This is a genomic window from Pseudoalteromonas sp. TB64 (assembly GCF_000498095.1).
Lineage (GTDB): Bacteria > Pseudomonadota > Gammaproteobacteria > Enterobacterales > Alteromonadaceae > Pseudoalteromonas.
Genome location: NZ_AUTQ01000117.1, coordinates 1 through 57671, shown reverse-complemented (window position 1 = coordinate 57671; position 57671 = coordinate 1). Strand labels below are relative to the sequence as shown.

Sequence of the window (57671 nt, the reverse complement as noted above, 5' to 3'; positions counted from 1 at the left end):
CCATATGCTTAAAGGGCTTAACGTTGAAGACAATCCATTATTAGTTAATCCTGCACAAGGTAAGCATCTTGAAATTATTTATAAAGATGATGACTTACTCGTGGTAAATAAACCAGCCGAGTTTTTATCTGTGCCTGGCGTTAATATTGAAGACTCTGTTTATATGCGTATTAAAACGCAATTTCCAGAAGCCTCTGGTCCCTTAATTGTGCATAGATTAGATATGTCGACATCTGGATTATTGATGATCGCACTTAATAAACGAGCGCATAAAGCCCTGCAAAAGCAGTTTATAGAGCGCGTTATTGAAAAACGTTATGTTGCATTGGTCGCAGGAAATGTAATTGAAAATAGCGGAACGGTAGACTTACCATTAGTGCTCGACTTTGATGATAAACCACGTCAAATGGTGTGTTACAAAAATGGTAAGCCATCGCTTACAACATGGCATGTTTTAGAGCGTAAAAACAATACAACCCGATTGCAGTTGTACCCTAAAACAGGTCGAACCCACCAATTAAGAGTACATTGCGCCCACAGTTTAGGTTTAAATATGCCTATTGTTGGCGATACTCATTACGGAAAAAAAGCCGACCGATTACATTTACACGCTGAGTATTTAGCGTTTACTCACCCAATAACGCAAAAACGATTAGAGTTTGAAGTAGCTGCTGATTTTTAGATACTAGGAGCGTATTAATCTTTGGTGGCTGCAAGGTAGTTAGTTAAAGCCCATCTAAAATCATCTGTTTAATTTTATGCGCTTTTTCAAAGTGATCTAACTTATGAGTTTGTATCCACCATGTAGCCGCTTCCATAATTAGCTCAGAGTCGTCATTTTTATTAGCAAAAAAAGCATAAAAAGAAAGTCCAACATTTTCGCCTTTGCTTGCTATTTTTTTATCGCACACTGTGATTATTTTTGTTCTTAACGATTCACGCATAAATACCTTGTTTAGTTTTATTCTTCACTAATTAAACACGCCATTTAAAAAACTAGTCAGAAACTCTAAAATACTTCTGTCTACTATGCCATGGTTTTCTATTTTTTTGTTTTTAGCATTTACTTGCATAGCTTTGCACTCATTTTTTAATTGTTCTACCGTGTGTGCTTCAACCTCATATGCAGTATCAGCTTGCTGCATACATTTTGAAGACCCTGCATAGTCAGGCGATGCACAAGCACTTAGTAGCAAGCATAATAAAAACGTAGTAAAAAGCTGTTTCATATTTACCCTACCTAAACGTAAATGTTAGTTTGTTGCCATTTCAATCGCAATAACAAAAACTTCAAAAAAGAATAAACCAACTGCATCTGTAAAAATGTCATTTTTATGATTTGTTTCGATTTTAGCGCTCATACATTTATTATAAACTTCGGTACTTGTTTGAGCACCATTGTTATCGGTCGAATTAGCTTCTTCTATGCACTCATCCGAATCAGTATGTGTTGGCGAACTACAAGCACTTAATACAAAACATAGTGAAAAAACAGTAATAAAGTTTTTCATGTTTATCCTTAAACTTAAAATATTTTCCTATCTTTAAATTTTATTTTAGCACCGTAATAATAGGCTTTCCTATCCAAATTTTGTAAGTATCTGTAGAAGTAAACTTACTCAATATTTATACTTTTGTGCTGTTTTACTCTTTGAAATAATTGCATTAATCTCTCTGTAAAATTTACAGATTAGTGCTATAAAAAACAAAAATATAAATATAAACCTAATAATTTCAAAAGATTAACCTGTGGCATTGCACTTGCTTCTAATCAAATAAGCAATCAATAGTAAGTAAAAGGATTAATTATGAACATTTTTGAAGCGCTACGTCACGATCATGATAAGCAACGAGAATTAGTTGATGCACTTATTCAAACCCACGGTGAAACAGACAAACGCCATACTTTAATGGATGAGCTAAAAACTGAATTAGAACAACACGCAAAGTTTGAAGAACGTTACTTTTACAACCCACTTATGTTTGATGATTTAACTCACGTAAAAGCACGCCACAGCGTTGCTGAACATCATGAAATTGATGAATTAATTGAGCAACTTGAAGACACAAAAATGAGCTCATCGGCTTGGTTAGTAACCGCTAAAAAATTACATCACTTGGTACATCATCATTTAAGTGAAGAAGAACACGAAGTATTTCAATTGGCAGGAAAAGCACTAACCGAGGGGCAAAAACAAAGTTTAGCAAAGCAATATAACGATGCAATGCACTAAATATTTTAGTATTTGTGAGTACCCCTATTCACAAATAATTAAACCGCCTTATATACACTCCCTTGTGTACTATTGGTTATAAGCCACTTGGCTTATAACCATTTTTAATCCTATGCGTTAACTCTTTTCTAGTAAGGGTGCTTCTGTCGGATCAAAAATTCGATACGCCACTAGCTTTAAGCCATCGTTAATAAAAAACCACACCAAAGCATATGCCCACACAGCAAGTGCCCATCCCCATCCTAGTGGGGTCATAAACACGCCATAAACAGCAATAAGTGTTGCTATAACTTGCGTGCCAAATACGGAGACCATTAATATAGCAGACGGTTTAATAGACCAAAATGGACCTCGGGTACGCGCTAAAAATATAGTCAAATGCCCTGCTACAGAAAGTAATAAGTACATTAATGTTTGAAGATGAGGACGGTCGAGTTCAAATACTTTATCGCCCAAGTAAAATAAACCAAAGGCTGCAATTGGCCCTACAATTCCCAGCACAGATGCAATACCCAAAACGAGCCGCATATTCCATGTTTCGGGCTTATTTTGATAATGCACATTGTCGTATGCAATAGACAAAATGGCGGCATCGTTAAGTAAAGCAAGCATTACAATCATGACTGCGGTTAACGGATAAAAATTAAAAAATAATATCGCCATTGTCATAAAAAGTAGCACGCGCAGTGTTTCAGCAACCCTGTAAATAGCGTAACTGTTCATGCGTTGAAATATTTTTCGGCTTTCTTTAACTGCATCAATAATAACCGATAAGCCATCGGTCATTAACACAATTGATGCTGCTGAACGCGCTGCATCTGTAGCACCCGATACAGCAATACCACAGTCAGCTTTTTTAAGTGCTGGCGCGTCATTTACGCCATCTCCTGTCATACCAACAATGTGCCCTCTATGCTGAAGCACATCAATAATATGGTATTTATGCTCAGGAAATACTTGTGCGAATCCGTCAGCGCTCTCGATAGAGTCATCTAACTGCGTTGTTTGATGGTGTTCAGTTGCACCAAATCCACTAGCATCAAGAATGTTTGTCCCTAAACCCAGTTTACTTGCAGTTTCGCGCGCAATGGCCACTTGATCGCCCGTGACCATTTTAACGCTCATACCCATTTCTTTTGCATCGGCAATGGTTTGTATTGCTTCTTCACGCGGTGGATCAAAAAGCGGTAATACGCCTATAAATTGCCATTTACCTTGCTCGTCTGTTTTAGCAACCGCTAAAGAGCGAAACCCACGTGCTGCAAATTCATCTATCGATGCCTCAACTTGAGTTTTAACTGCCTCAATATTAGCCGACAAAGCTAAAATAACCTGCGGTGCACCTTTGGTCACTTTAAACGTTTTGCCATCAGCATTTTTAATTAATGCTTCAGTACGTTTGCTCACAGGATCAAATGGCTGAAAATGCTCTATATGATAAGAATCTAGATGCTGCTCAGCTTTTACACTTTGTAATACTGCTAAGTCAATTGGATCGTTATTTTCTGAGCGAGATGCTAATGCCGCGTACAATATAACTTGCTCAGCAGAGCCTTTATTTGTTGAGTTTTCGATATAAAACGGGTCACCTAACGTTAATAGGTTTTGTGTCAATGTGCCGGTTTTATCGGAACAAAGAATATCAACACCCGCTAGCTCTTCAATTGCAGCTAAACGTGTTACAACCACTTGCTTTTTAGCCAATAAACGAGCGCCTACAGCCATAGTAACTGATAGCACTGTTGGCATGGCGACTGGTATTGCCGCAACGGTTAATACCAGTGCAAACTGCAATGTGGTAATCATTGGATCATCGCGAAACAAAGCAACAATAACTATAAGCAGCACTAAAGCCGAAGCAAGCATTATTAAATAATTACCAATTTTAAGCACTGCACGCTGAAAATGACTTGCGGTTCGCTCCCCTTGCACTAACTGTGCTGTTTTGCCAAAAAAGGTATTAGCGCCGGTTGCGTAAACTATTGCTTCTATTTCACCTTGGCGAATAATAGAGCCCGAATAAACAGTTTCACCCGCCGACCTTACAACCGGTAACGACTCACCCGTAAGTGATGATTGATCGACTTCTACTGGATCACCATTTAGCAAACGCGCATCTGCAGGCACTATATCGCCCATCCGCATTCTAATAACATCACCTGGTACAAGTTCGCTGGCATTTAAATTTTGCCATTGAGTATCACGGCGAACGCGTGCTTTGTTAGCTAATTTTGCTTTTAATGCGGCAATTGCATTACCCGCTTGATGCTCTTCCCAAAAGCCAACCAATACGTTGGACAACAATAATACAAGAATAATAAAAAAATCAGCCCAGTGCTTAGCAAGTGCCGATAAAATAATAGCAGCCTCGATCATCCACGGTATTGGCCCCCAAAAGTAAGATAAAAATTTGAGTAGTAGGTTTGTTTTTTCTTCAACTAGTTCGTTAGGTCCATATTGTGCCAATCTTTGTGTGGCATCAGTTTGGCTTAACCCGTCGGATGATGTTTTTAGCTTTGCTTGTAATTGTGCTAAATCGAGCTTGCTCCATTCATCGCAATTTTGATTATGTGAAGACTTGTTTACTGAACGATTTGATGACTGATGCGCTGACGAAATTTTGACCTTTTCCATACGAGCCTTCTATACAACATTGAGTTGAATAACTTGAGGTAATTAAAACCTACTAACCGTATAGCTAACATAAACTAAAGCTGTCGATATTGTTCTTACAAATGTATTAACTTTGATCTAACGCAATATTAAGGGTGAAATAATATAAAAAGAATTATTTTTAGAAGATGATAAAGAGGGTGGATTATTAAAAGAAGTACTGAAAGGCTATACATTGAGCTGAAATAGTAAGTAACTCAGCCCAATGTACTTTTAGCTATAACCTTATGGGTATAGCTATTGTTTTATTACTTTACAGTAAATTTTACGTCTTGGTCACGTAACAAGTAAAGTGCAAAACACGCAGCCCACATTGGCCATGCAGTGAAGAATAATAAGTTATTAAAACCATCAATGTATTGGTTGTAAGACGAAAGCGTAGATAAACCATGCATTACAAAAATGATACCGTAAGTAATACGTTTTTTAATACCCGCTAAAAATGCCAATACTAAAACAAGTTGAAGAGCACCAATAACATAAGCAACAATATCAGATGAGCCACTAATACCGTAAAAATGTTCAAAAATACGCGCGCTATGACCTGGGTTTACGAATTTATCGAACGTCCACATAGCCATTACGATAAAAACACCTAAGCGAAGCGATAAAAGAGACCACTGCAAACGATTTTGTACATCTGAACTCATTGAATTTGTCATAAAACTTCCTTTAAAAAATATATAAATAAACCTGAATAGACGAAGACCGTATAAATTCGTTTTTATTTCAAAAAAAATTAATTTTTTTTAATAAAAGTTAAATTCTAATAATTATAACGCCGCACACTTTAGTTTTATAAATTCAGTAAGCAGGCTGCTATATATAAAATGGTAAGAACTAAAAAGTAGTCTACAATTAAAAAACTTATTAAAAGCAAATATTTATGTTCAATGTAATACAATTTATCGATTTTTTTAGCTAACCAGTAAAACTATAATACTAAGTTACTAACCTTAAAAAACACTAATTTTGTTATGTTCTAAAAAAACAAAAAGAATTGAGGTTTGACTGAAAGTTATTTTTACGCCTTTCGGTCTTTATCGCCATCAACATATAATTATAGAGAGAAAACGCTTGAAACACGCATACTTGGCTTTAGCTTTAGCCACCATATTAAATACCCCACTTAGTGCTTTTGCCGCAGAAGAATCAACAAAGACAAATGATTCAATAGAGCGCATTGAGGTGGCTGGTCAAGTTATTAGATCTCAAGGACTTTCTGTTAAAGACGCTACAGTTGATGGACCTTTTGGTGACAACTTAGCACTGCAAGATATAGCGCGTTCGGTAACACCAATCTCAAGCGAATTAATAGAACAACTTAACATTACGACATTACAAGATGTATTAGCAGTAAGCCCTAATACTTATTCAGCGAGTGGCTTTGGCGCACCAAGCTTACCAACTATTCGTGGGCAATTAGGTGAGCTTTTTCAAGATGGTACACGTCGTCAAGCAGGTAATAATGGCTTTGGGGTGCCGTTATCGTTCAACTCTATAGAACAAATAGATGTGGTAAAAGGCGCACCACCGGTATTATTTGGCTCAAGCCAGCGAAATGGTGGTTTTGTAAACTTACATTCTAAAAAAGCGTCTACTGATGAAAGTAAAGGCAAAGCAACGGTATCTGCGGGTCGATGGGACCAATACAGTGTTTTAGTAGATTACAGCGCACCGATTGTAAAAGATAAAGTCGGTTTTAGAGTCAGTGCAGAGCACATTGATAACGGCAGCTACTATGATTTTTCAGGCACTAAAAGCGACAGCCTTTTTGCAGCGCTTCGTATTTTGCCAGACGATAAAAGCAGCTGGGATATTAACTTTGAGTTGTATCAGGTTGAGTTTACCGATAACGCAGGTATAAACCGCCCTACCCAAGCATTAATAGATGACGGACTTTACATTACAGGCCAAGGCGTACAAGCAAATGGCAGCACAGTACCAGCAGCCGGTTCAATTATTTCGCCAACCGGATTGGTGAAAATTGACCGTAGCACGGTGCTAACCGACCCTGATAATCAAAACGAAGCCACCACGTATTTACTGCACAGTATTTATAAGCGTGAGCTTTCAAATAACGCATCAATTAAAAACATCACGTACTTTCAGCACTTACAACGTGAAGAAATTGCACAAAATAGCTTTGTCGAAATTATAGATGGTGCCGATACAGCACAAAACCGTACCGAGCTTACTTATCTTTGGAATAGTAATCAGCAAACTATTTTTGCATTTGATGTACGTTATAACCGCGTATTAGGCTACAGCCAATTTACAACAGAAGCCGACTTACCTATTGATTTAACAGGCCCACTTTCAAACCGTCGAATTCCTTTAACCGACACACAACAAGCGCGTTTAATTGAAATTAGCCCAGGTGTGTTTGTATCACCCGGTGGTCAATACGATATTAATAACGACGGCAGCGGCGACTTTAATTTATCAGACACTACCGATTCGCGTTCATGGCAAACAGGCTTTGCCATTCAACAAGATTCAGATTGGACAAGCAAATTTCATACAAGCGTTGGGTATCGTATTGACTTTTATGACGTAGACGCACACGACCCAATAGCACCACAAGGGCAAATTGCAGCCAGCGATAGCATTAACGATAAACTACATTCTGGGCAAATCAGTTTTAACTACCGACTAAATGGTGACTATACTACTTACGGCACTGCAAGCTATAACGAAGCTACATCAAACAGTATGGCCGGTGGTACAGCGCTTAGTAGTGACAATACAATAAGTGCACAAAATTTTTCTACTGAAAATACCCTTGTTGAGTTTGGTTTAAAATACGCACCAACCGACAGTGATTGGTACGCAGATGCTGCTTTATTTAGTCAACGTCGTAGTTTACGTAACCGCGATGGTAGTAACACAGGCATTCGTACTTCCGGTTTTGAAAGCCAAGTATTTTACGACGCCTACCCGTATTGGTTAAGCGCGGGTTACAGCTATATCGATGCTCGCTACGATAACTCTGCAAGCAGTCAAGATTCAGCACAAGTAGCAGATGCATTTGATAATTCTCGTCCAGATATTATTGAAGGTACCAGTGTTGGTGCGCCTAGTTTTACAGCGTTTGCGCCATCTGATAGGCGTGTGCAGGGTATTCCGGAACAATCTTTTAGTTTTAACGGAAATTATTCAATTAATTCGAAATGGCAAACGGGTTTTTCAGGTCTATATACAAAGAGTTACCCATTAGACTTTTTGGCGACAGTAAAGATTCGTGATCAATACACGTTAAACGTAAATACTAGCTATGCTTTTACGCCTAGCACCAAGTTACGATTAGACGTAAACAACGTTACGAATCAAAAAAACTGGCGCCCAGTATTTGAAGGCGGTTACTTTGGTGCAACTTTGGCTTTTCCTGAGTTGCCAATTAACGCCAAGCTTACGCTTACTCATAATTTTTAAGAGAGAGAACATGATTAAAAAAATATTTCTATTATTGATTGCAGCAGGCGCCGTAGGCTTGTTCTTTCACTTTAATTTGCACCAACTACTGACGCTTGATGGCTTAAAAGGATCAATGGATCAGTTTAGCGATTACAAAGAGCAATCTCCGTTGTTGGTTATTGGTGGGTTCTTTTTACTTTATGTAATAGTTACTGCCTTATCTTTACCAGGCGCGGCTATTTTAACACTTGCAGCAGGCGCATTATTTGGCTTGGTAGAGGGTTTATTAGTTGCATCGTTTGCATCGACTATTGGTGCAACACTCGCCTTTTTAGTGTCTCGTTACTTACTGCGCGATACAATTAAGCAACGCTTTCCTGAGCGCCTAGCCGCTATTGACGCTGGTGTTGAAAAAGAAGGTGGATTTTACTTATTTACTCTACGCTTAGTGCCGGTGTTTCCGTTCTTTTTAATCAACTTACTAATGGGTGTTACCTCAATAAAGTCATGGACTTATTACTGGGTAAGCCAAGCAGGCATGCTAGCCGGTACATTTGTATTTGTTAATGCAGGTACGCAACTGGCACAAATTGATAGCTTATCGGGCATTTTATCGTTCAACTTAATTTTATCGTTCGCTTTGTTAGGAATCTTTCCATTTATTGCTAAAGGAATCTTAAACGTGTTTAAAAAACGTCGTGTATACAAAAATTATACTAAGCCTAAAAAATTCGACCGTAACATGATTGTTATTGGCGCGGGCGCTGGTGGTTTGGTAACAAGTTATATTGCCGCTGCTGTTAAAGCAAAAGTAACCCTTATTGAAGCCGGCGAAATGGGCGGCGACTGTTTAAACTACGGTTGTGTTCCAAGTAAAGCAGTTATTAAAAGCGCTAAAATTGCAGAGCAAATTCGCCACGGTGAAAACTACGGTCTAGAAAACGCAACACCACAGTTTTCGTTCAAAAAAGTAATGGCACGTGTACATAAAGTTATTGCCGATGTAGCACCACACGACAGTGTTGAGCGTTACACAGACTTAGGCGTAGATGTAGTAAAAGGTTACGGTAAATTAATAGACCCGTGGACTGTAGAAATTAAACTTAATGATGGCGGCACGCAAACACTCACCGCTCGCACCATTGTTATTGCAACTGGCGCACGCCCATTTGTACCGCCACTACCTGGTATTGAAGAAACAGGCTATGTAACAAGCGATACATTGTGGAATAAATTTGCAGAATTAGACGAGGCACCTAAAAAACTTGTAGTACTAGGCGGTGGTCCAATTGGTAGCGAATTAGCACAAAGCTTTGCACGTTTAGGGTCAAGTGTTACGCAAATTGAAATGGCAGAACGCATCATGATCAAAGAAGATCTTGAAGTGTCTACTTTTGCTCACGAAGCGTTAACAGAAAGTGGCGTTAATATTTTAACATCGCATCAGGCATTACGTTGCGAAGCTCGCGATGGTAAAAAATTCATTATTGTTAAACATAACGATGAAGAAATAGATATTGAATACGATGAGCTATTATGTGCCGTTGGTCGAAGTGCGCGTCTTAAAGGTTACGGTCTTGAAGAGCTAGGCATAGAAACAAACCGTACAGTAGTAACTAACGAATACCTAGAAACACTGTACCCAAATATTTTTGCAGCAGGCGATATCGTAGGTCCATACCAGTTTACACATGTGGCTGCTCATCAGGGTTGGTACGCAGCAGTAAACGGTTTATTTGGTCACCTTAAAAAGTTTAAAGTAGATTACCGTGTTATTCCGTGGACTACATTTATTGACCCAGAAGTAGCACGTGTTGGTTTAAACGAGCAAGATGCTATTGATAAAGGGATAGATTACGAAATCACTCGTTTTGAATTTGAAGAGCTAGACCGTGCAATTACCGATAGCGCCACTAAAGGCTTTATTAAAGTAATTACACCAAAAGGCAAAGACAAAATATTGGGTGTTACCGTAGTATCTGAACATGCTGGCGACTTAATTGCTGAATTTGTACTGGCAATGAAGCACGGCTTAGGGCTTAACAAAATACTCGGTACTATTCATAGTTACCCTACATGGGCTGAAGGTAATAAGTACGCAGCAGGTGAGTGGAAACGCGCTCATGCTCCTGAAAAAGTACTTAACTTACTTGAAAAATACCACACTTGGCGCAGAGGTTAATTATGTTTAAAACACCTTTGAAAGCACTACTAATTGGCTCGGCTTTAGTTGCAACATCGTTTGCAACTTCATTTACAGCCCAAGCCCAAAGCATGCACGATAGCTGGAACACGTTAGTAACTAACAATGTTGCTGCTATTAATAATGGTCATAGTACTGAGGTTGATTACGCTGCTATAAAATTACAGCATAAAGAACTTAAAAGTTATTTAGACTCACTAACAGCAGTAACACAAAGTGAGTTTGATGGCTGGGAAAAGCCTAAGCAACTCGCTTTTTTAATCAATGCTTATAATGCGTGGACTGTTGAGCTTATTTTAACTAAGTACCCTGATCTTAAGTCAATTAAAGATTTAGGTAGCTTTTTTAGCTCACCGTGGAGTAAAGAGTTTGTTCCTTTACTTGGTAAAACACGTAGTCTTGATGATATAGAGCATGGTTTAATTCGTGGTAGCGGTAAATATAACGACCCACGTATTCACTTTGCTGTAAATTGTGCGAGTGTTGGTTGCCCTGCACTTCGTGAAGAAGCGTACACCGCCGACACTTTAGAAGCACAACTACAAGAACAAACGGTTCGCTTTTTATCAGATACAACTCGTAACATTGCAAAAGATAATACGCTAAGCGTGTCTTCTATATTTAAGTGGTACGGCGATGATTTTGAAAAAGGCTTTAGAGGCACAAACACACTGGGTGAGTTTATGCTGCAATATCCAGATGCGCTTAAACTGATGCCTAATCAGCAAAAAGCACTTAAAAGTGGTGAGATGAAAATTAAATTTTTAGATTACAACTGGGATTTAAATGCACGCCATTAAGTTTTGGCAAATCATTACGCGATACAGCTTTTGCTGTGTCGCGTTTTGCGTTTGTATAACGGCAAGTTTTGGTGTTTTTTCGACCTCTACTTTAGCCAGTACCGTTACGAGCACTAATACTAATATCAATAATAATATAAACGAGAATGCAAAGCTAAAATCGCGCTGGGAACATATTAAAACGCAAGGTCAAAACCAAGACGTATATTTTTATGCGTGGGGCGGCGACGCACAAATAAATGCCTATATTCAATGGGCTGTAAAACAAGTTAAAACTAAGTACAACATAAACTTAGTGCATGTAAAACTCAGCGACACCAGCGAAGCGGTAAGCCGTGTACTTGCAGAAAAATCAGCCAATAATAACAACCAAGGCAGTGTTGATTTAGTGTGGATAAATGGTGCTAACTTTGCCACCATGAGCGAGCATTCTCTGCTTTTAAAGCAATGGGCTAATAAGCTACCTAACTTTGTATTTACCGATCCGATAAACAATCCGGCTGTTAATTTTGATTTTGGATTACCTACCAATGGAATGGAAGCACCGTGGGGGCAAGCATCGCTCACATTTTATTACGATAGCCTAGCAATAGATGGCTCAGCTAATAATAAACTTCCAACTACATTAAACGAATTATTAAACTGGAGCGCGCAAAACCCAGGTCGTTTTAGCTACCCTAAACCACCTGACTTTTTAGGTATGAGCTTCTTAAAGTACGCACTAGTAATGCTGCATCAACAAAGTAATGAAAGTGTAAAAGCACAGTTAAACCAACCAGCTACCGCTTTAAATACGGCACAAGTGCTAAATCCGTTATGGGACTTTTTAAATAAACTGCACCCAACACTTTGGCGTGGTGGTACGCACTTTATGCAAAGTGGTGCACAAATGCGACGCTTAGTAGACGATACAGAGCTAAGCTTAGCCTTTACGTTTTCAGCACCCGAAGTGCCTGCAGCAGTAAAACGCTATGATTTACCAAACAGTATTCGTAGTTACGCTATGAATGATGGCAGTTTAAGTAACACCCATTTTATTGCTATTCCTTACAATGCCAGCCACCAGCAAAGTGCGCAATTAGTGGCTAACTTTTTACTTAGCCCACAAGCTCAGGCTCATAAACAGCAAGCGCATGTTTGGGGTGATAAAACGGTACTTATTCAATCAACACTAAATGCTGAGCAACAAGCTTTGTTTAAAACAACTAAACCACACCCAAGCGCCCTTCCTTTTAACAGTATTAAACGCACATTAAGTGAGCCACACCCAAGCTGGGTTGATGCAATTATGCAAGGGTGGCAAACGCGTTATGGGGTAAGCAAATGAGTGTAATTTCAAACAAAGTGATTGCAACTTCAAAGCCCGTTACGCATTGTAATACTGATATATTTACCCGTATGGTTAAGTTTAGCCCGCGCTTTTTACTCGCCTTACTGATATTACCCGTACTTGGTGGCTTAATTAGTGTTTTACTACCCGCCTTTGGTTGGGCTCCAGCGCTTGAACAAACCAGTATTGGTTTACAGGGCTTTAATGCACTTTGGCAAACACCTGGTTTGAGCCAAATGGTTGCATTAAGTGTTGCAACTGGCTTAGTAAGTACCCTACTTGCTTTTGTCATTACCTTAATGATTTTAGCTGTGTTTTTTAACAGTCCTTGGCTTGGTCATATTCAGCGTTTACTGAGTCCAATTTTAGTAATACCACACGCAGCAGCCGCTATTGCAGTTGGTTTTTTAATTGCCCCTTCAGGTATGATTTCGCGTTTAATATCACCTTGGTTGAGCGGTTGGGATCTTGCACCAAACGGCATGTTTCCGCATGACTCGTTTGGTATTAGTATAATTTTAGGCTTAACACTTAAAGAACTTCCTTTTTTGTTATTAATGGCACTGGGCGTATTGGCGCAACCTGAGCTCGGCAAAAAGTTACGCCAACAACACAAAGTCGCGCTTAATTTGGGTTACTGCCCAATGACTGCTTTTTTTAAAGTAATACTCCCAAGCCTTTATCCACTTTTACGTTTACCCCTTTTAGCGGTACTTGCCTATGCCAGCGCAAGTGTAGAAATGCCACTTATACTAGGTCCAAATACACCGCCCACTTTGGCCGTTGCTATTATGCATTGGTTTAACGATGTTGATTTAAACCTGCGCATTAAAGCCTCAGCCGGCGCCTTGCTACAACTCGCAGTAACCGGTGGGTTATTGGCTATATGGCTTGGCGGCGAAAAAGCCATTAAAATGCTATTTAGTGACCTACTTACCAATGGCGAGCGTGAATATGGCGGCGCGTTTTGGCAAAAAATTACCGTTACCCTCACCATATTTGTTATTGGTTTTATATTATTGTCGCTTATTGGTTTAGTAATGTGGTCGGTCGCTGGATTTTGGCGCTTTCCGGCAGCTATACCCGATCAGTTTGTGCTGTCACACTTTAAAAGTGCGTTAATGCAAATGGGCAGCCCACTGTTTAATACACTTGCTATTGGTTTAGTAACAACCGTATTTGCCATTATAATTACGTTGTTATGTTTAGAGTCGGAGCAATTAAACGATAAACCAATTTCTCGTTTTACGAGTTTAATTATTTACTTACCGTTGCTTGTGCCTAGTATTGCTTTTTTGTTTGGTCTTGTGTGGATTCAGCAATTAGTAAATAACCAAGCCGCATTTTTTAATGTGGTACTTACACACTTACTCTTTGTTTTACCTTATGTGTTTTTATCGCTTGCTAGCAGCTATCGACGCTTAGATCCACGCTTTGCAAATGTTGCGGCAAGTTTAGGCGCCGCCCCATGCAAAGTGTTTTTTAGAGTAAAACTTCCTCAGTTGTTTGCACCAATTTTAATCGCTGCCGCACTGGGTTTAGCAATAAGTTTTGGTCAATATTTACCTACACTTTTAGCCGGTGGCGGACGTATAGCTACANAAGCCGTTACACTTGCTAATGGCGCAAGTAGGCGCACAAGTGCGGTGTATGCCATTATGCAAATGGCGCTACCACTTATTGGATTTATACTTGCGTGGGTATTGCCTAAGTACTTTTTTAAAAGTGCGCGAGTTTAGAAACGCATAAATTATAATGCATATATCGTTAAGGTTTTTTAATGCAGTCATCTTTACAGATTAAAAATTTAAAGCTTTGTCGTCAAAACGAGCTTTTACTTAGCTTGAACGAACAAGTGAATGGCGGCGAAATACTCACAATTATGGGGCCTTCGGGCAGCGGTAAATCAAGCTTATTAAATTGGCTTACGGGCACATTACCAAATGGCTTTAAAGCTAATGGCGAAGTATGGCTTAACGGCGAAAACATTGATAACTTGCCTGCGCATTTGCGCCACATTGGTGTGCTTTACCAAGATGCTTTATTGTTTTCGCACTTATCGGTTGCTGGCAATATTGCCTTTGCTATGCCTAAAGGCAATAAAAAGCAGCGACTTGAAAAAATAGAACACGCGCTTGAACAAGTTGGTTTGAAAGACATGGGCAATCGCCACCCCGACAACCTCTCGGGCGGCCAGCAAGCACGTGTAGCATTATTACGCATGCTACTGAGCGAGCCTAAAGCTATTTTGCTCGATGAACCATTTAGCAAGCTCGACACACAACTGCGGGTTGATACTCGCGAACTCGTGTTTAGCCAAATACGGGATCACAAACTACCCGCAATAATGGTAACCCACGACCACAGCGACGCAGAGGCTGCCAATGGCAAGCTCATTACGTTAAGCGCAGCTCTTTAATATGGCTTTAATACATAGCTTAAACGCATAAGGCAACAAACATGCTAGACAAATTTATCACCCCTGTAATAAAGCCACTTTTAACTCCTGTTGTAATGCTTATGCACAAACGCGGTATAACCCCCGATCAACTCACTGTTGTTGGTTTTTTAGTGGGTTTATTAGCAGTGCCATTACTTGCTTTTGGACTTTGGTATGGGGCATTAACTGCCATTGTTTTAAATCGTATTTTAGATGGGCTTGATGGCGCACTGGCGCGTTATTCAAATCAAAGCTCTAGTGCTGGTGGATTTTTAGATATAACGCTCGATTTTTTATTTTATGCGGCTATTCCGCTTGGTTTTATTTTGGCGAACCCTGAGCAAAATGCAATTGCCGGCTCGTTACTACTTGCAGCCTTTATTGGCACTGGCTCAAGCTTTTTAGCGTTTGCGATTGCCGCCGAAAAATTTAAGCTTGAAAAACCTCAGTTTAAATATAAAAGCTTTTACTACTTAAACGGTTTAACCGAAGGCACAGAAACAATTGCACTGTTTATTGCATTTTGTATTTGGCCACAACACTTTGCCATTATGGCAAGTATATTTGCTGTTGCTTGCGGCGTTACTATTTTTACCCGTATACATGGTGGTTACCACACTTTAAAGCAGCAAGAAGCTGACGTTAATAACGCAGAGCCAAAAGCACAACACTTCGATACAGAGGTAAATAATGACTAACGAAGTATGGTGGCGTCTAGGCTGTTTTTTTAGCATTTTAATTATTATGATGTTACTTGAATGGCAAAAACCAGCACGCCAATCACCCATTAAAAGCAGCACACGCTGGTTTGCTAACTTTGGTTTAGTGTTTGCCTCGTCGGTTATTGCACGCTTAGTTGTACCCATTGGCTTAACCGCTGTTGCACTTTACAATCAAGAGCATGGCATTGGTTTATTCAATCAAATAGCCATGCCAAGTATGATTACTATTATATTGAGCATGTTATTACTCGATATATTAATTTACTGGCAACATAGGTTATTTCATCAGGTGCCTATTTTATGGCGCTTACATCGCGTACATCATGCCGATGCCCACGTTGATACAAGTACGGGCTTACGATTTCACCCTATTGAGATTGTGCTTAGCATACTAGTAAAATTTGTAGCCGTAAGCGCTCTTGGCGTACCCGCAATAGCAGTGCTTATATTTGAAATAGCACTCAACGGTTTAGCATTGTTTAATCATGCAAATATACGTTTACCAAATAAAATTGAAAAACCATTACGCCTCGTTTTGATGACCCAAATACTTCACCGAATACACCACAGCAACGTGGTAAGTGAAACAAACTCAAATTATGGGTTTAGCGTTATTTGGTGGGATAAACTGTTTGGCAGTTATAAAAGCGAAGCTAAAAAGCCTGATGGTGATATAAATATAGGCTTAATTGAATACCCAAGTGCTAAGCAAAATGCATCTCTTTGGAACTTGCTTATAATTCCTTTTAAAAATAAATAACGAAGATATTTAGGTTATAGATTGTTATTTAATATGTAAGTAAAGCACATAGCTGTGCTTTACTTACATTCATACATTAGACCACTGCAAACTAAAGTAACCCCTCCTTTTTTACTAAACATTTTAACCAACTAATAAATGCTATATTTTTATAACTCCTTGTTAACTGGTCGAACCGTAAACTAAATGTAAATAACATAGACAAATATGTTGACCAATTACCTTCCCCGCAATATCATTTGTAAGCGCTTACAATTCACACATAAAAATGTAAGCGCTTACAGTAAATAAAAACGATATAACTTTTAATAAGTTAAAACACAAATTCTGACAATAATCTGTTGAAACCGGGGTTCAGTTATGAACATTGAAACAACGCACATTACTCGCTTATTGGCTGNCTGCCACTACATCAAATTTTGATAAAGTAGACGTAACCGCACCAGTCTCTGATTGGCAAATGGTTTGGAATGACGAATTCGATACATCTAGCATTGATGCAAATAAATGGAATTTTGAATTAAATTGCGATGGCGGTGGTAATAACGAAAAACAATGTTACACCGACAACGAAGAAAATGCCTTTGTAAAAGACGGCATACTTAACATTGTTGCCCTCCCCGCTGGAGAAGGTGCAGAACAGCCATATACATCAGCGCGTTTAAATACACGTTATAACGCTGATTTTACTTATGGTCGATTTGAAGTGCGTGCAAAATTACCAGCAGGTCAAGGTAGTTGGCCCGCATTTTGGATGCTGCCAACAGATGAAGTTTACGGTGGCTGGCCTCGTTCTGGCGAAATAGATGTTTTAGAATCAGTTAACCTTAATGTACAAAATGAAGACGGCTCACTTGAGTCTAAAATTTACGGCACCTTACACTACGGTCGCGCATGGCCTGATAACAGCGAAAGCGGTAAAGAGTACGAGTTTGCGCAAGGCTCAAACCCAGCCGATGACTTTCATACTTACGCTGTAGAATGGCAAGAAGGCGAAATTCGTTGGTATGTAGATAACTACCTTTATGCGACTCAGCGCCAATCAGAAGTAAGAACAAATGCAAATGGTGACGCTGTAGGTCTTAAGCATCGTGGTTGGTTTGCTGAATATTTTGAACAAGGTTCTGGTGAGCTAACAACCCATTGGGATAGCGCTCCGTTTGATCAAAACTTTCATATACTTTTAAACCTAGCTGTTGGTGGAGACTGGCCTGAAAACGTAAACAACTTAGGTGTGGACGAAAGTGCATTTGCAAACGGCCAAACTTTTGCAATTGATTATGTTCGTGTTTACGAATGTGCATCTAATCCTGATACAGGCAAAGGGTGCGAAACAATACGCCCTGGTTACAACAGCTTAGACGATGCACTAATTGAAGGTGCGGCACCAATCCCTAGCCCACCATCTACAGGTATTGCTACACCACTAAGTATTTTTGATGATGCATTTAACCCAAACTGGCCTGCATGGGATTGTTGTGGTGGCTCAACACCTGCAATCGTAAATGATGAAACTCAAGGCAATGCAGTTGAATTTCAAATTAATGAATCCCCAACGGTAGTCGGTTTTATTAGTCGTGATGAATTTATTACTGACGAAACGGGCGCTGCATCACCATTCGACGCATCACCAATGCTTGAAGAAGGTTACGTTCGTTTTAAAATGAAAGTAATCAATGCACCAAGCACTCCTGACACCACATGGTTTGTAAAACTAGAAAGTACTGAAGCATCTACAGATGCAGACATGTCGCTTGCTAATAGCGTAGAAGGCGTAGCACCTGTTATTGGTGAATGGCAAACGTATACATTTTTACTAGCAGACTTAGATGCTGCAGGTTTAGACATAAGCGCAATAGACGTCATTATGGTATTTCCTGAGTGGGGTGCTGGTGAAGGCTCTGTTTACTTAATTGATGATGTAGAAATAACACAAGATTCAATTGGCGAATTACCTGCTCTCGACATATTTACAAATGAGCAAAATACAGCATGGCCTATGTGGGATTGTTGTGGCGGATCAAACCCTGTAGAAGCAATGGATGACGAAGATTATGGTTTAACTGCTGAATTTAGTATTGGTGCAGAGCCTACTGTAATGGGGTTCAATAGCCGCACATCTGCAGGCGGTGCTGGTGAGTCTTTCGATGCTACTAGTATTTTAGATGAAGGTGTTATTCAGTTTGATTTAAAAGTGACTGCTAACCCAAGTAGCCCTGATGCATCTTGGTTATTTAAAGTTGAATCTAACGAAGGTGATTCTGCTGTTGAACTTGCTTTAACCCAAAGTGTGGAAGGCGTAGCGCCAACATTTAACGAATGGCAAACATATACATTTAAACTATCTGATTTAGCAGGTGCAGGCTTAGATGTAAACACTATCGATGTAATTATGATATTTCCAACATGGGGTACTGGCGAAGGCGCAGTTTATCGTGTTGATAATACTAAAATTTATAATCCTAACGCTGTCCCTACACAAACTGGTGAGCTGACTATTTTTAAAGAAAGTGCCGCTGACCAGTGGAGTATCTGGGATTGTTGTGCAGGCTCGACTCCTACAACTGAGACTGATGATGAAACGCATGGCGCAGTAGCGCAATTCATTATTGGTGAAACCCCGACTGTAATGGGCTTTTTAGCAGATGAAGATGTGTCGTTTGACGCCTCAGCTATTTTAGAAAGCGGTGTTGTGCAATTTGATATGAAGGTTGTTTCAGCCCCTTCAGATATTGATGCTCAATGGTTATTTAAAATAGAGTCTATTGGCGCTTCAAGCGCAGTAGAGCTTGCATTATTAGATAGCGTTGAAGGCCAAACTCCTACAACAGGTCAGTGGCAAACCTATACTTTTCCACTTCAACAGCTTTTTGATGCTGGTTTAGATATTAGTGCATTAAACGTAGTAATGGTTTTCCCAAGCTGGGGTATGGGTAACGGTACACAATACCGTATAGATAACGTAATTATTGCTAACCCGTAATATACCCATTAAATAATAGGTGCTTTGCACCTATACACTTCGACAACATTTGATAAAAGCAGAGCTATTATGAACACATTTAATTTTAAAAAGAGCCAAATTGCGGCTTCTGTGTCTCTCATTATTGCTGCGAGCACTCTCAATATTGCTTATGCCGCAGAAGAACAACAAAATACTGCAAAAACAGACGTAGAAATAATTGAAGTAAAAGGTATTCGTGGTTCACTTATCCGCTCAATGGATATGAAACGCGATTCGGCAGGTGTAGTAGATGCTATTTCAGCTGAAGAAATGGGTAAATTCCCTGATACTAACTTAGCAGAATCACTGCAACGTATAACCGGTGTATCGGTAAGTCGTGCAAATGGCGAAGGTAGCCAAATTACAGTGCGTGGTTTTGGCCCAGAGTTTAACTTAATAACGTTAAATGGTCGCCAAATGCCAGGCACGGGTTACTCTCGTTCTTATAATTTAGAAAATATTGCCTCAGATGGCGTAAGCGCACTTGAAGTATTTAAAACTGCACGCGCCGATATACCTAGTGGAGGCTTAGGCGCAACGGTAAATATATCAACAGCCCGTCCACTGCAAAGACCTGGTGAGCATTTTTCAGCATCAGCAAAAGCGCTTTACGATACCTCAAACGAAGCTGGCGATGATGTAACACCAGAAGTATCGGCGATGTACAGCAATACCTTTAAAGATGAAACCTTTGGTATTGGCTTTTCGTTTTCTCACCAACGCCGTGACTTTCAAAAACAAAGCGCAAATATTCAAGGTTGGCAAGCTAACGTAGATTTACCTACCCTTGACCAAAGTGATTTTATTGACAACCGCAGTGTTGATGCTGATGGAAACCCTACTGGTAATTACTATCTTCCAAAAGATATGAACTACTCAATTGAAGACTTACAACGCGAACGCACTAACGGCCAAGTAACACTTCAATATGCGCCAACTGATAACTTTGTAGCAACTGTAGATTATACCGCAAGCGAAGCAACCACTGGCTCACAAACTATTGGCTGGGGTATTTGGAACGACTTTGGCAGCAATATTAATGGTTACGAGTTAGACGAAAACGGCACCGCCGTATACATGGATTTAAGCGGTAATGATGCTTCATTTACTTCAAGCAAAAGTACCACCGAAGTTAAAGCACGCTCTTTAGGTGTGAACCTAGAATGGCAAATTAATGATACATGGCAAGTTGAACTTGATTATCACGACTCTAAAAACGAAACTGATAACGGCGCAGATAGCGGGTTAGGTAGTGCAGGACAAGTTATTTTAGGTTCAGACCAGCTTGTAAATAAAGTATACGATTTCCGTACAGGTGAAATACCAAGCGCTGAAGTATTTTGGCAAAATGGGACAAACGAATTAACTAAAGGCGAAATAGATTCTAACTTTAGTCAATTTATTCACTCACCAGGCGAGTCAAATATTGAACAACTGCAATTACACACAACTTGGTATAACGAAAGCTTTGATATTGGCTTAGTTGAAGTTAAATTTGGTGCCTCTCGCACAGAGCAAGACACTGGCGGTTACACTGCATGGAGCGGATTAGTGGGCGGTCCTGGTTTTAACCCGTCGTACACTGAAATATTCCCAGATGCGATGTTTACTCGTAATGATACATCTGGTTTGCTTGATCAGTTTTCAGGCGGTGGCAGCGACTTACAGCCTAATTACTACTACACATTTGACTTTGACGAAGCGGTAGCAAGACAAATAGCTTATTTAACCTCAGATGTTACCGGCGGCGATGCATACGCGGCAAACGCCTATTTAGATGGTATTGATAGCGAAAGCTATGTTGAAGAAATTACCAACAGCTTTTATGTTCAATCACGTTGGGAGTTTGAGCTTGGTGATTACTTTTTAAAAGTAAATACAGGCCTGCGTTACGAACAAACAGATGTAACCAGTACAGTACGCCAACGAGTAGAACAACAAGTTAATTGGATCAGCGCCTCAGAATGGATTATGCAATACGCAGACGGCGGCGACGATAATTTCTTAGAACAAGAAGGTGATTACGACGTTTTACTGCCTTCAATTGACTTAAGTCTCGATTTAACCGATGACATAGTTGCCCGTGTTTCTTGGGGTAAAACAATGTCACGAGCGCCATTAGGTAACCTAGCGGGTGGTCGAAGCCTAACAGGCAGCCCTAAACCTGGTTCGCGTACAGGTAGCCAAGGTAATACAAACTTACTGCCATTTAAATCAACAAACCTTGATTTATCGTTAGAGTATTATTATGCAGAAGGTAGTTATGCATCAATTGGCTACTTTAAAAAAGACGTAGATAACTTTATTCAAACAAACATTACGCAAACAACAATTGACGGTTTACACGATATTTTAAACGGTCCTCGTTACTTGCAAGCCGTGAGTGATTTAGAATCACGTGGTGAGCAAGCAACAACCGATGCTATTTTTGCACAAATGATCGCAAATGGTGATGCTAATTCAAGTGGTATTATCGAGCCAAATAGTGATGATCCGCTAATAACATGGAATATTAGTCAACCACAAAACAGCGACAGTAAATCAGTAGATGGTTTTGAAGTTGCTGTGCAGCACTTAATTGGCGAAACCGGATTTGGTGTTGGTGTAAATGCCACATTTGTAGACGGCGATGTAGAGTTTGACACTGAAAGTTTAAGCCAACAATCACCATTATCGGGTTTAAGTGACTCGGCAAACTTTCAAGCATTTTACGAAAAAGATGGCTTATCAGTTAAAATTACTTACGCATGGCGCGACTCGTACTTAATTGGTGTTGGTCAAGCGCAAGGCTCTGCAGACGCACCACCGCAGTATGCTAAAACATATGGTCAGTGGGATATGAGCGTAAATTACGACGTAAACGAAAACGTAACGGTATTCTTTGAAGGTGTAAACCTAAACAACGAAACCGAACAAGGTTACGGACGTTACGAAGAACAATTCTTATTTGCTAATCAATACGGTCCTCGTTATGCCATTGGCGCACGTTACAGCTTCTAAAATATTTACCAGCAAAACGAAGCCGCTCTATTGAGCGGCTTAGCTTTATTTATACCTTAATAGTTCACACGTGCACAAAAACTATATTGAGTTACCTTGATTTTACAATCTGTTTTAACTACTTGTTTAACAGTAATGTTTTAGGATTTTCTTCATTTCTCGAGTGCAAAAATTAGTATACTTATTATCTTTCAGACCAAGATTAGCGTATTTTTCAACCTCGCTTTTAAACAAATTTTGCTCAAAAAGATATCGTGCAAAAAAGCACAGGTTAAGATCGGTAAACTTATCAGGTGTAGCTAAATGAGGAAGCAATGTAACTATATGATTTGATGACAGCCTTTTTTCTCGCAGGTGCTTTACAAGAATACTCCATGTATCTTCTCGTATCCGCCCATTTTTGTGACTAGTAGCAATAGCTACTAAAAGATTTTGGATTTCTTGATTTTTAATACTCTCAAATGAAAAGAACTTACAAATAGGCAGAGATTCTCTTATTACTTCTAAATTATTGTCTTTTAATAATAAAGCTATTTCGCGTTCAAATAATGCGAAAATGAATTGCTCTTTATTAGCAAAGTTAATAAGTGAAACAGTACTCGTCGATTTAATTTTTTTATTTTTATCAGCTAAACCAAGGCGAATAAATTCAATATAATCAGATAAACTGCGCGGTAATTTATTAGTACTGTTCTTACTTTTATTACACAAAGCAACATAGTCTTTTACTTCACTATCAATATTATCTTTGTACCAATTTTCATCACTTATATGACGCTCAAAAGCATCCATCGCCCCTTTTCGGGCAGGAACATCCGCTTTTATAAAAAGTGCCTTAACCTCTGACATACTCTTAAAATCAATATACGTACGAGTCAGTACCCAAGCAGCGCTCTCCTTAACGGCTTTATTAGTTGAAGTTAATAAGCTTTTTAAATGTATTATTGATTTATTAAGATCTAGTGCACCCACTTTAATGCCTTTGTACATCCACTCTTGAGCTCCTTGGCGTGGTCTGTATTTAGCGTACCCTTTTCCTACATCTTCACATTCAAGAAATTGAGTAAATATAGTAGGCTCAGCACTCAAGTTCTTCAACACCCAAAGTATCTCTTTACTAGAAAGACTGGAGTAACTAACAGAGTGAATATGCCTTAAGTTTTCATACGTTGGTTCATTGTAAAATGTTTTTATATGTTCAATATTGACTAATTCAGATTCACTAAAGCTTGATGGATCAACGAGTTTATTATTTTTTAATTTTTTAACACCACCATTCAAAGTTATTGCTGCTACCGGACCAAAAGCAGCAATACTATCCGTGGACCCATTGTGAAAAAATTTAGTTACTTTCACTAAGGGAAAGACACATTGGTTTTTATGCCTCAAAAGTAAATCGATATCTTTCCCATACTCTAACTCACCAATAATATCCTTAGCATTATCGTAATTAACCCAATCAGCATCAGGGATTTCATCTCGGATAACTTCACCAAAATAAGCACCAAACTTTTCCATTAACTCGGTGGTTAATTTTCCACCAAGAGCAGCAATAAGCTTTTCAAGTTCGTTTAACGAACCCATGGTGCCATCTAACTGAGGATTATCCTTCTTTAGTTCATCACTTAATGTGATTGCTTTGTTTTTTATTTCTTCCATTTAAAGTACTCCTGTTAGCTATATATGTACTCAAATACAAATTAAACTGATTCTTTATTAAAGAACCAGTTTAAAATCGCTTTATTTAAGTTTTAAGTTCATACGATGTTATTTTTTCTTTTTACAAAAAATCATTCAATAAGGTACTCATATCCGGCTTCAGATACATCACATTCAATTAAGATGTAAGCTTTTTTTACTGCGCTATAATCTAAAATGTTGTTTAGCTGTTTTCCCCTTTTAAAAGAGCCACACTAAATTCCACCATTTCATTGATAAATATTAATATTTCTTTGGCTTCAATTTCACTCTTTATCTGATTATGTAAAATTGAATGTATTAACTTATCTTTATTTAAACATGTTGCGATATCAATAATAACGGTATTAACCGGTTCATAATCTACATTCATGACTTTTACATCTACCCACTTTGACATCAGTTGTATTAGGGTTTATTGATCTTTCAAGGTTGAATTTACAGCAGTATATTTGGTATTTAGGCAAGACAGAGCCTATGCAGTGTGGTTATTTCCCATAAATGGGCGATAACGTAGCATAAAGGCAAAACAGGCGCTGCCCAGAGGGTTCTTTCTAGGAGCTATTTACTCTTTGTTGCTCGGTTTTTACTTATTCTTACATGGATGTAAGCCAGTAGAATAAAGCAGGAGCAGTTATCGGGCCCACTAGGTTACAAATCTCGCACCGCGGTTAAATAGCCCTAGTTTGAACAAATTTTAATCCGCAAAAATCAACAGACCCTAGTTTTAGTTAAAATAAAGAGGTTAAACAGATATAACGTTTATTGTACATCTGATTTAGCGCGTGCAATAAAATCTGAATAGTCAGCAGAAATAGGCATAGCTTTAAAGGGGCTGACGTTTGCCCCGCCAGTGTTACCGCTGGGAATTAATCCAAACGCAGTTTTGGTAGCTGCTCCAGCTATACGAAATATTTGTCCAAAAAGCTCACGTAAATCGTTTTGCTTAAACGCCCAGCAAAACATCAATATATGCACTTTAACATGAAAATAAGTAGATTCTTGACCGAGTACATGAGCATTTTCTAAATGCTCAAATGCCTCCATAAACTTGCCATTTTTATTAGCTAAATGAGCTAAATCTAATTCGGCATTTACATATGGTTTTATATTTCTAGTGAATTGACTAAACATACTTCTATCCTTGTAAGCGCATAACGAGTATTTAAAGCAACTCGTTTATAACCTATGTTTATTAATGGTCAAACAATAACCGAGTTGCTATTTTGGTTCAATTGCTACTTTTGTTTTTTAGCTTTGCGAGCTCTCTTGATTTAATTTTTAGCACTTTAATTTTAGCGCCGTACCAATTAGCCATAGGTGCTGCTGCAATACCGTGTATTAAAGTACTCATCCATACAGCGTTAATCGCAACAATTAAAACTGAGTGACCGTATTCACCTAAAATATCTTTAGAGATAATAAGTGCAAACAGCGCTGTTGCAAGACCTCGAGGTCCAAAGAACCCCATAAACACTTTTGTTAATACTTTAGCTTTAGTGCCAATCAATGAAAGATAAATAGCAAGAGGTCGTACAATAAATATACTTACTAAAATATAACCAACAACAGGGAGGGTTAAATGCTCAACAGCTGAAGGAAGTAAGCCAAGCCCAATAATAACAAACGAAGTCCATATTAATATTTGACCTTCACTTTCAGTAAATTGGTATATAAATCGGCAATGACCTTTTACAATATTACCAAAGGCTAAACCTGCAACAAACGCTGATATAAATCCATTTCCACCCATTAAAGTAGCCATTAAATATGATGTGCCGGTAAGTGCTAAAACGCCAATTCCTTCATATATAGTCGATGATATTTTTTTTGACTCAGAGTATAAAAATAAACGTCCGCTCGAGAACCCCATAAATGCGCCAACCAAAATACCTATAAATATTTGGCTAAATCCAAACACTAACCATGACATTTCATTTTCTTGAGAGCCGGTTTCCATAGCAACTAAACTGGCAAAAAATAAAATAACAGGTAATGCTAATCCGTCATTTAAACCGCTCTCAACTGATAAACTTTGTCGCTCGTTTAAAGGTACGCTCTCATTGCTAACAACAGCTTGACCTAAAGCTGCATCAGTCGGTGCTAAAATTGCTGCAACTAAGGCTAGCATTGCCCAAGGCCACTGTGGAAAAAACAAATAAGCAAAGCCTGTACCAATCAAAATACTCAACGGCAAACCTATCAATAGCATTCTTAAAGGCCACGTATTTTGCCTTTTTAATCTGCGTAAATTTATTTGTGAAGCATCTAAAAATAATAATACAACTAGCGATATTTCTGCTATTAAATACACGGTCTCGTGTGCATCGCCTATATTGATCAGCCCAACCTGAGATACAGCAAAACCTATACCTAAAAATACCATTGGCGCCGTGATAATAGTGGTAGAGAGTTTTTTTGCTAGCATAGAGTAAGCACTAACTGAGAAAAGAAGAATGAGTAATCCTATTTCCATTGGGAGTTCCTATTAGGCATGGCTTGGTATTTTTATTAGAAAATATCAGGGTTGGGGTTAGCTATATTAAATCAGCACAATTTATTGAGTTAATTTTTATAAGTTTATTTTTAACTTTAATCTAAAATAATAACCGGCACCTAAATAACATTAGCCTGCCAGTTACGTTTAACTTTAATATGCAAAAGCTTATTTAGCTGCTGCACGTTTTGCGTCTAAACCAAGTAACTTATCAATAGATAAAAAGCCAGGTCCACGAGCAAAAATCACTAATAATGAAACAGCCCACCACGATGCCGGATTAATCCAATGATCGAGTGTAGGGAAAACTGCAAGCTGAATAAACATTGTCATACCAATAAGGCCTAACGCTGCAAAGCGAGAAAACAAACCGATAATCAGTAATATTGGGAGTAACACTTCAACAACACCAGCAACCACAGCAAGTGTTTCAATTGCTTTTACAAGAAATGAGCCATCAACATAATCTAATGTTTTTGGATCACAAAGCTGCAAAGCACCTTCTCTAACTGGATCAGGACAGAAAAATTCGTATTTAAATAAGTCGTATTTATCAACATTAAATTGTAAAAAGCCATCCCATTTACTCAACCCAGAATCGAGGAATACTTTAGCGACCATAAAGCGAAGAAAAAACAGTGCTATAGGTTCTAAGAACCGCGATAACTGCTCTCCCATCTGTACGTACAGTTGTTGTATTTTTTTTATCATGCCCATATTTATTCCTACTCTTGTAATGTGTACTAATTGATTTGGATTTCTAATAACTCATTTTGCAAGCATGCTGTAAAAGCATCGCTCACTTCAAAGTTTTCATCTACCGTTATTGCTGCATCAAAAGCTTCACCTAAAGACCTACTTGTACCCTGTAGAGCCTGCATAAGTGCAACTTCTGCGATAGAAAGAGAGCGGGCTTGCACCGCACCTTGCAAACGCCATAACATTATAAAATCCTCAGTAGAGGATTTAGTTACAACGACATCATTATTATTTGTTTTTAGCGAAATCCATTCAAAAAATGCGCCTTCACTCACACTAAGTAGCAGTACGCTGGGGTTAAGCTTTACATTAAGCTCAGTAAGCTCAGTACCTTGTTCCATTAGTTGAGTAACATATTCTATAGTTAAAGTTTCAGTTGAATCAGCGCTCATCAAACTCATTAGCCACGCGTAGTCTAAATGCGCAATATCAACTAAGTTCATATATAAATCTGATGCACTTTGCTGATTTACAGTGACTTCAAAAATATGTTTATTTTCAATTTCACCATCTTTAATCAAATCTGCAACAAAGTCTGGAAAGCTTAATCCGTATCCCACCAAAGTGCCCTGCTCTGGTGGAAAACGGTCAACATAAAGTCGTGCCATTTTACGAAAGTTCTCACTACCTACTTTTTTTTCACACATAGGAAAGTTAGCTATTAATGCATCAACGCAGCCTTTATAAAACCCGTTTCTATACACAGCTAATCTTTTAATGTGCGAAGGATTTTCGCAAAAATGCTCCATTGCACTTGGATCGCCCGTTCGCAAATAGCGAGTAAAAGCATCAATATATTGATTGGTACTCATTGGCGAACCACTTCTTTATGAGATATATTTAAGCGACTTTGTGACTCGCTTTGATTCAAATAGTTTTGCGCAGTTTCTCGCTCGCTCATAAGCTCTTCAAACGATGGAATATTAGCATCTCGCTCAACAAGCACTGGTCGCTGACCAAATATCTCAATTGCTTGTTCTAGCAAATCCCATACAGGAGTCGCTACCGGTGCTGCATGGCTGTCTATTAATAGTGACTGACCAAGAGCTGGATCCGGATCGTGCCCTGCAATATGAATTTCTCCAACAAGCTCAGCGGGGATCTGCTTTAAATAATCAAGCGCATCAATACCCGTGTTTTTACTACTGATATATAAGTTATTAATATCGATCAGTAAGCCACAACCAGAGCGCTTAGCCGCCTCAACTAAAAATTGAGGTTCATCCATATCACTTATAAAATCTAAATAGTTACTTGGGTTTTCTACTAAGATTGACCGACCTATGCCCGTCTGGTAACAATCAATCCCATTAATTAAAGATGCAAGAGCGTCTTGTGTGCGAGGTAAAGGCATTAAGTCTGCAAAATATTTACCCTCAGACTTAGACCAAACTGCATGCTCAGATACCAGTGCTGGTTGAAACTCATCAATCAACGCTTTAACTCGTTTAGTATGAGCAAGCATGGCTTTATGATCAGAGCCTAACGAACCACCAACACCATGAAAACTAATATCAAAATTTTCACGTACAGCTCTCAAATAATTTAACCGAGGTCCACCTGCTACAAAATAATTTTCTGTATGCACTTCAAACCAAAGATTATTATTTGTAACTGGCTGTTCTACTGGTAAAGCTAAAATGTCGTCAAGATGTTCTGGCTTTAAACTTAGGCCGGCACCTAATTGCTCCCCAGCAACAATGTACTGGGGAAAACCTGCTTTATTAACCTTCAAGCGAGCCTTTACCATTAGGAGTTACAACTGATTCACATACGCCTTTAGGTGCATATGTCCATGCGTTAGCTTGGAAGTCTGTAGTTGAAGTGCCTTCACAACTTGTTCCTGCACCTGCTTTACAATCATTTTCACCAGCTAAAGCAATACCAAAACATTTATCTTTACGACCGCGAACTTTATCACCAGCTACCCAGCCTTTAAATTGTTCTTGTACTTTTGCTGAAGCACCTTCTGCAACTGTTAACTGGCTGTTAGGACCAGCTACTGCGCCTGCACTTAATACTGCTGCTGATGCGCCAATTAATAAAGCCGTAGTTAAATTTACTTTTTTCATTTGTATGCTCCTGATTAAAATATTTTTTCTTGTTTTATCAATGGATGTGAATAAACATCCACATTCTCATAAACAAGTACAATAAGGATAAGCGGTATCGCCGTTTTATCAATTTAATAGACCTATTTGCATAAAAATAAATTTCAAATTAAATTTCAAAAATATTGATAACAATAAAATAAAAAAGATCTCAACTTGTAACAAGTCCAGAGTAACGCATTGATATTTAAACACTACTTACACTAAAAAATAACAGTAAGGTGAATAAAATGTTAATTAAATATTTCAACAAAAACAGTTATAGATAGTCAACTGCAGTTAAATTACGATTTAATCTGAACCCTAATTAAGAGATATATTAGGCTCTATTAACTTTTGAGGATTAAAATTTGTTCTTTTTCGAAGAGGCTTAAACGCGATGCGTAGTTTGTAGCTTAGTGAACTCTATAACGGCCCCTACTCACGCCTCTTACCTACACCCGTGCAGACAAAAAAGAGCAAATTAATTAGGTAGAAAGTACCAAAATGGCAGCGTATGTTTTATCTTTATGTTGTGGTATTGCCTATATATGGGAGCTAAAGTATAGGAGTATAGAACGTGAGTATTGAGGAAAACCCCGTATTTTATGCAGGGTTAGTTAAACATTTTTACCGAATTACGTAAGCGTTATAGGCTTAAAAATTAACTTGTCGTTTTTTACGTTGGTTATTAAAATAAACAAGTAACGCAATAACAATTAATATATAAGGGAAAGCAATTACCCACTTTTCTTCTAATTGCTTTTGTTTTTTATACCATGAAATATCGTAAATAAGATTCTGATCAATGCGTAGTTCGTAAACATCAATAGCACCTCTGTTTTGAAGTATGTTTAAAAACGCAGTCTTTCCAACCCACTCTTTTCGTACATCATCACAATAAAGTGAATCGATACTCATCGGAATTTCATAAAATTTAGAATCATTTAATTTAACCGATGAAAAATATTCATTGTGTCGTCCTGAGCAACCAACATGGGTGACAACACCTGATACCTTTTCTAAATCTTTATACTCTGCAATTGGTATATCGGGTCCAAAAGAGAGCCTAAGTGATATTACAGCCGACACTAAAAATAACGCAATAAGAGCAACTTTCGTTATTATCGACATCGAAATTGTCCCTCTGCAATCTTTAAACGTGTATACGTAATAATTACACCCCTTGGTCTTTTAAATTATTTACTTCACAGCAAAACAATGATTACTATCTATTACTTTACAACAACTTACCAATTTAAGTGTTGTATTATTAGTAAAGGATTGTTGAGAATATTATTACGCTATCTGCGTTATTTATTTAGCACCTTAAATTTTTGTACCGTATTTCTATCGGTGCCTCTCGATTTGGCTGCGTTTTACTGTGACTTGATACGGAGCGTCATCACCTATTATTAAAGCGGTATCAGTCCACTCAACGTTAGCCCAGCGAGAATATGCATCTTCTTTAGAAGTAACACTGCCTAATGCCACTAATTGATGATAACTGCTATCTCCAATGTGAACTTTGCAGTTAACATTATAAATATCCCCTTCTTTTTTTAACGTAACAACAGCAGTATAAAAACCTTTGCCGTATTTCCAATCAGGGCTTCTACTAATCAAAATCACATCTTCTAAAGAATACGTCACTGTACTTTGAAGTGCAGTATTAATAAATCTATACGCTAAAAATGAGTACGAAGTAGCTAATAAAATAATGACGATTAAGTCTAAACCACTCAATTTTTTAAAATTCATAATTCAAATATCTACCTTCATATCACCATAAAAAAACCAGCTATAAAAACAAGAGCAAGCTCTATGCGTCACCTAAACAGTTAGGTTCACCATCAGTAACAGGCATAAACCAATATAGAGTTGCCTTAAATAGTAAACTTAAAAGTGCGATAGAAACTGTTAAAACAACTTCCACTTTGCTGATTTTTATAAATTTATACTTTAAAGTCTATTATAAACTACCAAAAATTGAACTAAAATAACGAAAATTTTTTACAACTATTATTACCAAATTATTTATCTAACCATGGCGGTCTTACATAAACCACTTTGCTTGAATAATCTAAATCTTTAACCCAATATCGGTCTCTGCAACCAAATTTCCATAACTTAGCACCAGCATCCATTGTATTATCCGTTAGGTCATTGCTTCGTTCTAAAAATGGCCACATTAAATAAGTTGCAACTTCGTCGCATTTAGTAAGATGGATAGCCCAGTTTTTAAGAACTTCGTAGTGCTCATCATCATAAGGAAAGTACTCTATCCAATACTCAGTAATCGCTTCATAAAGCACACCAAAAAGCGTGTTAACTGAAGTGCCTGGAATTTCTATATTTGAAGGGGCAATTTCAACTTTAAACCCATTGTCTATAAAAGTAATAATGTCGGCGTTGTAATCTTCTTCAAGCAAAATGGAGCGTAAGCTCGATACGTGTAAAGAAACAATACGTTTAAGCTCTTCATCATCACACTTAACGTAGTCTAAATTGGGTGTTTTATACCCCCATCCAGGAATAGAATCAGCATTGTTTTGTATTTTTGACAATCTATTACGTATATCTTCGTGTTCATCAAAAACTGACCACGCAATTTCTAAGTCATCTTTATTATGAATAGCATTAAAGAAAAAATAATGGTCAATTTCATTTTCAATATCAATTGAATCAGGATCTTCACTATTTCGCTTTAGTATGTCTTCTAATAATTTTAGTTTTTGATTCATTAACATCTCTTAAAATGACTATTATGCAGGCAGGAGGACTTAAATGCTTCCTCGTAATATATTGATTTTAGGCTCAATACTATTCCAATGTTCTCCAACATATAACCGACAAGACATACGTGGAAGCAACCTTAAAAGCTTACCTTGTATTGAGTTATTACTTTTAACTTGTTTAGTTATTTCTTTTATTAACCATTGCTCGTTAAAGCCCGCCCATTCACCGGTAATGCTTAACAAATTAATTGATACAACTGGCGCTACTTCTTCGTACAAAATACTGCGTAGGGTTTCTATAGAATAGGGAGATTCAGAACAAATACGTATTATATAGGGGTAATTTAAAGTTACATCAGTGTCCAAAAACAAGTCTGCCAGCGCTATCCAAACAGGTTTTCTTTGTTCTATATCGCTGTCTGTAAAGTTCAATATGCTCACCCTATTATGCTAACTTGGCATTAAAATACCACCTATCACCAAATTCAACTAACATGCTTTTATAAATTTAACTCTATGTAAATAAAGTCTATATGTAAAAAGTGACGTATTCGTTAACAACAATATGGTTTATTAAAAAGGTATTATATGAGAGGCACTTAACGCTACGCTGAATGGTAAGTTTGGAGTGCAGCAAATGTGTAGCCATGATACAAACCTTTGTTGCATATTTACTTTGGCTCACCTTTCCAATACCTTTTAAATCTCTTTAATATAAAAATATAGAAAATGGATACGACAAAAATATAAATAAAAAGAGCGAACATCATAATAGCTTGAGTTTTAATGTAACCCGTAATAATAAACATACCGTAAATAGCAAACGCCCAGTATATAAAACCTAAAACTTCATCAATTAGTGTAAATTTAGATAGGTAATAAACCCATTTTTTTAAATGGCGTAATAAATTTCTCATACATTAATTCAATTTATCTTTATTGCGTTTTAGAATTACAAATATAAAGTGCATGCAAACAGCTATTTCCTATACTTAGCCGAGTACAAATAATGTGAGCTTGTAATGGTACAGTTAAAAAACTTGGCTGTAGTTAAAGTTCTACTTTATCATTCAAGCGAATGCATAAGATACTCAAACCCCGCATCAGATACATTACACTCAATCAAAATATATGCTTTTTCAACAACACAATAGTCTAAGGGCTTACCGTTCAATTGCTTTTCTTCTTGTAAAAGTTCAGCACACAGATCGGTCATTTTTTCTATAAACACTAAGATCTCTTTAGCCGTCGTTTCATTTGATATTTGATTATCTAAAATTGGTTGGATTAACTTACCTTTTTTAAGATGCTCGGCAAAATCAATGATTACGGTGCTAAGTGGCTCATAATTAACATTCATATTTTTAATCTCATACAGCAAAGTTTGAAATGGGATTTCGATTTTTTGATAGGTGTTTATTTTTGGCAAGTAAATTTGATTATTCTGAACAAATAATACATACACTGAAAAATTAAATAGTGTGTTAGTTAAAAAATTTAAAACAAGTTCCTGAAATTAACTCTAAAGGCTTTAAGTATTTGGAGCCCACAAATTAAGAGTTTAGCATGACTGTCTTGTGAATTATTCACTGTAAAGACCAATCGGCAATTAGCTTAATTGATACGTGATCATCACTGCAGTCAACAGTTTCGATTAACTGCACCATTTCAACTTCTCTTTCATTTAATAATTTATCATCTTGATTATAAAGCCTAATATAACCAGATTCGTCGCTGGCAGAACTGCCAAGCATATGTACCGCTACACTCTATATCGCTAGCAACTTTAAATGTAAACTTTCGACCATTAATTATCATCTAAAACCCTAAGACTCGTGTAGCACCGAAATAACCAGCACAACTAGTTATTAATAATTTAAACAACATATTAAGCTTACCAGCGTAAACCGTATTTTTTCTTAATTCTTTTATATAAGTCAAGCATGCTTTCATCCTTTGCAAACCCTACTATTCCTATAAATACAAAACCACTCAATAGCACTAATGATATTACTAAGGTAAATATGAGTTTTAGCGTAATTTCCTCATTTGAAGCCAACACTATATAGATAATAAACAGCCCAAGTATCGCTGCCGAAAAGCAAACTACACGTCGAATAATAACCCAAGAAATTGCCATATATTTACGTAAAAAACTCGGTGAAGAAGCTCTATCCGGATAGATATACCATACGAATAAACAAGCTATTGCTATAACAATTAATATTCCAAACCAAAGAGGCATATAAAACCTTAAGTAAGTTACCAACGAAATTCAATGTCTAATTAATAAACTAACAACAACTTACTAAAATAAGCGACGAAGAAGTACAAGCTAATTGATTTTTGTTTTTTAAAAGTCGGATACATTAGCATTTGTAACCTTTCAGGATTAAAATTTGTTCCCTCTATGGAGATTTAATCGCATCTCGAGGCGAAACCCAGTGACCTCGTTAATCGCTCCTGCGTAACGCTACATCGGCTCTGCATTGCCTAAATACTAAACACATTGCTGAAATTTAACCTCGAAAAATAAACAGATCCTAATATTGTGCTAGATATACTTGTCATTTACCTTCCCCTGACTCCTTAATATCCTTTAACATGTCTTGATAATCTTGCTCTGTTTTAGGACCAATTAAACACGGGCTTTTTGAACTATTCTCACCTAAAGCTTTCTCCGCTTTTTTATGTATTCTGCTTTGCTCTCGAATAGATTCAATATTATCTTCTAATACTTTCAATATTTTTTCACTTTTATCCAGATAAATTGTAACGTTCAAATTTCATTGCTCTTACACATTATTTTTCTACTTTAGTATTGGGCGGGGCATCCATAAAATGAAAACTCCCCCAAAGTAAAATCAAAAAAGCTAATGGAAAAAAAGCAACCAAAATACTATATTCGTTAATTTTGTCACTAAGCCTATAACACCCAAAAAACACTAAAGGGTAAATTAATGTACCCCATAAAAAAAACTGATTCATTATTCTATTAAACAAGGGTATATGAATATGTGAGTTACTTCCCAGCCCCATGAGGCTAGCAATAACTATAAATGGATATACGACTAAGGGAATAGCTCCAACAACTAACATAGCAATTCTAACAAACTCAGTCATATGATTAATGCCCTATATATTTTAAAAAACTAACGCCGTAACAAAGCGTGCATAACACCGAAATAGAATAAAGATTCAAATTTTAAGTAAATAAATAGCAAAATATTTGACTACAATTGTAGTGAAAAACGAATAGCAGCCAAACGTTTAGCGTCTGTTTTTATTGCTTTTTTTATTAGATTAACTACAAACTTTAATTTAGCTGTTTATGTATTCAAGTCTACATTTTTCAGCTAATAAATCGAAATTTGATATTTCTATGCACGCAAAATAATCTTTTACTGATCCGATTGTCTGCTCAATACTATCATGTTCATCGCATTCATATTCTATGGCTATTCCAATAATTTTTTTCATTATTTCATCCCAAGAATAACGTTTTTCTATGCTACCTTCCTCAATATCAAAGGATATGAAATTTTGTTGGTTAATGTCATATGCATAATGTATATATCCACCTATATCAGCCCAAAGTGGAATAATATCACCCAGCATATAGGCTGCTTGCTCCTCTTTATTAAGGAAATATACAACAGGGCAAGTAAAGTAAATATCTAATGGATAACTGAGTTTTTCATCAAGTACGTCATTAAAAAAATGAGGAATATTAAACTGTTTTATAAGCATTTTTGCTTTTTCAATTGTTAAGTAATTCATGATCAATATTTCCTATCGCAAGGTTGTAAAATAATCCAACAGCCTAAATTAAAAAACGAGCTACTAAAATCAACCCTAAGCACTTTTAAAGTATTTGGTAATGAATTTAGACCCCATAATACAGGCTATTTTTCTTAAATAAGCGTAATTCGACAGCATCAATATTTATTTTTATTAATAAACAAACCATATCCGAGTTCCTGCATTGGATCAATTGGTTACTATATAGTTACCTCGCATATAAAAGGGAGTTTAATCTAGTTTTTATGGGTGTTTTAGACGATGTTTAGGTAGCTTTATTACAACTAAAAAAGCACTTTTTAGCAGAGCGTATTTCGTAGTAGTTAAAATGTGTATTAAGCAGGGTTTTATATACGTTATTTATTATGAAGTAACGCGTGTTTGCTGTAATGCTATTGAATAAATTCAAAAATAGCTGCATTACTTGCCTTAAACAAACACGCTTCTGTAAATTTAATCTTTACAGATGAACACAATTGGTGAGTTAGCTTAAAATGTACTGTTATGTGTACTTTTTAATTTAGCAAAAGTTAAGCCCATCGTTGCACCAAAAGCAATATGTAACACCAAGGTTAGCACAGGTGCCATAATCCCCATTGATAAGCCAAACAGACCAGCACCACTCATCGGCATAGGACCTATCATCATTAATAACCAAGCACCCACACCAAAAGTAATACCCTTCATTACTTGTGAGTTACTTGGCAATAAATCATTTACAAGTAGATACGACTTTTGCTAAACAAAGTCATAAATTAAATAAACGTTAGTTGCTGCAAGCAATTTTTAACGTGATTTTTGGGCCCATAAGCACCAATGACAAATTGGTTTAAATATAATCATAAAAAACTAAATCCTGTAATTTCGCTTTATCAGTATGTTGGTTTTCGTGACAATAATTGCGCATTTTTATTAGGTCATCTATTTAATCTAATTGAGAAATTCACCAATTAATTTTAAATAAAACACAGCCAGGTGTTAATTAAATACAGTAACGCCTACTTTTTCACATTTACTGTTTTACAAACGTTACGCCTATTGGTGGTTTCCCTTCAGGTAGGCGAGTTGAGTGCATTTGCGATACTAGCCATTTACCATCTACTTTTGTAACCACTACACTTTCTAACCAAAACACGTCCATGCTCTTTTTTTCACTTTTAAGATTTGCTTGATTCCAATAATTAATAAAACCAGTATCGCCAACAACTTTCGAACTAATCACACTAAAATAGTTAGTTCTTGTAAACTCCGAAGGATTAACTGCATTAATAAAATCGTTCATAGTCCACACTTCACCGTGTTCTAAAAGTAAAAATGAATCATCTACTGCTGCGCGCATTTTATCGTGATCGATATTAGAAACAGCTAAAAAAAGGTCACTCACAGGTGTGAATATATTGTCTTCTTCTGCTGCTGCTTGTATTGATGATGAAAATATAAATAATGCGATAAAGGTAAGTATTAGTTTCATAGTTTATGTAATGTGTAATTTGCTCAATAGGTACAAGTGTATTTGAATAACTAAACATTCACAATTGAATTAAAACGAATACAAATGTTTATAAAAAGCACTATGTGTAATGCTTGTAGTGGTAATGCTCTATATTTGTTTTAAACAACAAAAAACGCCCATAAGAGCGTTTAAGTTTTTATTCGTTTGTGTATTAAATCAATTTTGGGTAGTAAATTTAACTCAAGCAGTTATTTTCAAAACTAAAAGCGTTGAATCTACTTATAATCAGCCACTTATTAACCGGCAAATTAGCTACTCTTCTAACCATTCAATTGCAGCGGTGGCATTTTCAAAATATGCCATTTCCCCAGATACAGCATTATTGCCTATTTTTGCGATATTTGATTGCCACTTTTTATTGCCGTAAATAGCGACCCTTTTCAGCTCATTGTTATGTTTTTTACCTAGCTTTAAGTCATCAAAAACACATTTAAAGCCAACACCTTGAAGTTCTATGCTGTCAATTAGTATACTTATTACGGGGTGTTTTACTTGCGAGAGGGCTGAATCAATCTTAGGGGTAATGTTTTTATAATCTTCGTGAGTAAGCTTACCAACAGCCTTAAACGTTAAAAAAAACTCACTGCCTTTGCCTTCAATATCAATCGATAAACCATGGTTTGAATGTGCCATCACTTAATCTCATTCTTCAATTAAGCTTTGAGAGTACGTTACATTAGATTAATGAATTATGAAGCAAATGAAAAAAACACTAAGGTTAAAGTAAAAAGTGAGCATGTAGCTCACTTTATATATGTTTAGGTTTAGGTTTAGGCTTATGTATTTTGTACACGAGAAATTTGGTTACTTACATCCGTTAAATGACCCGTTTTAAGCCATACTTTTGCGCCATTATTCCCCGCTTTAACATTAACAGTGCTGTTAATAGGCACTCTTAGCCAACTGTTTTTTACCAAAGTATCAGCTTGTTCATCAAGTGAGCCTTCAAGTACTAGCAGCTCAGCCCCACCTTGTGCATTTATTACCATGTCGGCGTTAGGTTTGAAAAGTAGTAAGCTTACTTCTTCAAAGGTGTCTTTGTATAAAGGCGTTACTGCTACATTTTTAAAATTAGAATGTGCCGCACTTTGCATTAAATCTGTTTGCAAGCGTACATGCGTTCTATCATCTGGCTGAAACTGCCATAATTTTACAAATATAATACAACCGTTTTTAGACCCTGGCTTATGTTTTGACTCAGGCGGGTTACGAATATAGGAGCCAGCCGGAAAGTCGCCATGCTCATCTTGAAATACACCTTCAAGCACAACAAACTCTTCGCCGCCGGTGTGTATATGCGGCGAAAACTCACTGCCTGGTGCGTAGCGAACAATCGTTGTTGCACGAGCAACTTCATCGCCTACTCTATCAAGCGCTCGTCTATCTACTCCAGCCATTGGCGATGCAACCCAGGCAAGTGTTTCACTGTGCACAACAACTCGTTTACTAAAATCGGCAGCAATTTTCATACTTAGCTCCTAACTATAATTTGGCTTAAACCTAAACTTATATGATTCTTAAATTGTAGTACTAAGCAGCAACACTTGGACGTTTTGCCACTTTTTCTTGCCATGCAACTAAATGTGTTAATTCACTTGGAATTGCTATTTGTGCAAACCCTGCAAATACAAGCCCTGCATACAATGTAATATCAGCAATACTAAATTGTTCACCAGCAACAAACGCTGATTGCTCTAGTACGTCATTAAAATAGCTAAAACCTTGGCGCGCTTTTTCACCTTGCTTTTCACCCCAACCTGCATTTTGATAAACTTCAAGATCTGGTCCTAAGCCATCAGTTGCATGGTGAAAGTATGTTGCCACAGCATCAAGCACCATAGATTCCGCACGTTTTTGCATCATATTAATAACTGCGCGCTCTTTTGCAGTTTTACCCATTAATGACGGACCTTCAAATGCGGTATCAATATACTCGGTAATAGCCGTACTTTCAGATATAAACGTGCCGTCATCTAGTTCTAATACTGGTACGCCCGCTAATGGATTTTTAGCTAAAAAAGCGTCAGTTCTGTGTTCACCATTTAATAAATCAACAGGTACAAATTCAACATTTGCAGTGGCATTTTTTTCAGCTAAAGCAATACGAACACGAAGTGGATTTGGGAAGTTTTCTACATCATAAATTTTCATAATTATCTCTTATATTTTTTGTTAAAAGTAAATAAAACGGCACTACCTACCTACCGATAGGTAATTTATATTACTAAACTAAACTTAAGTCAACGTTTAAATTTTTCTTATTTATAGGATCTAACTTAATTTATAATAAAATTAGTGTGTTGCTTAAAAATAAAAACGCTTGTAAATAACTACCTACTGGTCGATAATTTTATTATTGCGAATAGGAAATATTAAAATGAGTAAGAAAGAAGCTTTATTAAAAGCAGCTGAAAACAAGGTACGTCTTGGCGGTTATAGTAATTTTAGTTTTAGAGAACTTGCGAGTGAAGTTGGAATTAAAAGTGCAAGTGTTCACTACCATTTTCCTACTAAGGCTGATTTAGGTGCAGAGCTTGCGCATCAATATACTAATTCGTTTTTAGCTGCACTAGGTGAACCAAACGAACTTAAAGCGAGCGGTAAAAACCCGATAAATGTGTACACTCAACTTTTTAGAAGTGCATTAGTAACCGACAGAAAAATGTGTTTATGTGGTTTATTAGGAGCCGAAAGCGATAGCTTACCGGATAAAGTACGCCTTGAAGTAAAGCGCTTTTTTAACGAAAACCTAGCATGGCTTGCTGCTGCACATTTAGTTAATGGCGATCTAAACCCTACTCAATCGGCTATTCAAACTGTTAGCCTACTAGAGGGTGCAATGATGATAAGTAAAACACTCGACGATAACAGCTACTTTGAACTTGCAACTCAGTTAACGTAATAAAACTTAAATTTAGCGCACAAAAAAGCGAGCTATTAAATAGCTCGCTTTTTTTGTACTTAAAATAACGTAATAACTTACGCCACTTTTAGATATTACATTGCAGGTTTAACTTTATGCTTAGAATGCACAATAACTAACACAATTAAACCAAGTATAACGACTGCAGCACCAATTGGCTTATTTAAATCGCTTGATAAGTTAAGCCCTATTGCTGCAGTAGCAATATAAGACATTGTTACACCTGTTGCTATAACAGCTGGAATACTCGCAATCCAATGAAAAGCTCCACGGTCAAATAAGTACTTAGTTGCAAGCCATAGTACGCTTGTAGAAAGCAACATATTTGAGAATGCAAAGTAGCGCCAAATTAACGAGAAATCTAATTTAGTCATAAAGTATGCTATAGCAAGTATTGGTACAGCCACTAATAAACGATTACGTAAGCTTTGTGGAATATTGAACGCATCAACAACCGTTAAACGTAATGAGCGGAACGCTGTGTCACCAGAAGTGATTGGGAATACCGCAACAGCAATAATTGCCATAATACCGCCAAACACACCTAAGTAGCTGTTAGCTACATGGTTAACAACTAAACCTGGACCACCTTGGTCAAGTAATGCTTTTAAGCCTGCGTAACCATCTGGAAACGCTGCAATACCCGCAAGTGCCCATACACAACCAACAATACCTTCACACATCATAGCCCCGTAATATACTGGGCGTACGTATTTTTCATTTGTTAAACAACGGGCAATAATTGGCGCTTGAGTCGAGTGAAAACCACTAATAGCACCACACGTAATAGTAATAAACAATAATGGCCACGTTGGTAATCCATCTGGGTTTGGTTCTAAAAAGTCGTGAGCGTGGTCGGCTTCAAAATAAGCCAAAAAGTCACTTGGAACAGGTAAATGAGGAGCATTAATTAATAATGAAATAGCAATTGCCACTGTCATTACAATCATTAGAGCACCAAAAATTGGGTAAAATTTAGTAATAATTTTATCAATTGGTAATAACGTAGCTAAAAAGTAATACGCTAATATAGCCACAACCCAAAAGGTGTTGTTTGCTAATATTGTACCTTCAAAAAAATCAAGGTTACTCAATAAGCCCGCAGGGCTCATAATAAACACTACACCTACAAAAAACAGTAGCATGGCAGTAAATACAAGCATAAAGCCTTTAAATACCACATTGTAATAGTGACCTGCGATTTCTGGTAAGCTTTTACCGTCTTCTTTTATACTCATTACACCTGAGAAGAAGTCGTGTACAGCACCACCTAAAACGTTACCAAGTACAATCCAAACTAGAGCAACCGGACCGTATAAAGCACCCAGTATTGGACCAAATATTGGGCCTACACCTGCAATATTTAAAAATTGAATTAAAAAAGCACGTACAGGATGAATTGCTACGTAATCAACACCTTCGCTAAAGCGTTTTTGTGGTGTATCAACGGTTGAATCCAAGCCTGCTTGCTTTTCAACAAATGGACTATAAAACTTATAACCCAGTATTAAAATAGTAAGGCAGATAAAAAAGATTATCATAAAGCACGTTTCTCTTTTTGTATGTGTGTTATAGAGCGCATGTGTGTCGCCCCGCCTGTTCAATCCGTGAATAATCAACGATCTTAACAAAGCGCCATAACCCAAACAATAAGACGTTTAGCTAATACCATCGGCAATGTAAGCTACTATTTATGCAATATGTGTATTTAACAATCCACACAGCTTATTTTATAATCGCGTTTTATTTTAGACATAAAAAAAGCGATTTTACCTAAGGCAAAACCGCTAACACACAATGATTGGTTGTTTTCTACGTCTGTTTAAATAAACTTATAAAGGATTCATAAAATTACTAATTTGCTGATGCGTTAAGCTTGGTGTTGCTCCCGCGCTTTCGGCTACCATAGCGCCAACCGCACAAGCAAAATCAACAGCAAATTGAGCATCATCGTTACTGCATAATTGATAAATTAGTGACCCTAAAAAAGAATCTCCTGCGCCTACAGTATCAACCACACTAATTAAGTAACCAGAGTTGTAATAGTTAACACCTTTAATTGTTAACAATGCACCGTGGCTACCCTTAGTAACGCATAAATATTCTGTATTTGTTTGCTCTGCAATAAACGCTAAGTTTTGCTCAAGCGAGTGGTATTTACATCCCATTGCTTTTGCTATTTCGTAAAGCTCTTCATCATTTAATTTAACAAAGTCGGCTTTATTCATTAAATCTACCAGTGTTTCTAGCGTGTAATGAGGCGCACGTAAATTTACGTCAAATACTTTAAAGTTAGCTACATCAACGAGTTGTTTTAATGTAGCCAGTGATGCTTCACTTCGACCGATTAAGCTACCAAATACAAACACGTCGCTATTTTTAACTTTATCGAGTAATGCGTCAGTAAGTGCTATGTTATCCCACGCGGTATCACCGACTATTTCGTAACTTGCCGAGCCACCACTGTCGAGCGTAACTTCAACAGTACTGGTTTTTTTATCATTATTAATAGCAATGTATTCGCAGCTTACGCCTTTACTTTTAATTTCGCCTAAAAGCTCAGTGCCTAACTCGTCGTTACCTACTGCACTTATCATGTCGGCTTTGATGCCTAATGAGTTAATACGCACACACATATTAAGCGGCGCACCGCCTAAACGTTTACCCGAATCAAAGCAATCCCACAACACTTCGCCAAAGCAGCTAACACTTACGTTCTCGCTTGATTTATGATTAATTAAAATACTCATTATTAATTACTCTTTTGATCAAGCACAGCTTGCATAATGGTTTTAATTTTGCTGTTAGGTGCATACAGCGCAGCAATCGATTTTTTATACTCAACAGTAAAGCTGTCGTTATTTTCAAGGTCGCCAAACAAGCTGGTTAACTTTAAAAATGCACATGGGTCAACAACGGTTTCTTGTGCGTATGCATTTAGCTCTTTATACATAGCATCTTGAATATCAAGTTTAGCGCCGTTTTCACTCACGCCTTTATCGCTGTACAAACACCACGTTGCAATAACTAATGCTGCAAGTGATACATCATGACCCTTTACTAAGTTTTCGTTTATTGATGCAATTAAAAACTTAGGTAATTTTGCTGCACTTTCAGAGCAAATACGCGCTAAACCATCTTTAATATTTGGATTAGAAAAACGCTCTATTAACGTGTCTTTATAAACTTCAAGGTCAATGCCTTCTAGCGGATCAAGTAACGGGGTTACTTCTTTATCCATAAATGCACGTAAGTAAGTAGCAAATAATGTGTCTGATACCGTTTCGTCAATAGTGCCATAGCCATGAATAGAGCCAAGTAAACCAAGTACCGAATGCCCTGCATTTAATAAGCGAATTTTCATTGTTTCGTATGGCGTTACATCAGTTACAAACTGTGCACCTACGGTATCCCAATTTGGGCGACCGTTACAAAACGAGTCTTCTATAACCCACTGCATGAAAGATTCACACGTAATTGGCCACTCGTCGCTTACGCCGTAAGCTTCAACTACGTAGTCAATATCACTTTTTTTAGATGCTGGCGTAATACGATCAACCATTGCATTTGGAAAAGTAACATTTTGTTCAATCCACTCGCTTAGTTCTTTATCTTGCTCTTTTGAAAAAGCTAAAAGCATTTTACGTGTTACGTGGCCATTGTGCTGAATGTTATCGCACGACTGCACTGTAAACGCGCTCAAGCCTTGCTCTTTACGCAATTTTAAAGCGGCAGTAATGTAACCAAACGCTGTAATTGGGTCGTTCGGGTTATTAATGTCGTTAATAATGTCTGGATTGCTGTAATCAAACTCACCCGTTACTGGGTTAAAGTTATAGCCACCTTCGGTAATAGTAAGCGATACCACTTTTGTATCGCTGTGTGCTAGCTTATTAATTACCGCTTGTTTGTCCTCTGGTGCAAACAAAAAGTCGATCATTGAACCAATAACTTTATTATCAATTTTACCGTCTGGGTGTCTTACCGTAAGGGTATAAAGGTAATCTTGCTGCTTTAAAATGTCACGCAGCCCACGGTTACCTTCTAAAAGACCAACACCACAAATGCCCCACTGCTCAGAACCTGGCGTTTTTAAAAGCTCGTTAATATAAACGGCTTGATGGGCGCGATGAAAGCCGCCCACACCAATATGTACAATGCCCGCTTTAAGTGCGCTACGATCGTACGTTGGTGTATCAACATGGCTTGGTAGTTGAGCCAAGCTCTGCTGGTTTAGCCCTGTTACAAGAGCGTCAGTGTGTTGTAATTGCGTCATAGTGCGGCCTTACTCAAACAAAAAATAAAATATAAATTATGATACGAAACTAATATCTCAAACTGTATTTACGATACTGTATTCAATACTTTATGGCGTTTTAACGACCAGTAAGCAGTTACAAAGTAAATTACAGTACAGATAAAACAGATTATTTCGAATTGCGATTTGTTCGCACCATAAATGCTCATTGTGTCGCTAAAGAACATGACTTGGCTGGCAAATACAAAAATAACAATTAACGAAATAGTAGAAATAGCATTAAGCAGCTTACTAAACATAGAGCTATCTATTACCGGTTTTGGTAAATCTTTAGCTTCTGTTGCTTGGTACTCTTTAATTGCTTTTAACTCTTGCTCGTCGGTAGCAATTTCACTCGTATAGTCCTCACCTGCACCGTATTTTTTAGCAAGTAAAGTGTAAATAACGATTGTGAAAATCCACGTAGGAATAAACAAGTAGTAAAATGACATTACATCAATGGCGTTTAAACCAAAGCCAAACACAAGCGCTAACGCCCAAGATGCTATAGCCGGTACGCTGCGGGTAATATTTTTATATTTAGCCCAGTAACGTGTTAAACCAATTTTAGGAAACAATACGTGCTCAGCAAACACAATGCCGCCTACTGGTACAACTAATAAGCCTGCGTATGTTAGTAGCGGTAGCATTTGTGAAAATACAAATGGGAAACACGCAATAATCACCGTAACAACACCCACTATAGCGGTTGTACGTTCACGTGATTGATTTACAAATATAGATTGTGCTGCAAGACCAGCGCGGTAAAGGTTTGCGTTAGCTGTAGTCCAGCCAGCAATTATTACAATAACAAATCCAGTCCAGCCTAATGCATGGTATGCAACATCACCCGGATCAAGCGATGAAATAGTTGTTTTAAGTAATACAGCAACACCTGCGCCCATAATACCGGCAGAGATCCACGCTAAGTAATGACCAAAAAACATGCCCACACCAGAGAACAAACCATAGCTTTTACGTTTAGCAAATCTAAAAATAGCCATGTCAATCAAACCAAAGTGAGTAATTGAGTTAGCAGCCCATGCAAAACCAATTACTTCTAGTAAGCCAATACCTTTTTCGCCATCGGCATTTGTACCGGTCCATATGGAGGAGTCTCCTATGGTCATAAAGTCACTAAAGCTAGTTAGAGAGGTAGAACCTAATACGTGATTTGAAAGCTCAGGGAATAACGCGAACGAGCCTGCAATAAATATAACAAATAGCCACGGTGCACAAAGCTTTGAAAAGTCAGCAACCGTCGAAAAACCATACATCGCAACAAACACAACAATAGAGCCTACCGCTAAAACAATAGCCACAAACCAAAAGCTATTAGGGTACCAATCAAGTTGAGCTGGTATATCAAACAAAAACCGCACGGCCGTGGAGGATACCGTGATCATGGCGGCCGATATAACACTAAAAATAACCACATTAGCCCAGTTATAGAGCTTGGTCATTGAGTTACCAGCAATTTTGTTTAAGTAATTATATAAACTTAAGCGTGTTTCTACTGCTATAGGAGCCGTAATAAGCCACCAAGAACACATCGCTAAAAGGTTACCTATTAGTAAACCAAGTAGAATGTCGATGGTTGAAGCACCTAATGCAACAAACGTTGCACCAATAACAAATTCAGTAGCCGCAACATGTTCGCCAGCATACAGCCCAGCAAAATGTTTCCAACCGTGTAATCGGTTATTAGCAACGGGAAGCTGCTCTTCGTTTACATCTTTAAATGATTGTGTGTGTGGACTCGTTGCCATGGTATTTCCTATTGTTAACAGCAAAGTATTTAATACCTAAATACAGCGCCTTTTATAATTTAGTTATAAACGCGTAATTCCTTAATTTGTTTTGTTATTGTTAAAGCAATAACTAACAACGCTTATATTTTGCTATTTATGAACCAGTCAGTGTATGGCTACAAATAACAATTTTAAATGACTGTAAATTTACAGTGTTCTTTATTTCATCAATATTTAAAAATCACTACTTTTAAGCATAGGGTAAGTATTAAAAAACTGTTCCCAATGCGTTAAATGAGCAACATTTGGGTAGGCTTTATGTACATGATTAATTGCCTCTTGCATATGTTGCCCTCCGCTATAATGCAGCACTTGCATATTTGCATCTATTGCTGCACTTACACCGGCTTTACTGTCTTCAATCACTAAACAATGTTTAGGTTTTACACCCATTTGCTTAGCTGCATGTAAAAATAAATCAGGCGCTGGTTTACCGCGCTTTACTTCACTGCTCGTAAATACTGTATTACTAAAGTATTTACTTAAACTTACTACGCTCAACGCCTTGGCGGTGCGTGCTGGGCTGCTGCTTGTAGCAATACAAATAGGCACAGCTAAATTCTTTAGTACATCGCTTATACCATCGGTTGTGGTTAGCGATGTTTCAAATTCGTTTAAAAGAGCTTCTCGGTAATCACCTTCAAAACTCTCTGGGAGAGTGACATTAAATGCGTTAGCTATTTTTTGGCTTACTGTTTTAAAGTTACACCCTAAAAAATGTTGCTGTACATAAGCACGATCAATATCAACGCCCTTTTCAACAAGCATATTAATTAATACTTGAGCACTCAAAATTTCGCTGTCTATTACAACACCATCACAATCAAATATTACAAGCTCAATTTTAGTGTTCATTTTGCCACCTTATAAATAATAATTAGTTTAACGACTAGTATAACCAGTTTAGTAAAACTATTTTGGTGCAACCCTCAATAATGAGCATAAGCCCAGCGATTGAGCATATTCCCTTTATTGAATTGATATGTCAACACGTTGTAAGTATAAAACGCACCAGCTTGGTGAAAATACACGCAATTAAAATTAAAAACCTCTGTATTTAATCAATTTTATTAATATGCATATCGACTAAGGTCGTAGTACCAAAATTGGTGTTAACTCTAAACATACACCTGTTAAATTATTTCATCTGTTTTTCAAATCAGACCAATCTAATTAATCAGTTTTACCGAAGTTAAAAAAATGAATACTATCGTTAACAGATTAACAGCCAGCACCACTGCCGGCACTTTTAAATAGATGAGGTCGACAATGAATACTCAAATAAACAAAACAAAATTAACACTAAGTGCACTAGCACTTGCAATGGCATTACCGGCAAGCGCAGCGACTACGTTAACTAAAGACAACGGCGCAGCTGTTGGCGACAACCAAAATTCAATTACGGCTGGCGAACGTGGCAGCGTATTACTAGAAGACGTACAACTAATTCAAAAACTACAACGCTTTGCACGTGAGCGTATTCCTGAGCGTGTTGTGCATGCTCGTGGTACTGGCGCACACGGTGTGTTTGTAGCATCAAAAGAGCTAGACGATTTAACAATTGCAGCACCGTTTGCACAAGCAGGTAAAGAAACTGACGTATTTGTTCGCTTTTCATCAGTAATTCACTCTAAAGGTAGTCCAGAAACACTGCGCGACCCGCGTGGCTTTGCAACTAAGTTTTACACAGACCAAGGTAACTGGGATTTAGTAGGTAATAACTTACCTGTGTTCTTTATTCGTGATGCGATTAAATTTCCAGATATGGTCCACTCTTTAAAACCATCTCCGGTAGATAACATTCAAGATCCTAACCGTGTATTTGACTTTTTCTCGCATGAACCAGGTTCTACACAAATGCTAACGTGGGTTTACAGCGACTACGGTACACCAGCAAGTCTTCGTAAAATGGACGGTTGGGGTGTACATGCATACAAAATGATTAATAAATCGGGCGATGTTAAATACGTTAAGTTTCATTGGGTAAGCCAGCAAGGCATTGATAACCTTGACTCAAAAGAAGTGGCAAAAGTACAAAGCCAAAACTTTCAGCATTTAACACAAGATTTATACACTGAAATAAACAGAGGCAATTCCCCTAAATGGGATCTGTACATTAAAACGCTTGATCCATCGCAACTTGATGACTTTGATTACAACCCGTTAGATGCAACAAAAATGTGGTTAGATATTAAAGAAACTAAAGTAGGAACAATGACGTTAAACCGTATGCCAACTAACTTCTTCCAATCTACGGAACAAGTAGCAATGGCACCGGCAAACATTATTCCTGGTATTGAGCCATCAGAAGACCGCTTATTACAAGGTCGTATGTTTTCTTACGCTGATACACAAATGTACCGCCTAGGTGCTAACCACCAGCAATTGCCAATTAACCGTGCAAAAGTTGAAGTGGTTAATTACAACCAAGACGGCGCAATGAACTACGGTAACACTACAAGCAATGTGAATTACCAGCCAAGCCAAGAAAACGTAGCTGAAAACCCAATTGCACGCAGAAGTAATACAGAGCTTAAAGGCTTTGTACAACAAGCCGCGATTAAAAAGCAGCAAAACTTTGCTCAAGCAGGTGTTATATACCGTGGTTTTAGCAAACAAGAACGTACAAACCTAATTAATAACCTAGCGGGCGATTTAGGTAAAGTTAAAAACAGTAATGTTAAACACAAAATGCTTAGCCACTTTTACAAAGCAGATACTGAGTACGGTACACGCTTAACAAAAGCTGTAAAAGGCGACATTAAAGTAGTTAAACAGCTTGCAGCTAAATTGTAAGTAGTTAGTTGAAAACAATAGTTCCAACTAAACAAATTGCTACATAAGCAACCACAACCATGAGGAAGAGATTAAATCTCTTCCTCTTTTTTAAAGGTCATTTTTATGCGTAACTTATTAATTATATTTACCCTACTATTAAGTTTTGGCAATAGCGCTTATGCTCAATCAACTGCTACTACACAAAATACGAATACTCAAACCTCAAGTGAACAAACACAAGATCAGGTAAAAGAGCAATACCAAAGCTTATTTGCTTATTACTTTGCTGCAGCACGTACTAACGATACCGATGTAATAGAGCAATTTGTAGATGCTGGTATTCCTATCGACAGCTACAACAATAAAGGCTACACCGCGTTAATGATTGCTACTTACCATGGTAATAAAAAGTCGGTTAACACACTTTTACACTTAGGTGCTAATGCCTGTTTAGAAGATAACCGAGGCAACACAGCGCTTATGGCTGCGATTTTTAGAGGTGAATTTAGTATAGCTAAAACACTTGTATCACTTGATTGCGATAACGCGCATCAAAACAAAGCAGGTCAAACAGCCGAGCAATTTGCACAAACCTTTGGTCAACAAAAAGTTATTGAATTATTAGCACAGGTAAATAATGCAAAATAAACTGCACGCAACAAAAAGCCCTAAAATAATAGGGCTACTTTATTTATTAAAATTTACTGCTTAATTTTAATAGTCTGTCTTACTACTTGATTAATACATGTTAAAAACGATACGTTACTGAAGCACCTAACGTTTGAGGATTCACTACTGCAACATAACCCGTTGGGTAGGGACCACTTGCAGGTTCAACCGACATAAATGCTTCTTCATCTAATGCATTATTAATAAAAGCACTCACCAACCAATGATCGCTGTTATAGCTTATTGTTGCACGCGTAATTGTATAACCTCCGGCAACACGCTCTTCTGTATTAGTTAAATCGCCATAGTAATCGTCTACATAATTAGCGCTCACATTTAACTTTAGGCTGTCTGTAAACCAATGCGATAACCCTAAACTTGCAGTTATTTCTGGTGCTGAGTTTAATTCGTTACCCACTGCATCGGAATAAGTCGCTGATTCATCTATTTTAGTTTTTAATAAACCTAACCCTGCATGTAGCTGCCATTGCTCACCTAACATGCTATATGCTTCAAGCTCTAAGCCATAGCTATGTGCATCGTCAATATTAGTGATTTTTCGACTTGAGCTTAAAGCTTGATAACCATTAAAGTTATTGTAAAAAATATTAGCACTAATATTTAAATCACCATTATTTAGTACGCTACGCGAGCCTACTTCATAGGTATTTACTGATTCTTGCTCGTAGTAATAGTATTCTTGTGCAGCAAAGTCTAAGGCACCACCACCAGCATTATAACCACGACGAGCACTTGCCGATAAGGTCGTGTCGCTAGTTACTTTATACTGAATAGCTAACGTAGGTAGTTTTATCGTATTAGAATCATCTAATTGCTCAACTAATCTACTGCCACTAAAAGCCATATCAAAATTACGAAGTTGTTCTTCACGCTCAACTCGCAGCCCCGCTGTTAACGTAAGCTCATTTGTTAACTCAAAGCTTGTTTCGCCATAAATTGCTTTAGAGTCACTACTATCGTCACCAAAATAATTGGTTGCGCCAACGCTTTTAAAGTCTTGTTTACGGTCAAAATAAGCAATACCTACAAAGCCCGAATAAAAATCACTATTTAAGCCAAAGTTTAACTTACTATCAATTGTGATATTTTTTTCATCCATAAAAATATCAGACTCAGCACTGGCAAGTGCCTCATATGCTTCGAAGCCCCAATCATAATCCATATATGCGAGTAATATATCGAACGAAAAGTTATCATTTATTTTATAGTCAATATTTACCTGAGTCGTGTCTGACTGGGTATCCATATCGCGCTGAAATAAAGGCACATAATCAAATGGCTCATCGCCTTCAAAATACTTACGACCTGTATTACCCTCTTCACTGTAGGTAGAGTAAGTTAGCTGTACAGCTAAATCTGTTGTTGGGGTATACAGTAATTTTGCACGCGTACTACTGGTATTAAGCTTATTTAAGTTTTTATCTGTTGGATTGGTTTCATGTATCGTTGGGTTGCTAAAGGTTTCACCATTTACATATTGAGTAGACAAACGAAATGCTAATACATCCTCAATTAAAGCCCCCGAAACAACAGCGGCTGTATCAAGGTAACTATCTTGATTTCTATACCCAACGCGTACAGCACCTTCAAAATTTTGTGTTGGTGCTTTGGTTGTCATATAAACTGCACCACCAATGCTATTACGACCATTGCTAGTTGACTGCGGTCCACGGTATACCGCTATTTGCTCTATATCCCACAAACCAGTATCACCGGTTAAATCAGCTACAAATGGCTGACTTACACCATCAACAAGCGTTGATACTCTTGCTTTAGAGCCACCACTAAATGAGTTAAAACCTGTTGCACCACCATTACCCGACACACCGCGCATATCTGGCACGGCTCCAGTAAGTACCACTACATTTGCCATTTCTGCCAAAGCTTCTGAAACCGAACCTAGTTGTCCATTTTCTAATAGTGACTTATCTACCACTGCAACCGATGTAATCGTATCTTTGAGTGACCTTTCGATTTTTTCGCCTGTTACAATAATTGTATCTATTGATTCGCGACTTGTTTCATCAGCAAATGCATTGCTTTGAGCCAATAACAAAGAGCTTGTAATCATTAGTGAAAGTTTATTAGGCTTAAATGAAGCTACCACAGTTATTTCCTTTTATGGATAGTTGTTTTATTTTTCGAAAAAATAGCACAAACACACACTTGTTGCAATTGAGTTTAGTTATCATTTAGAATAGTAATATCATTAATAAGTGTTTTAATTTATGTTGCAACTTACCCTTTCTCTTATTTTATTTACTGCTACATCCCTGTTTTATCTTAGTAACCGCCACCAACGACTTCTAAGCAAACCCATTAACAAAAGCTGGCGCAAGCTCGCATTTATCCTTTTTGTTATTGCAATACCATTAGCCTTATATGCTTTTTCTAATGCGGCAGNGCCGTATTTTTTATCATTTTAATGATAATGCTCGCTTTAATAATAGTTCCGCTCGTAAGCCTGATTAAACACAAGGAAGTAAAATAATGTCATCTGCACAAAGGCAAAAAATAAAACCAACTTGGCTTGGCAAAAGTTTGGCTGGTTGTTTTTTAGGGCTAGCGCTAGCGTTTATTCTCGTTGCTTTTTTTGCATGGTACGGAGCGGGAGGCATAGATGCGCCCGACAAAGTGCAATTTAATATGTGGATGATACCCATTTTATGGTTAACTATTTTTAGCCTCACCTACCTGTTTAGTTCAGCAAAAAATGCTTGGCTGACACTTGGGGGCTTAAATATAACGCTATATAGTTTATTTATAATTTTAAGGAATTGGCTATGAGAGTAAGAGCCGATATTTTGCGTACCTACCAAGGTGTGCATACATGGACAGGAATAATTGCAGGTTTAATACTTTTTATAGGTTTTTATGCTGGTAGTTTAACCATGTTTAAACACGAATTAGCGCAGTGGGCAAACCCCGCCAGTGCACCAGTGACTAAACCACACACTAACAATCACCAAACATTAGTTGATCAAGCAATAACTAAGTACCCTGAGCAAATGGGTAATGGTTTTTCTCTCGATTTATTAACAAATCAAGCGCCACTATCTTGGTATAGCCAAGGTAAAGAGCGCGGGATGAAACTTGATAATCAATTACAGGTACTCTATCTAAACCAGCAAAATGATCTTGTAATACAGCAACAAAGTGAGAATAAGCTTGCAGATTTAATAGATTACTTACATCGAACCGCAGGGTTTGCAGGCGAAATTGGGCACGATCAATCAGGCGTATATATACTTGGTATAGCATCTGCGCTGTACTTTTTAGCATTGGTGTCTGGCGTAATTATTTTACTACCTACGCTTGTAAAAACCTTTTTTGCGATTCGAAAAGAAAAAGGCGCCAGTCGCTTTTGGCTCGATAGTCATAATTTAGTTGGGATCGCCAGCTTGCCTTTTCATTTAATTATAGCGTTTACTGTGGTGGTATTTGCATTTCATGATCTGGTGTATGATGGTCTATCAGCATTTTATGACGATAAATCCTTTTTTCAACGACCTGCCCCAGCAGCACATAATTATCATATTGCAAACTTACCAAGCATAAATAAGCAGCTCTTAGCGGCAAAAAACTACGCCCCAGGTTATGAGCCAATTCACATTACATTTAGTCGTTTAAATACAAACAGTCCGACAGCAACATTAAAAATGAGTAATAGCAGCGCTGTCGTTCGCGGACCTGATACCGACTACTTATTCTTACACCCCTATACATTAAAAGTACTTAACTCAAGCTATCCGCAAGGAGATGATGGTGTTTGGGGTAATATAGTAGGAAGTTTCTTTTCACTTCACTTTGGTACTTATGGAGGTGAATGGGGGCGTTGGGGGTATTTTGTTATGGGACTACTTGGCGCATTCTTATTTTACTCTGGTAACTTATTATGGCTAGACAAGCGCTTTAAACAAGATGCAAACAAACGAAGTACACGATTTATGGCAAATTTAACAATTGGTGTTTGCTTAGGGTCAATGATTGCAGTGGTTGCCACTTTATTACAAGCTAAATGGACTAACCAATATATGGGTAACGCAAATTACAGTTATCTCTATAGTTACTATTTGGTATTTTTTGCCTTTGTTGCTTATACCTTTTTTAAAGGAACTCACCACGCTAGCTATTGGGGCTTAATGGGTATTGCATTTTTATCTGCTGGAATGGGAGTTTCAACACTTATACAGGCTTTATTATCTGATGATTTTTTAAAATATTATCAAAGCGGTTTTGTTGATATTAGCGCTGCAGTATTTGCATTAATATTTTATTATAGTGCAAAAAAAGTTAGAAATAAATCAGTAAGCTATGCAGTTATACCTGCAAAATAATAAAGAAAAAATTAATGAGGCGTATTGCACGCCTCATTAAAGGTATAAATTTAGATTTAAAACATAAACTATTAAATATCAGAACCTTACAAGCATAAACTAAAGTAGATTAGTTTACTGTGCGTTTAGGCTTTTCTCGCGTTACAAAGTAGCAAATTAGCGAGCCCACTGTTACCAGTACTACCCCTTGCCAAAACGAAGCACTCAGCGTAATAGATAAATACAACGCCGAAATAATAGTAGAAAACACCGGTGTAAAGTACGAAAGCGTGCCCAACAGCATTAAGTTACCGCCAATAATAGCTTGATTCCACAGTGCATAACCGCTCCCTACTACTACACCGGCTAATAATAACGTCATGCTTGAGCTGAGTGAAAACGTTAATGGCGCTTCATTACTAAAACCATATTGCGCCCACAAGCTCATTGCCGTAACAGTAAAAAATAACGTAATGGCATTTTTACCATTACTCAGCTTTTGCGTAACTACGCAATAAATAGCCCATATAAACGCTGCAGCTAATGCCATTAAATAAGTAGCAGGATTATCAGCAAAGTTAGTAACAAGCGTATCGACCGACATTTCTTGATCGCCCGTAATACACCAAGCAACGCCTAAAAAAGCAATAATCATGCTTGGGTAAACCCAGTAACTTACTTTTTTGCGCCCAATAATAATAGAGAGCAATATTGTTAGCGTGGGCCATAAATAATTAATAACCGCCATTTCCATTGCCTGATGACGACTATTTGCCATACCAATAGAAAGCGCCAAACAAATTTCGTACGATACAAATAATAAAGTACCTACTACCAAGTAGCGTTTTGAAAAACCACTAAACTTGGGCACTCCCATAACCAAAATTAAAAATATCGCACTAACAGAATACATAGCCGCAGCACCACCAATGGGGCTAAACAACTCAGAAATATCCCGTAGCAATGCAACTAAGCAACTCCACAGTAATATTGCAGCGACTCCATACAGTGTATATTTATTTTTGCTTATAAAATCCATTTGCCAACCCAAAAGTACTACTCGTAAATTTGAAACTAAACTAACAGTAATTATTTAATTAAACAATTAAAGTTAATAGCTTAAACCTCTCGCCTGTTTTTAACATTCACCCTTTTTAGTAATTGACCTTTTGGTCAGTAAAGCTACAATCAATCAATACGTTAAACACGCAAACTCTATAATGACCACACAAATAAAACCAAATAAAAAAGAAGTTACACGCGAGAAAAACCAAAAACTAATTCTAAATGCCGCCGAGCAATTGTTTTCGCAATTAGGTTACGACGGGGCAAGTATGAGCATGGTTGCTAAAGAAGCGCAGGTGCCAAAAGCCAATATTTTGTATTACTTTAAAAGTAAAGATGGTCTGTACGAATCTGTGATCGACCGCATAATAGCTAATTGGAACTTGGGCCTCGATAACGTCACAATTAACGACGACCCAGCTACCGTGCTTTATAACTATATTAAAAGCAAAGTAATACTCGCCGTAAATCAGCCAATGCAATCTCGCTTATTTGCCAGTGAAATACTGCGCGGTGCACCTTATTTACAAAACTACTTTAGAACCAATACCCGCCCTTGGGTTAAACAAAAGGTTGATGTACTTCAAGCATGGATGGACGCAGATAAAATGGATAAGGTTGATCCCTACCATTTGCTCTTTACTATTTGGTCTACCACGCAATATTACGCCGACTTTCAGGCTGAGGTTTTACTCGTAATGAACAAATTAGAGTACGACGAAACCGATGTGGCACAGATTACGCAATCAATTGCCCACATAATTTTAAAAGGTATTGGTCTTAAAATACCTGAACAAAGTGAGACTTAACCCATGACCCCCTTTACTACACCCGATTTATTTGACGATCATCGCGACAACGTACAAGTAGCAGACAGCGGCCTTTACCACTTTGGTAAAAAAACCACATTTTATGGCAAAGTAGTTACCGTTACCTGCCCAGAAGACAACTCTTTTGCTGCCGATATATTGCATGAAAATGGTGAAGGTAAAGTATTAGTTATAAACGGGTTTGCGAGCAAACGCTTTGCGTTTATAGGCGATATTATGGCTGAGCGTGCCTTAAGTAATGGCTGGGAAGGCGTAATAATAAATGGCTGTTGCCGAGATATAGAAATACTTGCCACGATGAACTTACCTGTAATGGCGCTAGGCTCTACACCGCGTAGTACCTTAAAGCGCGGCTTTGGTGATAAAAACCAAGCTATTACCATGCTTAGCACTACTATTGAACCTAACGATTGGGTTTACGCCGATATTAACGGTTTAATCATCAGTAAAACGCCCCTTATTTAGCACTCAAAATCATATAAATAAAGACCAACTTGGTGCACCTTCGCACCAAGTTGGTTTGTTTTAACTCATTTTAGTGTCACTATTTTTATAGCCCACATTTATAAACCTCATACAACCCACCAAAACCTGACCAATTGGACAGGATTTTAATTTATGGCATTCCTCTTGCTTAGTCTAAACACTATAAAATCAAAACTACCGATTAAAAAGCGGAGTTATACCAATTGCATTAAATTAGTGATCTATTATAACGCGAAGAAAATAGCGTAATAACAAGGCAAAAATTATGACATATAGTTGTTCTCTATGAATAATTTTTAACGAAGTAAGTGCGCTATTTAATCCGATAGAATGATCATGTTTTTAATAAAATTGGTATTCATAACAATAATAACCAGCCCGCTTTTTAATCACTCTTAACTTAATAAGTAAGTACTTGGTCAGTTTTATAATAATGAGCTGCAAATGAGTGATAAAAAAAACAACAAAGGTATATTTTGCAATCACGGTCCTACCCTGTGGCAAACAAACCAGTCTGGTCTACTTGCAAACAATCGCTTAGCCGTAAAAGATGTATTTGCAGTAAAAGGCGAGCGTAACAGCGCTGGCAATCCACACTGGTTTAAAACAGATAAACCAGCTCAAAATACGGCAAGCTCGGTTAATAAGCTCATGACCGCTGGTTGTAACTTTATAGGCTTTACCCACACAGACGAACTGGCTTATAGCTTAGAGGGTAATAATATACATTATGGCGCTGCGCAAAATCCTAAATTAAAAGGGCATGCTTGCGGTGGTTCGAGTATGGGTTCGGCAG

General features: G+C 37.5%; 53 protein-coding genes and 1 pseudogene (1 of these 54 running past the window's edge). 19 read left to right on the top strand and 35 right to left on the bottom strand.

The window, feature by feature from the left end; all coding sequences use genetic code 11:
* Positions 1–682, top strand: partial view of an RluA family pseudouridine synthase gene (locus L647_RS0109300; RefSeq protein WP_024610896.1) — the 3' portion only. The gene continues 974 nt to the left of window position 1, outside the view; the window shows 682 of its 1656 coding nt (coding positions 975–1656); the start codon falls outside the window, past its left edge; it ends in the stop codon at positions 680–682.
* 43 nt (positions 683–725) lie between these two features.
* Here L647_RS0109300 and L647_RS0109295 read toward each other — a convergent pair whose 3' ends face one another.
* The 3 genes from L647_RS0109295 to L647_RS0109285 are packed head-to-tail and all read right to left on the bottom strand — an operon-like array spanning position 726 to position 1511.
* Positions 726–944 (bottom strand): DUF6500 family protein, encoded by a 219-nt coding sequence (locus L647_RS0109295; protein ID WP_024610895.1) that lies wholly within the window; start codon positions 942–944, stop codon positions 726–728.
* A gap of 27 nt (positions 945–971) precedes the next feature.
* Complete coding sequence (locus L647_RS0109290; RefSeq protein WP_024610894.1) at positions 972–1229, bottom strand: hypothetical protein; 258 nt, start codon at positions 1227–1229, stop codon at positions 972–974.
* A 24-nt stretch (positions 1230–1253) separates the two neighbouring features.
* Positions 1254–1511: a hypothetical protein gene (locus L647_RS0109285; RefSeq protein WP_253948847.1), complete on the bottom strand. Its 258-nt coding sequence runs from the start codon at positions 1509–1511 to the stop codon at positions 1254–1256.
* Between the two features lie 297 nt (positions 1512–1808).
* Between L647_RS0109285 and L647_RS0109280 the strand changes: the two genes are divergently transcribed.
* Positions 1809–2234, top strand: a complete 426-nt coding sequence (locus L647_RS0109280) for a hemerythrin domain-containing protein (RefSeq protein ID WP_024610892.1) — start codon at positions 1809–1811, stop codon at positions 2232–2234.
* A gap of 117 nt (positions 2235–2351) precedes the next feature.
* On the opposite strand, the gene L647_RS0109275 is transcribed toward L647_RS0109280, so the two are convergent.
* Both L647_RS0109275 and L647_RS0109270 read right to left on the bottom strand, forming a co-directional pair.
* A complete protein-coding gene (locus tag L647_RS0109275) occupies positions 2352–4868 on the bottom strand; it encodes a plasma-membrane proton-efflux P-type ATPase (protein ID WP_024610891.1) in 2517 nt (838 codons plus the stop codon).
* A 287-nt stretch (positions 4869–5155) separates the two neighbouring features.
* Complete coding sequence (locus L647_RS0109270; protein ID WP_024610890.1) at positions 5156–5569, bottom strand: hypothetical protein; 414 nt, start codon at positions 5567–5569, stop codon at positions 5156–5158.
* Positions 5570–5984: 415 nt separating this feature from the next.
* Between L647_RS0109270 and L647_RS0109265 the strand changes: the two genes are divergently transcribed.
* The 10 genes from L647_RS0109265 (at position 5985) to L647_RS0109220 (ending at position 22583) form a co-directional block, all read left to right on the top strand.
* Positions 5985–8342 carry a TonB-dependent receptor gene (locus tag L647_RS0109265; RefSeq protein ID WP_024610889.1) on the top strand — a complete coding sequence of 786 codons (2358 nt, stop codon included), beginning with the start codon at positions 5985–5987 and terminating at the stop codon, positions 8340–8342.
* Positions 8343–8352: 10 nt separating this feature from the next.
* A complete protein-coding gene (locus L647_RS0109260) occupies positions 8353–10506 on the top strand; it encodes a bifunctional TVP38/TMEM64 family protein/FAD-dependent oxidoreductase (RefSeq protein ID WP_024610888.1) in 2154 nt (717 codons plus the stop codon).
* A gap of 2 nt (positions 10507–10508) precedes the next feature.
* Positions 10509–11327: a DUF547 domain-containing protein gene (locus tag L647_RS0109255; RefSeq protein WP_024610887.1), complete on the top strand. Its 819-nt coding sequence runs from the start codon at positions 10509–10511 to the stop codon at positions 11325–11327.
* Complete coding sequence (locus L647_RS0109250; RefSeq protein ID WP_024610886.1) at positions 11314–12654, top strand: ABC transporter substrate-binding protein; 1341 nt, start codon at positions 11314–11316, stop codon at positions 12652–12654. The genes L647_RS0109255 and L647_RS0109250 overlap by 14 nt, the downstream gene beginning before the upstream one ends.
* A complete protein-coding gene (locus tag L647_RS0109245; RefSeq protein ID WP_024610885.1) occupies positions 12651–14396 on the top strand; it encodes an ABC transporter permease subunit in 1746 nt (581 codons plus the stop codon). Before L647_RS0109250 ends, L647_RS0109245 begins: the two co-directional genes overlap by 4 nt.
* A gap of 41 nt (positions 14397–14437) precedes the next feature.
* The gene (locus L647_RS0109240; protein ID WP_024610884.1) at positions 14438–15076 is read left to right on the top strand and encodes an ATP-binding cassette domain-containing protein; all 639 of its coding nucleotides are present in this window, start codon (positions 14438–14440) and stop codon (positions 15074–15076) included.
* A gap of 41 nt (positions 15077–15117) precedes the next feature.
* Positions 15118–15795, top strand: a complete 678-nt coding sequence (locus tag L647_RS0109235) for a CDP-alcohol phosphatidyltransferase family protein (protein ID WP_024610883.1) — start codon at positions 15118–15120, stop codon at positions 15793–15795.
* Positions 15788–16579: a sterol desaturase family protein gene (locus L647_RS0109230; RefSeq protein WP_024610882.1), complete on the top strand. Its 792-nt coding sequence runs from the start codon at positions 15788–15790 to the stop codon at positions 16577–16579. Before L647_RS0109235 ends, L647_RS0109230 begins: the two co-directional genes overlap by 8 nt.
* Positions 16580–16946: 367 nt before the next feature.
* On the top strand, positions 16947–19562 hold the full coding sequence (locus L647_RS0109225; protein ID WP_253948846.1) for a glycoside hydrolase family 16 protein: 2616 nt from the start codon (positions 16947–16949) through the stop codon (positions 19560–19562).
* 69 nt (positions 19563–19631) lie between these two features.
* Positions 19632–22583 (top strand): TonB-dependent receptor, encoded by a 2952-nt coding sequence (locus L647_RS0109220; protein WP_024610881.1) that lies wholly within the window; start codon positions 19632–19634, stop codon positions 22581–22583.
* A gap of 126 nt (positions 22584–22709) precedes the next feature.
* Here the strand turns inward: L647_RS0109220 and L647_RS0109215 are convergent, their stop codons facing one another.
* The 23 genes and pseudogenes from L647_RS0109215 to L647_RS0109095 form a co-directional block, all read right to left on the bottom strand.
* Positions 22710–24242 (bottom strand): hypothetical protein, encoded by a 1533-nt coding sequence (locus L647_RS0109215; protein ID WP_024610880.1) that lies wholly within the window; start codon positions 24240–24242, stop codon positions 22710–22712.
* A 223-nt stretch (positions 24243–24465) separates the two neighbouring features.
* Positions 24466–24654, bottom strand: coding sequence for a hypothetical protein (locus L647_RS0109210; RefSeq protein ID WP_076917049.1), 189 nt, complete (start codon positions 24652–24654; stop codon positions 24466–24468).
* Between the two features lie 389 nt (positions 24655–25043).
* Entirely contained in the window at positions 25044–25415 is a 372-nt protein-coding gene (locus L647_RS0109205; RefSeq protein ID WP_024610878.1) for a DUF3703 domain-containing protein, read from the bottom strand.
* Between the two features lie 97 nt (positions 25416–25512).
* The gene (locus tag L647_RS0109200; RefSeq protein WP_024610877.1) at positions 25513–26757 is read right to left on the bottom strand and encodes a cation:proton antiporter; all 1245 of its coding nucleotides are present in this window, start codon (positions 26755–26757) and stop codon (positions 25513–25515) included.
* A 189-nt stretch (positions 26758–26946) separates the two neighbouring features.
* Positions 26947–27495 (bottom strand): DoxX family protein, encoded by a 549-nt coding sequence (locus L647_RS0109195; RefSeq protein WP_024610876.1) that lies wholly within the window; start codon positions 27493–27495, stop codon positions 26947–26949.
* Positions 27496–27521: 26 nt separating this feature from the next.
* Positions 27522–28349 carry a DNA-binding domain-containing protein gene (locus L647_RS0109190; protein ID WP_024610875.1) on the bottom strand — a complete coding sequence of 276 codons (828 nt, stop codon included), beginning with the start codon at positions 28347–28349 and terminating at the stop codon, positions 27522–27524.
* Entirely contained in the window at positions 28346–29272 is a 927-nt protein-coding gene (locus tag L647_RS0109185; protein WP_024610874.1) for a DUF692 domain-containing protein, read from the bottom strand. The genes L647_RS0109190 and L647_RS0109185 overlap by 4 nt, the downstream gene beginning before the upstream one ends.
* Positions 29262–29609, bottom strand: a complete 348-nt coding sequence (locus L647_RS0109180) for a DUF2282 domain-containing protein (RefSeq protein WP_008165743.1) — start codon at positions 29607–29609, stop codon at positions 29262–29264. The genes L647_RS0109185 and L647_RS0109180 overlap by 11 nt, the downstream gene beginning before the upstream one ends.
* Positions 29610–30284: 675 nt before the next feature.
* A complete protein-coding gene (locus L647_RS0109175) occupies positions 30285–30761 on the bottom strand; it encodes a hypothetical protein (RefSeq protein ID WP_024610873.1) in 477 nt (158 codons plus the stop codon).
* 216 nt (positions 30762–30977) lie between these two features.
* Entirely contained in the window at positions 30978–31388 is a 411-nt protein-coding gene (locus L647_RS0109170) for a hypothetical protein (protein ID WP_024610872.1), read from the bottom strand.
* A gap of 272 nt (positions 31389–31660) precedes the next feature.
* Positions 31661–32371, bottom strand: coding sequence for a hypothetical protein (locus tag L647_RS0109160; protein WP_024610871.1), 711 nt, complete (start codon positions 32369–32371; stop codon positions 31661–31663).
* A 39-nt stretch (positions 32372–32410) separates the two neighbouring features.
* Positions 32411–32797, bottom strand: coding sequence for a hypothetical protein (locus L647_RS1000000124970; protein WP_024610870.1), 387 nt, complete (start codon positions 32795–32797; stop codon positions 32411–32413).
* 634 nt (positions 32798–33431) lie between these two features.
* Positions 33432–33794 carry a hypothetical protein gene (locus L647_RS0109145; RefSeq protein ID WP_158001064.1) on the bottom strand — a complete coding sequence of 121 codons (363 nt, stop codon included), beginning with the start codon at positions 33792–33794 and terminating at the stop codon, positions 33432–33434.
* Between the two features lie 157 nt (positions 33795–33951).
* Positions 33952–34119, bottom strand: coding sequence for a hypothetical protein (locus L647_RS1000000126005; protein ID WP_158001063.1), 168 nt, complete (start codon positions 34117–34119; stop codon positions 33952–33954).
* A gap of 140 nt (positions 34120–34259) precedes the next feature.
* Positions 34260–34610, bottom strand: coding sequence for a hypothetical protein (locus L647_RS0109135; RefSeq protein WP_024610867.1), 351 nt, complete (start codon positions 34608–34610; stop codon positions 34260–34262).
* A 322-nt stretch (positions 34611–34932) separates the two neighbouring features.
* On the bottom strand, positions 34933–35148 hold the full coding sequence (locus tag L647_RS1000000126000; protein WP_024610866.1) for a hypothetical protein: 216 nt from the start codon (positions 35146–35148) through the stop codon (positions 34933–34935).
* A gap of 19 nt (positions 35149–35167) precedes the next feature.
* Positions 35168–35488, bottom strand: coding sequence for a hypothetical protein (locus tag L647_RS0109125; RefSeq protein ID WP_024610865.1), 321 nt, complete (start codon positions 35486–35488; stop codon positions 35168–35170).
* A 198-nt stretch (positions 35489–35686) separates the two neighbouring features.
* Positions 35687–36145, bottom strand: a complete 459-nt coding sequence (locus L647_RS0109120) for a hypothetical protein (protein ID WP_024610864.1) — start codon at positions 36143–36145, stop codon at positions 35687–35689.
* A gap of 510 nt (positions 36146–36655) precedes the next feature.
* Positions 36656–36883: pseudogene (locus L647_RS0109115) on the bottom strand (DUF6789 family protein); the annotation flags it as partial.
* A gap of 295 nt (positions 36884–37178) precedes the next feature.
* Positions 37179–37637: a hypothetical protein gene (locus tag L647_RS0109110; RefSeq protein ID WP_024610863.1), complete on the bottom strand. Its 459-nt coding sequence runs from the start codon at positions 37635–37637 to the stop codon at positions 37179–37181.
* A 294-nt stretch (positions 37638–37931) separates the two neighbouring features.
* Positions 37932–38312: an STAS/SEC14 domain-containing protein gene (locus L647_RS0109105; protein WP_024610862.1), complete on the bottom strand. Its 381-nt coding sequence runs from the start codon at positions 38310–38312 to the stop codon at positions 37932–37934.
* 143 nt (positions 38313–38455) lie between these two features.
* A complete protein-coding gene (locus tag L647_RS0109100; RefSeq protein ID WP_024610861.1) occupies positions 38456–39148 on the bottom strand; it encodes a cupin domain-containing protein in 693 nt (230 codons plus the stop codon).
* Positions 39149–39209: 61 nt separating this feature from the next.
* Complete coding sequence (locus L647_RS0109095) at positions 39210–39830, bottom strand: glutathione S-transferase (protein ID WP_024610860.1); 621 nt, start codon at positions 39828–39830, stop codon at positions 39210–39212.
* Between the two features lie 226 nt (positions 39831–40056).
* Between L647_RS0109095 and L647_RS0109090 the strand changes: the two genes are divergently transcribed.
* Positions 40057–40581, top strand: a complete 525-nt coding sequence (locus L647_RS0109090) for a TetR/AcrR family transcriptional regulator (RefSeq protein WP_024610859.1) — start codon at positions 40057–40059, stop codon at positions 40579–40581.
* 95 nt (positions 40582–40676) lie between these two features.
* On the opposite strand, the gene L647_RS0109085 is transcribed toward L647_RS0109090, so the two are convergent.
* From L647_RS0109085 to L647_RS0109065, 5 genes are all read right to left on the bottom strand, one after another.
* On the bottom strand, positions 40677–42143 hold the full coding sequence (locus tag L647_RS0109085; protein WP_024610858.1) for a carbon starvation CstA family protein: 1467 nt from the start codon (positions 42141–42143) through the stop codon (positions 40677–40679).
* Between the two features lie 291 nt (positions 42144–42434).
* A complete protein-coding gene (locus L647_RS0109080) occupies positions 42435–43352 on the bottom strand; it encodes a carbohydrate kinase (RefSeq protein ID WP_024610857.1) in 918 nt (305 codons plus the stop codon).
* A 2-nt stretch (positions 43353–43354) separates the two neighbouring features.
* On the bottom strand, positions 43355–44878 hold the full coding sequence (locus tag L647_RS0109075) for a mannitol dehydrogenase family protein (RefSeq protein WP_024610856.1): 1524 nt from the start codon (positions 44876–44878) through the stop codon (positions 43355–43357).
* A 68-nt stretch (positions 44879–44946) separates the two neighbouring features.
* Positions 44947–46668, bottom strand: a complete 1722-nt coding sequence (locus tag L647_RS0109070) for a membrane protein (RefSeq protein WP_024610855.1) — start codon at positions 46666–46668, stop codon at positions 44947–44949.
* Positions 46669–46884: 216 nt separating this feature from the next.
* Positions 46885–47565 carry an HAD family hydrolase gene (locus tag L647_RS0109065; protein WP_024610854.1) on the bottom strand — a complete coding sequence of 227 codons (681 nt, stop codon included), beginning with the start codon at positions 47563–47565 and terminating at the stop codon, positions 46885–46887.
* 414 nt (positions 47566–47979) lie between these two features.
* Here L647_RS0109065 and L647_RS0109060 point away from each other — a divergent pair, with 414 nt between their 5' ends.
* Both L647_RS0109060 and L647_RS0109055 read left to right on the top strand, forming a co-directional pair.
* Positions 47980–49506: a catalase gene (locus L647_RS0109060; RefSeq protein WP_024610853.1), complete on the top strand. Its 1527-nt coding sequence runs from the start codon at positions 47980–47982 to the stop codon at positions 49504–49506.
* 105 nt (positions 49507–49611) lie between these two features.
* Positions 49612–50136 carry an ankyrin repeat domain-containing protein gene (locus tag L647_RS0109055; RefSeq protein ID WP_024610852.1) on the top strand — a complete coding sequence of 175 codons (525 nt, stop codon included), beginning with the start codon at positions 49612–49614 and terminating at the stop codon, positions 50134–50136.
* A gap of 100 nt (positions 50137–50236) precedes the next feature.
* Here L647_RS0109055 and L647_RS0109050 read toward each other — a convergent pair whose 3' ends face one another.
* Complete coding sequence (locus L647_RS0109050) at positions 50237–52249, bottom strand: TonB-dependent receptor (RefSeq protein WP_050581978.1); 2013 nt, start codon at positions 52247–52249, stop codon at positions 50237–50239.
* Between the two features lie 712 nt (positions 52250–52961).
* Here L647_RS0109050 and L647_RS0109040 point away from each other — a divergent pair.
* Entirely contained in the window at positions 52962–54515 is a 1554-nt protein-coding gene (locus L647_RS0109040) for a PepSY-associated TM helix domain-containing protein (RefSeq protein ID WP_024610849.1), read from the top strand.
* A gap of 109 nt (positions 54516–54624) precedes the next feature.
* Here the strand turns inward: L647_RS0109040 and yddG are convergent, their stop codons facing one another.
* A complete protein-coding gene (gene yddG, locus L647_RS0109035; RefSeq protein ID WP_024610848.1) occupies positions 54625–55533 on the bottom strand; it encodes an aromatic amino acid DMT transporter YddG in 909 nt (302 codons plus the stop codon).
* Between the two features lie 181 nt (positions 55534–55714).
* Between yddG and L647_RS0109030 the strand changes: the two genes are divergently transcribed.
* From L647_RS0109030 to L647_RS0109020, 3 genes are all read left to right on the top strand, one after another.
* Positions 55715–56368: a TetR/AcrR family transcriptional regulator gene (locus tag L647_RS0109030; protein WP_024610847.1), complete on the top strand. Its 654-nt coding sequence runs from the start codon at positions 55715–55717 to the stop codon at positions 56366–56368.
* Between the two features lie 3 nt (positions 56369–56371).
* Positions 56372–56854, top strand: coding sequence for a putative 4-hydroxy-4-methyl-2-oxoglutarate aldolase (locus tag L647_RS0109025; RefSeq protein WP_024610846.1), 483 nt, complete (start codon positions 56372–56374; stop codon positions 56852–56854).
* A 465-nt stretch (positions 56855–57319) separates the two neighbouring features.
* Positions 57320–57671: amidase family protein (locus L647_RS0109020; protein ID WP_029880416.1), on the top strand; the 352-nt coding region annotated here is incomplete at its 3' end.

Coding starts and splice junctions, on each gene's coding strand:
- L647_RS0109125 (WP_024610865.1), bottom strand. CDS start 35,488: ATGACTGAGTTTGTTAGAATTGCTATGTTAGTTGTTGGAGCTATTCCC.
- L647_RS1000000126005 (WP_158001063.1), bottom strand. CDS start 34,119: ATGCTTGGCAGTTCTGCCAGCGACGAATCTGGTTATATTAGGCTTTAT.
- L647_RS0109175 (WP_024610873.1), bottom strand. CDS start 30,761: ATGTCGATAATAACGAAAGTTGCTCTTATTGCGTTATTTTTAGTGTCG.
- L647_RS0109085 (WP_024610858.1), bottom strand. CDS start 42,143: ATGATAATCTTTTTTATCTGCCTTACTATTTTAATACTGGGTTATAAG.
- L647_RS0109050 (WP_050581978.1), bottom strand. CDS start 52,249: ATGATTACAAGCTCTTTGTTATTGGCTCAAAGCAATGCATTTGCTGAT.
- L647_RS0109060 (WP_024610853.1), top strand. CDS start 47,980: ATGAATACTCAAATAAACAAAACAAAATTAACACTAAGTGCACTAGCA.
- L647_RS0109075 (WP_024610856.1), bottom strand. CDS start 44,878: ATGACGCAATTACAACACACTGACGCTCTTGTAACAGGGCTAAACCAG.
- L647_RS0109170 (WP_024610872.1), bottom strand. CDS start 31,388: ATGAATTTTAAAAAATTGAGTGGTTTAGACTTAATCGTCATTATTTTA.
- L647_RS0109180 (WP_008165743.1), bottom strand. CDS start 29,609: ATGAAAAAAGTAAATTTAACTACGGCTTTATTAATTGGCGCATCAGCA.
- L647_RS0109110 (WP_024610863.1), bottom strand. CDS start 37,637: ATGAAACTAATACTTACCTTTATCGCATTATTTATATTTTCATCATCA.
- L647_RS0109065 (WP_024610854.1), bottom strand. CDS start 47,565: ATGAACACTAAAATTGAGCTTGTAATATTTGATTGTGATGGTGTTGTA.
- L647_RS0109230 (WP_024610882.1), top strand. CDS start 15,788: ATGACTAACGAAGTATGGTGGCGTCTAGGCTGTTTTTTTAGCATTTTA.
- L647_RS0109160 (WP_024610871.1), bottom strand. CDS start 32,371: ATGAATCAAAAACTAAAATTATTAGAAGACATACTAAAGCGAAATAGT.
- L647_RS0109190 (WP_024610875.1), bottom strand. CDS start 28,349: ATGAGTACCAATCAATATATTGATGCTTTTACTCGCTATTTGCGAACG.
- yddG (WP_024610848.1), bottom strand. CDS start 55,533: ATGGATTTTATAAGCAAAAATAAATATACACTGTATGGAGTCGCTGCA.
- L647_RS0109215 (WP_024610880.1), bottom strand. CDS start 24,242: ATGGAAGAAATAAAAAACAAAGCAATCACATTAAGTGATGAACTAAAG.
- L647_RS0109025 (WP_024610846.1), top strand. CDS start 56,372: ATGACCCCCTTTACTACACCCGATTTATTTGACGATCATCGCGACAAC.
- L647_RS0109285 (WP_253948847.1), bottom strand. CDS start 1,511: ATGAAAAACTTTATTACTGTTTTTTCACTATGTTTTGTATTAAGTGCT.
- L647_RS0109260 (WP_024610888.1), top strand. CDS start 8,353: ATGATTAAAAAAATATTTCTATTATTGATTGCAGCAGGCGCCGTAGGC.
- L647_RS0109070 (WP_024610855.1), bottom strand. CDS start 46,668: ATGGCAACGAGTCCACACACACAATCATTTAAAGATGTAAACGAAGAG.
- L647_RS0109090 (WP_024610859.1), top strand. CDS start 40,057: ATGAGTAAGAAAGAAGCTTTATTAAAAGCAGCTGAAAACAAGGTACGT.
- L647_RS0109120 (WP_024610864.1), bottom strand. CDS start 36,145: ATGAATTACTTAACAATTGAAAAAGCAAAAATGCTTATAAAACAGTTT.
- L647_RS0109235 (WP_024610883.1), top strand. CDS start 15,118: ATGCTAGACAAATTTATCACCCCTGTAATAAAGCCACTTTTAACTCCT.
- L647_RS0109105 (WP_024610862.1), bottom strand. CDS start 38,312: ATGGCACATTCAAACCATGGTTTATCGATTGATATTGAAGGCAAAGGC.
- L647_RS0109210 (WP_076917049.1), bottom strand. CDS start 24,654: ATGAATGTAGATTATGAACCGGTTAATACCGTTATTATTGATATCGCA.
- L647_RS0109290 (WP_024610894.1), bottom strand. CDS start 1,229: ATGAAACAGCTTTTTACTACGTTTTTATTATGCTTGCTACTAAGTGCT.
- L647_RS0109080 (WP_024610857.1), bottom strand. CDS start 43,352: ATGAGTATTTTAATTAATCATAAATCAAGCGAGAACGTAAGTGTTAGC.
- L647_RS0109240 (WP_024610884.1), top strand. CDS start 14,438: ATGCAGTCATCTTTACAGATTAAAAATTTAAAGCTTTGTCGTCAAAAC.
- L647_RS0109205 (WP_024610878.1), bottom strand. CDS start 25,415: ATGTTTAGTCAATTCACTAGAAATATAAAACCATATGTAAATGCCGAA.
- L647_RS0109275 (WP_024610891.1), bottom strand. CDS start 4,868: ATGGAAAAGGTCAAAATTTCGTCAGCGCATCAGTCATCAAATCGTTCA.
- L647_RS0109055 (WP_024610852.1), top strand. CDS start 49,612: ATGCGTAACTTATTAATTATATTTACCCTACTATTAAGTTTTGGCAAT.
- L647_RS0109220 (WP_024610881.1), top strand. CDS start 19,632: ATGAACACATTTAATTTTAAAAAGAGCCAAATTGCGGCTTCTGTGTCT.
- L647_RS0109040 (WP_024610849.1), top strand. CDS start 52,962: ATGAGAGTAAGAGCCGATATTTTGCGTACCTACCAAGGTGTGCATACA.
- L647_RS0109095 (WP_024610860.1), bottom strand. CDS start 39,830: ATGAAAATTTATGATGTAGAAAACTTCCCAAATCCACTTCGTGTTCGT.
- L647_RS0109195 (WP_024610876.1), bottom strand. CDS start 27,495: ATGGGCATGATAAAAAAAATACAACAACTGTACGTACAGATGGGAGAG.
- L647_RS0109270 (WP_024610890.1), bottom strand. CDS start 5,569: ATGACAAATTCAATGAGTTCAGATGTACAAAATCGTTTGCAGTGGTCT.
- L647_RS0109255 (WP_024610887.1), top strand. CDS start 10,509: ATGTTTAAAACACCTTTGAAAGCACTACTAATTGGCTCGGCTTTAGTT.
- L647_RS0109135 (WP_024610867.1), bottom strand. CDS start 34,610: ATGCCTCTTTGGTTTGGAATATTAATTGTTATAGCAATAGCTTGTTTA.
- L647_RS0109280 (WP_024610892.1), top strand. CDS start 1,809: ATGAACATTTTTGAAGCGCTACGTCACGATCATGATAAGCAACGAGAA.
- L647_RS0109200 (WP_024610877.1), bottom strand. CDS start 26,757: ATGGAAATAGGATTACTCATTCTTCTTTTCTCAGTTAGTGCTTACTCT.
- L647_RS0109295 (WP_024610895.1), bottom strand. CDS start 944: ATGCGTGAATCGTTAAGAACAAAAATAATCACAGTGTGCGATAAAAAA.
- L647_RS0109250 (WP_024610886.1), top strand. CDS start 11,314: ATGCACGCCATTAAGTTTTGGCAAATCATTACGCGATACAGCTTTTGC.
- L647_RS0109030 (WP_024610847.1), top strand. CDS start 55,715: ATGACCACACAAATAAAACCAAATAAAAAAGAAGTTACACGCGAGAAA.
- L647_RS0109100 (WP_024610861.1), bottom strand. CDS start 39,148: ATGAAAATTGCTGCCGATTTTAGTAAACGAGTTGTTGTGCACAGTGAA.